The organism is Streptomyces sp. WG7 (assembly GCF_049975785.1).
Lineage (GTDB): Bacteria > Actinomycetota > Actinomycetes > Streptomycetales > Streptomycetaceae > Streptomyces.
On record NZ_JBNGGE010000004.1, the window covers coordinates 165,520 to 221,673 of the forward strand.

Annotated in this window: 52 protein-coding genes (1 of these 52 only partly in view); 20 read left to right on the plus strand and 32 right to left on the minus strand. The window is 73.6% G+C overall.

Going from position 1 to position 56,154, the window contains the following annotated elements; all coding sequences use genetic code 11:
• On the minus strand, positions 1-263 hold the 5' portion of the coding sequence (locus ACP4J0_RS06720) for a hypothetical protein (RefSeq protein ID WP_426597680.1). The gene continues 16 nt to the left of window position 1, outside the view; only the first 263 of its 279 coding nucleotides appear in the window; its start codon is at positions 261-263; the stop codon falls past the left edge of the window.
• Between the two features lie 161 nt (positions 264-424).
• On the opposite strand from ACP4J0_RS06720, the gene ACP4J0_RS06725 reads away from it, so the two are divergent.
• The gene (locus ACP4J0_RS06725; protein WP_426597681.1) at positions 425-790 is read left to right on the plus strand and encodes an STAS domain-containing protein; all 366 of its coding nucleotides are present in this window, start codon (positions 425-427) and stop codon (positions 788-790) included.
• A gap of 6 nt (positions 791-796) precedes the next feature.
• Here ACP4J0_RS06725 and ACP4J0_RS06730 read toward each other — a convergent pair whose 3' ends face one another.
• The gene (locus ACP4J0_RS06730) at positions 797-1,183 is read right to left on the minus strand and encodes an ATP-binding protein (protein ID WP_426522579.1); all 387 of its coding nucleotides are present in this window, start codon (positions 1,181-1,183) and stop codon (positions 797-799) included.
• Positions 1,184-1,558: 375 nt separating this feature from the next.
• Complete coding sequence (locus ACP4J0_RS06735) at positions 1,559-1,828, minus strand: endo-1,4-beta-xylanase (RefSeq protein WP_426597682.1); 270 nt, start codon at positions 1,826-1,828, stop codon at positions 1,559-1,561.
• A gap of 238 nt (positions 1,829-2,066) precedes the next feature.
• Here ACP4J0_RS06735 and ACP4J0_RS06740 point away from each other — a divergent pair, with 238 nt between their 5' ends.
• Both ACP4J0_RS06740 and ACP4J0_RS06745 read left to right on the plus strand, forming a co-directional pair.
• Complete coding sequence (locus tag ACP4J0_RS06740; protein ID WP_426597683.1) at positions 2,067-4,625, plus strand: SpoIIE family protein phosphatase; 2,559 nt, start codon at positions 2,067-2,069, stop codon at positions 4,623-4,625.
• A 265-nt stretch (positions 4,626-4,890) separates the two neighbouring features.
• Positions 4,891-7,464, plus strand: coding sequence for a SpoIIE family protein phosphatase (locus ACP4J0_RS06745; protein ID WP_426597684.1), 2,574 nt, complete (start codon positions 4,891-4,893; stop codon positions 7,462-7,464).
• 166 nt (positions 7,465-7,630) lie between these two features.
• Here ACP4J0_RS06745 and ACP4J0_RS06750 read toward each other — a convergent pair whose 3' ends face one another.
• Positions 7,631-7,804, minus strand: coding sequence for a CsbD family protein (locus tag ACP4J0_RS06750; RefSeq protein ID WP_073728798.1), 174 nt, complete (start codon positions 7,802-7,804; stop codon positions 7,631-7,633).
• A 153-nt stretch (positions 7,805-7,957) separates the two neighbouring features.
• Here ACP4J0_RS06750 and ACP4J0_RS06755 point away from each other — a divergent pair, with 153 nt between their 5' ends.
• Positions 7,958-8,104 (plus strand): hypothetical protein, encoded by a 147-nt coding sequence (locus ACP4J0_RS06755; RefSeq protein WP_426522575.1) that lies wholly within the window; start codon positions 7,958-7,960, stop codon positions 8,102-8,104.
• 37 nt (positions 8,105-8,141) lie between these two features.
• On the opposite strand, the gene ACP4J0_RS06760 is transcribed toward ACP4J0_RS06755, so the two are convergent.
• On the minus strand, positions 8,142-9,614 hold the full coding sequence (locus ACP4J0_RS06760) for an MFS transporter (RefSeq protein ID WP_426597685.1): 1,473 nt from the start codon (positions 9,612-9,614) through the stop codon (positions 8,142-8,144).
• A 230-nt stretch (positions 9,615-9,844) separates the two neighbouring features.
• Between ACP4J0_RS06760 and ACP4J0_RS06765 the strand changes: the two genes are divergently transcribed.
• Positions 9,845-11,209 (plus strand): FAD-dependent oxidoreductase, encoded by a 1,365-nt coding sequence (locus ACP4J0_RS06765; RefSeq protein WP_426597686.1) that lies wholly within the window; start codon positions 9,845-9,847, stop codon positions 11,207-11,209.
• An 85-nt stretch (positions 11,210-11,294) separates the two neighbouring features.
• On the opposite strand, the gene ACP4J0_RS06770 is transcribed toward ACP4J0_RS06765, so the two are convergent.
• The 4 genes from ACP4J0_RS06770 to ACP4J0_RS06785 all read right to left on the minus strand — a co-directional run bounded on the left by ACP4J0_RS06770 (position 11,295) and on the right by ACP4J0_RS06785 (position 13,508).
• Positions 11,295-11,669, minus strand: coding sequence for a hypothetical protein (locus ACP4J0_RS06770; protein WP_426597687.1), 375 nt, complete (start codon positions 11,667-11,669; stop codon positions 11,295-11,297).
• A gap of 86 nt (positions 11,670-11,755) precedes the next feature.
• Positions 11,756-12,280: a roadblock/LC7 domain-containing protein gene (locus tag ACP4J0_RS06775; protein WP_426597688.1), complete on the minus strand. Its 525-nt coding sequence runs from the start codon at positions 12,278-12,280 to the stop codon at positions 11,756-11,758.
• 38 nt (positions 12,281-12,318) lie between these two features.
• Positions 12,319-13,104, minus strand: coding sequence for a hypothetical protein (locus ACP4J0_RS06780; RefSeq protein WP_426597689.1), 786 nt, complete (start codon positions 13,102-13,104; stop codon positions 12,319-12,321).
• Positions 13,101-13,508 (minus strand): hypothetical protein, encoded by a 408-nt coding sequence (locus ACP4J0_RS06785; RefSeq protein WP_426597690.1) that lies wholly within the window; start codon positions 13,506-13,508, stop codon positions 13,101-13,103. The genes ACP4J0_RS06780 and ACP4J0_RS06785 overlap by 4 nt, the downstream gene beginning before the upstream one ends.
• 410 nt (positions 13,509-13,918) lie before the next feature.
• Between ACP4J0_RS06785 and ACP4J0_RS06790 the strand changes: the two genes are divergently transcribed.
• Positions 13,919-14,995, plus strand: coding sequence for a YihY/virulence factor BrkB family protein (locus ACP4J0_RS06790; RefSeq protein WP_426597691.1), 1,077 nt, complete (start codon positions 13,919-13,921; stop codon positions 14,993-14,995).
• Positions 14,996-15,045: 50 nt separating this feature from the next.
• On the opposite strand, the gene ACP4J0_RS06795 is transcribed toward ACP4J0_RS06790, so the two are convergent.
• On the minus strand, positions 15,046-15,840 hold the full coding sequence (locus ACP4J0_RS06795) for an SDR family NAD(P)-dependent oxidoreductase (protein WP_426597692.1): 795 nt from the start codon (positions 15,838-15,840) through the stop codon (positions 15,046-15,048).
• A gap of 192 nt (positions 15,841-16,032) precedes the next feature.
• Here ACP4J0_RS06795 and ACP4J0_RS06800 point away from each other — a divergent pair, with 192 nt between their 5' ends.
• The 4 genes from ACP4J0_RS06800 to ACP4J0_RS06815 all read left to right on the plus strand — a co-directional run bounded on the left by ACP4J0_RS06800 (position 16,033) and on the right by ACP4J0_RS06815 (position 21,718).
• On the plus strand, positions 16,033-17,184 hold the full coding sequence (locus ACP4J0_RS06800; protein WP_426597693.1) for a hypothetical protein: 1,152 nt from the start codon (positions 16,033-16,035) through the stop codon (positions 17,182-17,184).
• Between the two features lie 826 nt (positions 17,185-18,010).
• Positions 18,011-18,574, plus strand: coding sequence for a (2Fe-2S)-binding protein (locus ACP4J0_RS06805; RefSeq protein WP_426597815.1), 564 nt, complete (start codon positions 18,011-18,013; stop codon positions 18,572-18,574).
• Positions 18,571-19,563: an FAD binding domain-containing protein gene (locus ACP4J0_RS06810; protein ID WP_426597694.1), complete on the plus strand. Its 993-nt coding sequence runs from the start codon at positions 18,571-18,573 to the stop codon at positions 19,561-19,563. The genes ACP4J0_RS06805 and ACP4J0_RS06810 overlap by 4 nt, the downstream gene beginning before the upstream one ends.
• A 25-nt stretch (positions 19,564-19,588) precedes the next feature.
• Positions 19,589-21,718, plus strand: coding sequence for a xanthine dehydrogenase family protein molybdopterin-binding subunit (locus ACP4J0_RS06815; RefSeq protein ID WP_426597695.1), 2,130 nt, complete (start codon positions 19,589-19,591; stop codon positions 21,716-21,718).
• A 66-nt stretch (positions 21,719-21,784) separates the two neighbouring features.
• Here ACP4J0_RS06815 and ACP4J0_RS06820 read toward each other — a convergent pair whose 3' ends face one another.
• Positions 21,785-22,960 carry a hypothetical protein gene (locus ACP4J0_RS06820; protein WP_426597696.1) on the minus strand — a complete coding sequence of 392 codons (1,176 nt, stop codon included), beginning with the start codon at positions 22,958-22,960 and terminating at the stop codon, positions 21,785-21,787.
• 533 nt (positions 22,961-23,493) lie between these two features.
• On the opposite strand from ACP4J0_RS06820, the gene ACP4J0_RS06825 reads away from it, so the two are divergent.
• The 3 genes from ACP4J0_RS06825 to tgmB all read left to right on the plus strand — a co-directional run bounded on the left by ACP4J0_RS06825 (position 23,494) and on the right by tgmB (position 25,131).
• On the plus strand, positions 23,494-23,817 hold the full coding sequence (locus ACP4J0_RS06825) for a YkvA family protein (RefSeq protein WP_426597697.1): 324 nt from the start codon (positions 23,494-23,496) through the stop codon (positions 23,815-23,817).
• Positions 23,818-23,936: 119 nt separating this feature from the next.
• The gene (gene tgmA / locus ACP4J0_RS06830) at positions 23,937-24,128 is read left to right on the plus strand and encodes a putative ATP-grasp-modified RiPP (RefSeq protein ID WP_426518949.1); all 192 of its coding nucleotides are present in this window, start codon (positions 23,937-23,939) and stop codon (positions 24,126-24,128) included.
• Positions 24,129-24,144: 16 nt separating this feature from the next.
• Entirely contained in the window at positions 24,145-25,131 is a 987-nt protein-coding gene (gene tgmB, locus ACP4J0_RS06835; protein ID WP_426597698.1) for an ATP-grasp ribosomal peptide maturase, read from the plus strand.
• A gap of 27 nt (positions 25,132-25,158) precedes the next feature.
• Here tgmB and ACP4J0_RS06840 read toward each other — a convergent pair whose 3' ends face one another.
• Positions 25,159-25,374, minus strand: coding sequence for a hypothetical protein (locus ACP4J0_RS06840; protein WP_210958264.1), 216 nt, complete (start codon positions 25,372-25,374; stop codon positions 25,159-25,161).
• A gap of 108 nt (positions 25,375-25,482) precedes the next feature.
• Positions 25,483-25,968 (minus strand): hypothetical protein, encoded by a 486-nt coding sequence (locus ACP4J0_RS06845; RefSeq protein ID WP_426597699.1) that lies wholly within the window; start codon positions 25,966-25,968, stop codon positions 25,483-25,485.
• Between the two features lie 205 nt (positions 25,969-26,173).
• Here ACP4J0_RS06845 and ACP4J0_RS06850 point away from each other — a divergent pair, with 205 nt between their 5' ends.
• Positions 26,174-27,142 (plus strand): GlxA family transcriptional regulator, encoded by a 969-nt coding sequence (locus ACP4J0_RS06850; RefSeq protein WP_426597700.1) that lies wholly within the window; start codon positions 26,174-26,176, stop codon positions 27,140-27,142.
• A gap of 66 nt (positions 27,143-27,208) precedes the next feature.
• Here the strand turns inward: ACP4J0_RS06850 and ACP4J0_RS06855 are convergent, their stop codons facing one another.
• The 4 genes from ACP4J0_RS06855 to ACP4J0_RS06870 form a co-directional block, all read right to left on the minus strand.
• Positions 27,209-27,472: a DUF5133 domain-containing protein gene (locus ACP4J0_RS06855; protein WP_426597701.1), complete on the minus strand. Its 264-nt coding sequence runs from the start codon at positions 27,470-27,472 to the stop codon at positions 27,209-27,211.
• 300 nt (positions 27,473-27,772) lie between these two features.
• On the minus strand, positions 27,773-29,542 hold the full coding sequence (locus tag ACP4J0_RS06860) for an ABC transporter ATP-binding protein (protein ID WP_426597702.1): 1,770 nt from the start codon (positions 29,540-29,542) through the stop codon (positions 27,773-27,775).
• 286 nt (positions 29,543-29,828) lie between these two features.
• A complete protein-coding gene (locus ACP4J0_RS06865; RefSeq protein WP_426597703.1) occupies positions 29,829-30,377 on the minus strand; it encodes a hypothetical protein in 549 nt (182 codons plus the stop codon).
• A gap of 28 nt (positions 30,378-30,405) precedes the next feature.
• Positions 30,406-30,792, minus strand: a complete 387-nt coding sequence (locus ACP4J0_RS06870; protein WP_426597704.1) for an ATP-binding protein — start codon at positions 30,790-30,792, stop codon at positions 30,406-30,408.
• Between the two features lie 358 nt (positions 30,793-31,150).
• Here ACP4J0_RS06870 and ACP4J0_RS06875 point away from each other — a divergent pair, with 358 nt between their 5' ends.
• Both ACP4J0_RS06875 and ACP4J0_RS06880 read left to right on the plus strand, forming a co-directional pair.
• A complete protein-coding gene (locus tag ACP4J0_RS06875) occupies positions 31,151-31,378 on the plus strand; it encodes a DUF397 domain-containing protein (RefSeq protein ID WP_426597705.1) in 228 nt (75 codons plus the stop codon).
• 140 nt (positions 31,379-31,518) lie between these two features.
• A complete protein-coding gene (locus tag ACP4J0_RS06880; protein ID WP_426597706.1) occupies positions 31,519-32,439 on the plus strand; it encodes a helix-turn-helix domain-containing protein in 921 nt (306 codons plus the stop codon).
• Positions 32,440-32,510: 71 nt separating this feature from the next.
• Here the strand turns inward: ACP4J0_RS06880 and ACP4J0_RS06885 are convergent, their stop codons facing one another.
• From ACP4J0_RS06885 to ACP4J0_RS06925, 9 genes are all read right to left on the minus strand, one after another.
• Positions 32,511-33,329: an SAM-dependent methyltransferase gene (locus ACP4J0_RS06885; RefSeq protein WP_426597707.1), complete on the minus strand. Its 819-nt coding sequence runs from the start codon at positions 33,327-33,329 to the stop codon at positions 32,511-32,513.
• Positions 33,330-33,475: 146 nt separating this feature from the next.
• Positions 33,476-34,756, minus strand: coding sequence for an ABC transporter substrate-binding protein (locus ACP4J0_RS06890; RefSeq protein WP_426597708.1), 1,281 nt, complete (start codon positions 34,754-34,756; stop codon positions 33,476-33,478).
• Positions 34,753-35,889 (minus strand): branched-chain amino acid ABC transporter permease, encoded by a 1,137-nt coding sequence (locus ACP4J0_RS06895; RefSeq protein ID WP_426597709.1) that lies wholly within the window; start codon positions 35,887-35,889, stop codon positions 34,753-34,755. The genes ACP4J0_RS06890 and ACP4J0_RS06895 overlap by 4 nt, the downstream gene beginning before the upstream one ends.
• Complete coding sequence (locus ACP4J0_RS06900; protein WP_426597710.1) at positions 35,882-36,778, minus strand: branched-chain amino acid ABC transporter permease; 897 nt, start codon at positions 36,776-36,778, stop codon at positions 35,882-35,884. The genes ACP4J0_RS06895 and ACP4J0_RS06900 overlap by 8 nt, the downstream gene beginning before the upstream one ends.
• A complete protein-coding gene (locus ACP4J0_RS06905; protein WP_426597711.1) occupies positions 36,775-37,575 on the minus strand; it encodes an ABC transporter ATP-binding protein in 801 nt (266 codons plus the stop codon). The genes ACP4J0_RS06900 and ACP4J0_RS06905 overlap by 4 nt, the downstream gene beginning before the upstream one ends.
• Positions 37,572-38,381, minus strand: a complete 810-nt coding sequence (locus tag ACP4J0_RS06910) for an ABC transporter ATP-binding protein (protein WP_426597712.1) — start codon at positions 38,379-38,381, stop codon at positions 37,572-37,574. The genes ACP4J0_RS06905 and ACP4J0_RS06910 overlap by 4 nt, the downstream gene beginning before the upstream one ends.
• Positions 38,382-38,915: 534 nt before the next feature.
• Positions 38,916-40,208 (minus strand): PucR family transcriptional regulator, encoded by a 1,293-nt coding sequence (locus ACP4J0_RS06915; RefSeq protein ID WP_426597713.1) that lies wholly within the window; start codon positions 40,206-40,208, stop codon positions 38,916-38,918.
• Between the two features lie 117 nt (positions 40,209-40,325).
• Positions 40,326-43,268: a LuxR C-terminal-related transcriptional regulator gene (locus tag ACP4J0_RS06920; protein ID WP_426597714.1), complete on the minus strand. Its 2,943-nt coding sequence runs from the start codon at positions 43,266-43,268 to the stop codon at positions 40,326-40,328.
• A gap of 268 nt (positions 43,269-43,536) precedes the next feature.
• Complete coding sequence (locus ACP4J0_RS06925; protein WP_426597715.1) at positions 43,537-44,469, minus strand: alpha/beta hydrolase family protein; 933 nt, start codon at positions 44,467-44,469, stop codon at positions 43,537-43,539.
• A gap of 598 nt (positions 44,470-45,067) precedes the next feature.
• Here ACP4J0_RS06925 and ACP4J0_RS06930 point away from each other — a divergent pair.
• Positions 45,068-45,949, plus strand: a complete 882-nt coding sequence (locus tag ACP4J0_RS06930; protein ID WP_426597716.1) for a Gfo/Idh/MocA family protein — start codon at positions 45,068-45,070, stop codon at positions 45,947-45,949.
• Positions 45,950-46,136: 187 nt separating this feature from the next.
• Here the strand turns inward: ACP4J0_RS06930 and ACP4J0_RS06935 are convergent, their stop codons facing one another.
• Entirely contained in the window at positions 46,137-47,048 is a 912-nt protein-coding gene (locus ACP4J0_RS06935) for a GNAT family N-acetyltransferase (RefSeq protein ID WP_426597717.1), read from the minus strand.
• Positions 47,049-47,474: 426 nt separating this feature from the next.
• On the opposite strand from ACP4J0_RS06935, the gene ACP4J0_RS06940 reads away from it, so the two are divergent.
• Entirely contained in the window at positions 47,475-48,692 is a 1,218-nt protein-coding gene (locus ACP4J0_RS06940; protein WP_426597718.1) for a beta-1,3-glucanase family protein, read from the plus strand.
• A 195-nt stretch (positions 48,693-48,887) separates the two neighbouring features.
• On the plus strand, positions 48,888-49,109 hold the full coding sequence (locus ACP4J0_RS06945; protein ID WP_426597719.1) for a hypothetical protein: 222 nt from the start codon (positions 48,888-48,890) through the stop codon (positions 49,107-49,109).
• 185 nt (positions 49,110-49,294) lie between these two features.
• Here the strand turns inward: ACP4J0_RS06945 and ACP4J0_RS06950 are convergent, their stop codons facing one another.
• The 4 genes from ACP4J0_RS06950 to ACP4J0_RS06965 all read right to left on the minus strand — a co-directional run bounded on the left by ACP4J0_RS06950 (position 49,295) and on the right by ACP4J0_RS06965 (position 54,647).
• Entirely contained in the window at positions 49,295-49,783 is a 489-nt protein-coding gene (locus ACP4J0_RS06950) for a DUF5709 domain-containing protein (RefSeq protein WP_426597720.1), read from the minus strand.
• Between the two features lie 91 nt (positions 49,784-49,874).
• Complete coding sequence (locus ACP4J0_RS06955; RefSeq protein ID WP_426597721.1) at positions 49,875-51,353, minus strand: hypothetical protein; 1,479 nt, start codon at positions 51,351-51,353, stop codon at positions 49,875-49,877.
• 202 nt (positions 51,354-51,555) lie between these two features.
• Positions 51,556-53,910, minus strand: a complete 2,355-nt coding sequence (locus ACP4J0_RS06960) for a glycoside hydrolase family 65 protein (RefSeq protein WP_426597722.1) — start codon at positions 53,908-53,910, stop codon at positions 51,556-51,558.
• Positions 53,907-54,647 carry a beta-phosphoglucomutase family hydrolase gene (locus ACP4J0_RS06965; protein WP_426597723.1) on the minus strand — a complete coding sequence of 247 codons (741 nt, stop codon included), beginning with the start codon at positions 54,645-54,647 and terminating at the stop codon, positions 53,907-53,909. Before ACP4J0_RS06965 ends, ACP4J0_RS06960 begins: the two co-directional genes overlap by 4 nt.
• 80 nt (positions 54,648-54,727) lie before the next feature.
• Here ACP4J0_RS06965 and ACP4J0_RS06970 point away from each other — a divergent pair, with 80 nt between their 5' ends.
• Complete coding sequence (locus ACP4J0_RS06970; RefSeq protein WP_426597724.1) at positions 54,728-55,390, plus strand: nucleoside/nucleotide kinase family protein; 663 nt, start codon at positions 54,728-54,730, stop codon at positions 55,388-55,390.
• A gap of 339 nt (positions 55,391-55,729) precedes the next feature.
• On the opposite strand, the gene ACP4J0_RS06975 is transcribed toward ACP4J0_RS06970, so the two are convergent.
• The gene (locus ACP4J0_RS06975; protein WP_426597725.1) at positions 55,730-55,891 is read right to left on the minus strand and encodes a hypothetical protein; all 162 of its coding nucleotides are present in this window, start codon (positions 55,889-55,891) and stop codon (positions 55,730-55,732) included.
• Between the last annotated feature and the right edge of the window lie 263 nt (positions 55,892-56,154).

The following is a 56,154-nucleotide window of genomic DNA, read 5'->3' on the forward strand; positions in this document are numbered from 1 at the left end:
GCGTCCTGGACGGCCTTGCGGACCTTCGCCTCCAACTTGTGCCGGGACTGACCCCCCTCCTTGACGTACTCCGTCATCGCGGTCTGCGCGTCCCGGTCCAGGTCGCGCCAGGCCCGTACGGCGGTCTCGTACGTGTGCGACTGCCGTGCGGTCCACTGATGCTGCGTGGGAGGCCCGTACGAGTCCCGCAGCTCCTCGACCCGGTGCTGCGCCAGGTCCGCCGCGCGACGCTTGTGCACGAGCTCCTCGAATGTGTGAGCCACCACATATCGACCGTAGTCAGAGGAGCGCCGTCGCGCGCGTCGAGCCCGTCACGACCGGTCCGGGCCGCCCCGGTCCGCGCAAGTGGCCCATGAGGGCCTCGAAGAGCCTTAGCATCAAGCCACCGGTGCGGGCCGGACACATGCGAGAAGTGAGGCTGAGCGTGGCGGACATAGAGGGCGCGGCGGTACCGGAGCGGCTGCTGATCACCCGGACCACCACGGGCGAAGGCGTCGGCATCGTCATCCTCGCCGGGGAGGTCGATCTCGACGGCAGCAGTCAGCTCCACGACGTCCTGCTGTCCTGCGTGCGGACGGCGCCGGGCACGGTGGTCGATCTCGGCGAGGTGGCCTTCCTGGACTCCAGCGGCATCAACGTGCTCATCTCCGCGCACCGGGCCGCCGAGTCCCGCGGCGGCTGGTTCCGGCTCGCCGCGCCTCAGCACGCCGTCGAGCGCGTGCTGAGGCTCGTGGGGGTCGACGCGCTCATCGACTGCTACCCGACCCTCGAGCAGGCCCTGGCCGCCTGAGGGAGGTCAGCGCAGCGGCAGGCGCGCGTACACCGTCTTCCCCGTCGCCCGGGGCTTGGTGATGACCTCGTCGCACAGGCGCGTCACGATCTCCAGGCCGTGCCGGCCGACCCGCAGGGGGTCGCGGGGCAGGAACGTGGGGAAGCCGTCCCCCGTGTCCGACACCGCGATCTCCACGCCGTCCTCCAGCAGGGTCAGTTCCAGGCGGCAGGGGCCGGGCGCGTGGCGGAGCGCGTTCGTCACCAACTCGCTGGCGACCAGGCGGGCGGCGTCCAGGAAGGTGTCGGCCAGGCCCACGCCCCGCTCGCGGAGCCGCGTGACGAAGCCGTGCACGACGTCCCGGGAGGCCGGGATCATCGCCGATCCGCCCCTGAACTCCACCACCGTGGACACGACCGAGGTGTCCGCGGCATCGGATCTGTGCGCCGGAGTCATACAGAGCCTCACCGTCCGGTCCGGGGCCGAGTAGCCGAGTGGGGGTGCGCTGGTCCCCGGCCCTTCACGATACGCACCGGAGCCGTTTTCACGATCCCTTTGCCCCAACTTCCGCCGGACGCGCCGTTTTTCGGACAGGCCCGGGCCGAGTGCGCCGGAAAGGGCACCGTCCCGGTCGGCGACGGGCACGGCCGGGGTTCGCGGCGGGGCGCACCGGTCCGCCCCGAGGACTCCTCGCGGGCTTCGGGGCGGCCGGTGCGCCGGTGCGCCGGTGCGCCGGTGCGCCGGTGCGCCGGTGCGCCGGTGCGCCGGTGCGCCGGTGCGCCGGAGGGATCAGAAGGTGCCGCGGCTGGGCTCGGCGGCGTCCCGCTTCGTCTCGTTCTCGGGGGTCGCCGAGGTGGACTCGCGGTTCAGCGTGGCAACGCAGTCGGCCTCGTCGAGGTGGCTCGCCGCGACGGCGGTGCCGAAGCAGCGGCCCTGGCCGGCCGCCGCGGACCCGAGCGAGTCGGCGGCTTCGGCGGAGTGGGCGGCGGCCGTCAGCGCCGCCGCGGCGACGAGGCCGGCGGTGACCGCTCGCGAGAGGCGTAACAGAGTCATGCGCATGTCATCCCGCTCCTTGAATCGGTGCACGGAGGCCGCTCGGAAGGGCAGGAAACTCCGAAAGTTTCGGATGTGTTTCCGAATGTCGCGGAAGAGGTTACGGACTCCCGACCTCGCGGTCAACGCCCGTCGCGGTCACCCGTGCGGCCCGACCGCGTGCGCGTCCCCGGTGAGCGGCGCATTCTTACTGTGTCGCCCGCGTGACGGCGCACGGACGAGGTGGGGCCGAGAGGTGGGGCCGATGAGCGCAGGCGCCGAGGACCCGGACCGCACGCCCGGGCGGCTGACGGTGCTCCTGATCGACGCCTGTGCCCGGGCCATCGGCGCGGCCGGCGGCCACGCGGGCGGGGTCTACCTGCGCTCGCGCACCCCCGGCCTGCTGCGGCTGGCCGTGCTCGCCGGACTGCCCGGACCGCTGTTCCGGCCCTGGTGGCGGCTGCACGCCGACAGTCCGTTCCCGGCCGCCGACGCCTACCGGCGGGGCGTCCGGGTGGTGCTGCCCAACGCGGCGGAGACGATGCGCCGCTACCCGCAGTTCGCGGCCGGCCTGCCGTTCCCGTTCGGGTCCCTGTACGTGCCCGTCGCCGGTGCGACGCGGACGTACGGCGTCCTGACCGTCCTGCGTCCCGGCGCGTCGGACACCGCCGAGGTGGTGGAGGGCCTGGACCGGATGGAGCGGCCGGCCCGGCAGCTCGGTGCGGCCCTGGAGCGGCTGGACGAGGACCCCGAGGCGCCGGCGGTCGTCTGGGACGGCGAGCCGTTGTGCCTGCGGCCGCCCCCGTCCGTACGCCACGCCCGGCGCGCCGGAAGTTTCGCCTGGGATCCGGCCACCGGTGACGTCACCGTCGACGAGCCGCTGCGCGCCCTGCTCGGCACGGCGGGGACCACCGCCGGATCCGCCACCACCACACTCGACACGCTCACCCGCGCCCTGGCCCCCGACGACGGGCACCGGGTCGCCGCGGCGCTGCGGCAGACCGCTGCCGGCCGGCCTCCGCCGCTCCCCCTGTACGTGCGTGCCTCGGACGGTGCGCTGCTTCTGGTGGAGCTGTGGAGACCACCGGCCGCGCCGCCCGTCGGCGGCCCGGTGCGCGGCGCCGTACGTGATCCGTCGTCCGGCACCGTGGCCGACGCCGCGGCCGACCTGCTGCCGGACGGGGTGTTCTGCGTGGACCGGCTGGGCACGATCCTCTACGTCAATCCGCGCGCCGCCCGGCTGCTGGGCCGGCCACGGGCCCGGCTGGTCGGCCACTCCCTGTGGGAGGCCGTGCCCTGGCTGGACCAGACCGCCTACGAGGACCATCTGCGCGGCGCCCTGCTCTCCCCCGAGCCGGTCCACTTCCATGTCCGGCGCCCGCCCGACGACAGCCGCCGGACCACTCCGCGGCCGTACGAGGGAGACTGGCTCGCCGTCTCCGTGCATCCCGGGCCGGACTTACTGACGGGCACGCTCCGCCCGGCCAACCGGGTGGCCGACGCGTCCGCCGGCCTCGCACCCGAGCACGGGGGACCGGGGGCGCCCGGCACGGACGGACCCGCGCCGGCCGCCATCGCCGCCACGGCGCCCGGGTACCGCCCCATCGTGCTGGCTGTTGCCCTGACCGAGGCGGTCACCGCCCGCCAGGTGTCCGCCGTGGTCGTGCGGGAGGTGCTGCCGGCGTTCGGCGGCCGTCGGCTCGCCATCTACCTCCTCCAGGACCGCCGTCTGCATCTGGCGTGGGAGACGGGCTTCCCACCGGGCTTCCTCACGCGCTTCGAGGGGGTGGCGCTGGACGCCCGGCTGCCCGGGGTCGAGACGCTGACCAGCGGCCGGCCGCTCTTCTTCGACTCGATGCAGGCGCTGGCCGCCGCGTACCCGGGCATTCCCCTGGACGCCACGGAGGGCTCCCGCGCCTTTTTGCCGCTGATCGCCTCCGGGCGCCCGGTCGGCTCCTGCATCCTCGGCTTCGACCGTTCCCGTGGGTTCGGCACCGAGGAGCGCGCGGTGCTCACGGCCCTCGCCGGGGTGATCGCCCACGCCATGGAGAAGGCCCGGCGCTTCGAGACCGAGACCGCCCTCGCCCGCGGACTCCAGCGGGCGCTGCTGCCCCGGCGGCTGCCGGCGCACCCCCTGCTGGAGACCGCGGGGCGCTATGTGCCGGGGACCCAGGGCATGGACGTGGGCGGGGACTGGTACGACGTCGTCGCCTCGGGGGACGGCATGGCCCTGGTCATCGGTGATGTGCAGGGGCACGGCGTGCAGGCGGCGGCCACGATGGGACAACTGCGCAGCGCCGTGCGCGCCTTCGCCCTCGGTGACCGTTCGCCCGACGAGGTGCTGAGCGGCGTCAACCACCTGCTGACCGACCTGGACCCGGGGCTGTTCGCGAGCTGCTGCTACGTCCGCCTCGACCCGGCCACCGGACGGGCCTGCGCGGCCCGCGCGGGGCATCTGCCGCCGTTGCTGCGCCACCCGGACGGACGTACCGAGGCACTGGACCTGCCCGGCGGCGTGGTACTCGGCGTGGACCCGGGCGTCCGGTACCCGCTGACGGAGTTCCCGGTCGAGCCCGGTGCCGTCCTCGCCCTCTACACGGACGGGCTGGTGGAGCGGCCCGGCACCGACATCGAGGACGGGATCACCGCGCTGCGGCTGGCCCTGGCCAGGGCCGGGGCGCGCGCCGAACGGCCGCCCGGGAGCCCCTCGCTGGCGGGCCTCGCCGACCGGATCGTCGTCACCGCCCGCCGCACCACGGACCGCCCCGACGACATCGCCCTGCTGCTCGCCACCCGCCGCCCCCGGCGAGGGAGCCCTCCGTGAGGGGCCGCGGGCCCGGAGCGGGCGGGCCGCTCCGGCACCGGGGTGCCCCTCGCCTCCGCGGGCCCGGCAGTGTAGACATGGGCACATGGTCCGACTGATGGGTCGATCGGGAGAGCGGTCACCCCGTCGTCCCAGCGGCCCGCCGGCCCGGCACCCGCGAGACGCGGACCGGTCGCGGCGGGGGACGGACACGGGAGGGCGGCGGCGTGCCGCGGCGGTGCGCTCGGCGCTGTCCAGGCGCAGTGTCGCCGGCCAGGTCTTCGTCATGAACGTGGTCATCGTGCTGCTGATCGTGGTGGCCGCCGCGATCGCGCTGGTGCTCCAGGTACGGCACGACAGCACGGTGGAGGCCCGCAACCGGTCCGTCGCCGTGGCCGCGACGTTCGCCGAGTCCCCGGGCATCCGGGAGGCCCTGCGCGGCCCCGACCCCACGGCGGTGCTCCAGCCCCGGGCCGAGGCGGTGCGCAGGGCCACGGGTGTGGACTTCGTCACCGTCACGAACACCGACGGCATCCGCTACACCCACCCCAAGCCCGACCGCATCGGCAAGGAGTTCGTGGGGAACATCGCCCCCGCACTGGCCGGGGAGACGGTGACCGAGGAGATCGAGGGGACGCTCGGCCCGCTGGTCCAGGCCGTGGTGCCCGTCGAGGCGCCCGACGGCACGGTCGTGGGCGTGGTCTCCGCGGGCATCACGACGGAGAACGTGGGCGGTGCCGCCGAACGGCAGCTGCCGCTGGTGCTGATCGTGGCGGGCGTCGGGCTGGCCCTGGCGACGGCGGGCACCGCGTTCGTCAGCCGGCGGCTGCTGCGGCAGACGCACGGTCTGGGACCGCACGAGATGACCCGGATGTACGAACACCACGACGCGGTCCTGCACAGCGTCCGGGAGGGCGTGCTCATCATCGGCGGAGAGGGCGGGCTGCTGCTCGCCAACGACGAGGCACAGCGTCTGCTGGACCTGCCCGCCGATGCCGAGGGGCGGCAGGTCACCGACCTCGGGCTTCCGGTCGACACGGCGGAGCTGCTCGTCTCCGGACGGGTCGCCACGGACGAGGTGCATCTGGTCAAGGACCGCTTGCTGGCGGTCAACCAGCGGCCCACCGACGTACGGGGCGGCCCGGCCGGCAGTGTCGCCACCCTCCGCGACTCCACGGAGCTGCGGGCCCTGTCCGGCCGGGCCGAGACCGCCCGGGAACGCCTGGACATCCTGTACGCCGCCGGCGTGGGCATCGGCACCAGCCTGGACGTCACCCGTACCGCCGAGGAGCTGGCGGAGCTGGCCGTGCCCCGGTTCGCGGACTACGTCAGCGTCGACCTGTTCGACACCGTGCTGGCCGGCGGCCAGCCGGGAGGCGTGACCCCGCTGCGCCGCTCCGCGCTCAGCGGCATCCGCAAGGAGGTCCCGCTCTACCCGGTGGGCCGGCAGATCCGTTTCGTGGCCTCCTCCCCGCAGGGCCGGTCCCTGCACACCGGCCGGCCCGTCCTGGAACCCCGCCTCGGCGAGGCCCCGGGCTGGCAGGCCCAGGACCGCGAACGCTCCGCGCGGGTGGTGGAGTACGGCGTCCACTCCCTGATCACCGTGCCGCTGCGGGCGGGCACCCTGGTGCTCGGCGTGGTCAGCTTCTGGCGTTCGGAGAAGCCCGAGCCGTTCGACGAGGACGAGCTGGCCCTCGCCGAGGAACTGGTCGCGCGCGCCGCGGTCTCCATCGACAACGCGCGCCGCTACACACGCGAGCACAGCATGGCGGTGACCCTCCAGCGCAGTCTGCTGCCCCGCAGGATGCCCGACCAGAACGCCCTGGACGTCGCCTACCGGTACCTGCCCGCGCAGGCGGGGGTCGGCGGGGACTGGTTCGACGTGCTGCCGCTGTCGGGGGCGCGGGTGGCGCTCGTGGTCGGCGACGTCGTCGGTCACGGGCTGCACGCCGCCGCCACCATGGGACGGCTGCGGACGGCGGTGCACAACTTCGCCGCCCTCGACCTGCCGCCCGACGAGCTGCTGGGCCTGCTGGACGAACTGGTCGGCCGCATCGACCAGGACGAGGCGGCCGACGACGGCAGTGCCCCGGTCACCGGCGCGACCTGCCTCTACGCGATCTACGACCCGGTCTCCGGCTCCTGCGTGATGGCCCGGGCGGGCCACCCGCCGCCGGCGCTGATCCGGCCCGACGGCAGGGTGGAGTTCCCCGAGGTGCCCGTCGGCCCCCCGCTGGGCCTGGGCGGCCTGCCGTTCGAGACGACCGAGCTGCGCCTGGCGGAGGGCAGCCGGCTGGTGCTGTACACCGACGGGCTCGTCGAGGACCGGGAGCACGACATCGACGTCGGCCTCGAGCACCTGCGCCGGGCGCTGGAGACGGCCGGCGAGTCGCCCGAGGAGACCTGCCGGGCCGTGCTGGACGCCCGGCTCCCGGACCGGCCGGGCGACGACATCGCCCTGCTCGTCGCCCGCACCCACACGCTCGGTCCCGACCGGGTCGCCGAGTGGCAGGTACCGAACGACCCGGCGGCGGTCGGCGAGGTGCGCTCGCGGGTCACCGGGCGGCTGGCCGAGTGGGGACTGGACGAGCTGGCGTTCACGACGGAACTGATCCTGAGCGAGCTGGTCACCAACGCGATCCGGTACGGCGGCGAGAGCGTCCATGTCCGGGTGCTGCGCGACCGCAGCCTGATCTGCGAGGTGTTCGACAGCAGCAGCACCTCACCCCACCTGCGCTACGCGGCCATGACGGACGAGGGCGGGCGCGGGCTGTTCCTCGTCGCACAGCTCGCCGAGCGCTGGGGCACCCGTTACACACCGGCCGGCAAGGTCATCTGGGCGGAGCAGCCGGTGCCCTGACGGACACGGGCGTCGCCCACCCTCGGGGATTCCGCCCCCGGCACCCCTCCCCCGCCCCGGCGCGCCCCGCAGGCACCTCTCGCCGTACCGGCCGCGTCGGCCGACCCCACGCCCATCAGGGCGGGCCCACCACGGGCGCGGAACGGGCCGCACGTCGGTTCCGGTGTCAGTGCCGGAACGTGTCCTTGCCCTTCTCCTTGGCCTGCCGGGCGTCGCCCTTGGACTGCTCGGCGCGGCCCTCGGCCGTCATCCTCTCGTTGCCGACGGCCCGGCCGGCCGCTTCCTTGGCCTTCCCCTTGGCCTGCTCCATCTTGGCCTTGGACTTCTGATTGCCGGCCACAGCTGCTCACCTCACGGCGTTCGCTTCCGATGTCTCGCGTCACGGGTCGCCCGACACGAGGCGGTCAAACCCGGGTGCGGCCGCCGGGGTGAGCGGAGGGCCGCGGGGTAGGAGGACGGACAAGCGGATCCATCGTCGACTCGGAGGCACGTCATGGCCGGAATGCTGGACCGGATCAAGCGCTTCGCGCGCAGCCCGCAGGGCCGCCGGGCGGCGGAGCAGGTGCGCCGGGCCGCCTCGGACCCCCGCCGCCGCGCGCAGGCCCAGGAGATGCTGCGGAGGTTCGGCAAGCGCCGGTGAGCGCGCCGGGACGGTTCGCCGCCGCGGCGGGACCGTCTCAGCACTGCCCGGCGTGGGTGTGGCTGTGGGACGTCTCCGGCGGGCAGCGCGCGGCGCGGTCGGCGCGGCGGTCCCGCCGCCAGTCGAGGACCGCGACGGCCAGCGCGCACAGCATGGCGGCGACCCCGGAGCCGACCGACAGGGCGACGGCCTCGCGGTAGTCGTCGTGGGTGGCGTTCAGGGTCAGGTAGAACAGCCCCGGCAGCGCGGCGGTGCCCACGGCGCCGCCGAGGCGCTGCCCCGTCTGCAGGGCGCCCCCGGCCGCGCCCGCCATCCGCACCGGGACGTCCCGCAGCGTCATCGTGATGTTCGGGGAGATCACACAGCCACTGCCGAGGCCGCCGACCAGCAGTGCCGGGGCCGCGAGCCAGGCGGCCCGGTCGGAGGGGGCCAGCCAGAGCACCAGCGCGGTCGCGCCGAGTCCCAGCATGACGGCGACGAGTCCCCAGACGGTCAGGGCCCGTCCCAGCCGGTCGACCAGGCGGCCCGCCACGGCCGCCGCGGTGGCGGAGCCCACGGCGAACGGGGTCACCGCCAGGCCGGACATGAGGGGTGAGAAGCCCAGCCCGTTCTGGAAGAAGAGGGCGAACACCAGCCACACACCGCTGAACCCGACGAAGTACAGGGCGGCGAGGCCCGCGCCGGTGGCGTAGCCCCGGGTCTCGGTGAGCAGCCCGGGGTCCAGCAGCGGTTGTCCGTCGCGGCGGGCGACGCGGCGCTCCCACCGTACGAAGGCGAACAGGACGAGCAGCCCCGCCGGGAACAGCCACCACACCCGGCCCACTCCGCCTCCCTCGGCGAGGACCAGCGGCAGCATCAGGGCGAGGATCCCGGTGCCGAGGAGCACCACTCCCACCGGGTCCAGGTGTCCCCGGCCACCGGGGGCGACCCGGGGGAGCAGGCGGAGGCCGAGCAGGAGGGCGAGAGCGCCGATCGGGACGTTGACGTAGAAGATCCACCGCCAGCCCTCGGGGCCGGCCAGCGCCAGGATCAGCCCGCCGACGACCGGCCCCACGGCGCTGGACACCCCTACGGTGGCGCCGAACAGTCCGAACGCGCGCCCGCGTTCCGCGCCGCGGAACATCTGCTGGATGAGTGCCGAGTTCTGCGGCGCGAGGCTGCCCGCGGCGACTCCCTGGGCCAGTCGGGCGACCACCAGCAGTTCGATGCCCGGCGCCGCCCCCGCCGCGGCGCTGAAGACCACGAAGGCCGCCAGCGCGGCGAGGAAGACGCGGCGCCTGCCGAACGTGTCACCGATCCGGCCGGCCGTCACCAGCGTCAGGGCGAAGGCGAGGGCGTATCCGGACACGACCCATTGCACGGAGGCCGCCGAAGCGTGCAGTCCCCGCTGCATGGAGGGCAGGGCGACGGCGACGATCGTCACGTCCAGCAGGGTCATGAACCCGGCGACCAGAGTCACCCAGAGGGCCCGCCACCGGTTCGGATCCGGGCGGTCGTCCGGACGGTGCACGGAGACTCCCCTCGTGAGGCGGACGCGGGGCGCGATCGTCGCGCCTCACGCCTGCGTCACCCGTACGGAGTGGTTCAAACCCGGACACAAAGCCGGCCACAAAGGCGAACCATGGGAACCCATAAGTTGCCCTTATGGCCTCATAGACCGGACCCGCGTACCGACTTAGGCTTGCCTTAGCTTAGGCTTCCCCACGAGTCGATCTATCACCGCTCGAAGGGAACCTGAACATGCCCCGCCCTCTGCGGGTAGCCATCGTCGGATCGGGCCCGGCCGGGATCTACGCCGCCGACGCCCTGCTCAAGTCCGAGGTGGCCACCGAACCCGGTGTGTCCATAGACATCTTCGAGCGCATGCCCGCCCCGTTCGGACTGATCCGTTACGGCGTCGCCCCCGACCACCCGCGGATCAAGGGCATCATCACGGCCCTGCACCAGGTGCTCGACAAGCCGCAGATCCGCCTCTTCGGCAATGTGGACTACGGAACCGACGTCAGCCTGGACGATCTGCGCACCTTCTACGACGGTGTGATCTTCGCCACGGGCGCCACGGCGGACCGTGCGCTGTCCGTTCCCGGTATCGACCTCGACGGCTCGTACGGCGCGGCCGACTTCGTGTCGTGGTACGACGGCCACCCGGACGTGCCGCGCACCTGGCCGCTGGAGGCGGAGAAGGTCGCCGTCCTCGGCGTCGGCAACGTCGCCCTCGACGTGGCCCGCATCCTGGCCAAGACGGCGGACGAGCTGCTGCCCACCGAGATCCCGCCGAACGTGTACGAAGGCCTCAAGGCCAACAAGGCGCTGGAGGTCCACGTCTTCGGCCGCCGCGGCCCGGCGCAGGCGAAGTTCAGCCCGATGGAGCTGCGGGAGCTGGACCACTCCCCCAACATCGAGGTGATCGTCGACCCCGAGGACATCGACTACGACGACGGCTCGATCGCGACCCGGCGCGGCAACAAGCAGGCCGACATGGTCGCCAAGACCCTGGAGAACTGGGCGATCCGCGACGTCGGCGACCGGCCGCACAAGCTGTTCCTGCACTTCTTCGAGTCGCCCTCCGAGATCCTCGGCGAGGACGGGAAGGTCGTCGGCCTGCGCACCGAGCGCACCGAGCTGGACGGCACCGGCAACGTCAAGGGCACCGGCGAGTTCAAGGACTGGGACGTCCAGGCGGTCTACCGGGCCGTCGGCTACCTGTCCGACCAGCTGCCCAAGCTGCCCTGGGACATCGACTCGGGCACGGTCCCGGACGAGGGCGGCCGGGTCGTCCAGGAGTCCGGCGAGCACCTGCAGTCGACGTACGTCACCGGCTGGATCCGGCGCGGTCCGGTCGGCCTGATCGGCCACACCAAGGGCGACGCCAACGAGACGGTGTCCAACCTGCTGGACGACTTCGCGAACGACAGGCTGCAGACGCCCGCGTCGCCCGCTCCGGAGGCCGTGGACGCCTTCCTCGCCGAGCGGAACGTCCGCTTCACCACCTGGGACGGCTGGTACAAGCTCGACGCCGCGGAGAAGGCGCTGGGTGAGCCGCAGGGGCGTGAGCGCGTGAAGCTCGTCGAGCGCGAGGACATGCTCCGCGAGAGCGGCGCCTGATCCGCGCCCGGTTCTGCGCTTCGGCGAGGATCAGGTCTTCAGGCGGTTCGCCGGGGGGTCAGACCTCCAGGCGGTTCACCGGGGATCAGACCTCCAGTTCGCTCTCGATCCGGCGCAGTTGGTGGCGGGCCATCGCCAGGTTGGCGCGGCTCGCGTCGAGCACCAGGTAGAGGAACAGGCCGTTGCCGCCACGGCCCTTGAGCAGGCGGATCATGTGGTACTGCGTGTTCAGGGTGATCAGGATGTCCTCGATCTCGTCCTTCAGACCGAGGTGCTCCATCGTGCGCAGCTTGGACCGCACGACGTCGGTGTTGCCGGCGGCGGCGACCTCCAGGTTGAAGTCCTTGCCGCCGCCCAGCGTGCCGAGGGCCATCCCGCTGGTGTAGTCGACCAGCGCGGCGGCGGTGGCTCCGTCGATGGAGCCGAGGCATTCCTTGAGCGAGGTCTCCAGGTTGGCCATGCGTAACTTCCTTTCCGGACGTGATCGGTGCGTGATTGGTGCGTGATCGGTGACGATCAGTGGTGATCTCGGTGGTGATGGGTTGTTCAGGTCGACCGGTGATGGCCACCGGTCTGCGGAGTCGGCTGGTGCGCGGGCCGTTGCGGGGTGCGCACCGGCAGGGTGCCGATGGGGCGGGCCGGGTCGGCGGGGAGTGTCGCGGCGTGTTCGTCGGCCGGGGCACGACCGCGGTCGTGGCCGATGTGCGCGACGACCAGCTCCCCTATCCGGGCGCCGCTGCGCCGGCCCTCCAGGTGCAGCCGGCCCACGTTGACCCGGCCCTCGGCGAGCAGGGTGAGCACGGCGGACGGCCCGGCCGCGTAGGTGGCGACGTAGCCGTCGGCCCCGCGCAGCAGCAGCTCTCGGAAGCCGCCCCGCGCGGTGGCGTCGGCCATGCGCTGCGCGACGCCGAGGGCGGCGGCGGTGAGCGCGGCGAGGCCCTCGGGTTCGGTGCCCGGGGCGTCGTGGGCCAGGACGAGCCCGTCGACGCTGGCCGCGAGCGATCCGGTCAACTGGGGTACGCGGTTGCGCAGTCGGTGCAGTTCGTCCAGGACGTCGCTCTCGACGGCCATGAGCAGTCTCCTTTCGGCACGCTGGCGACGCGCGCGGATCACAGGGCCTCCAAGGCGTCTCGAAGCCGTCGCAGCAGAGCCGTGTCCGGGTCGTCCCACACGACACCGTGCGGCTGCGGGGCCCGCGCGAGGGGCGCGGGAGCGGGCGGCGCGGCGGTGACGAGGCCGTCGGCGGCCAGGCGGCGCAGTTCGACGAGGGTGTGGTACGTGCGGCAGGCGAGCGCCGAGGCGATCTGGGCGGCGGTGCGGACGCCGTCGACCTGTGTCAGGGTCCGGCTGCGCCGCACCGGCAGGTCGGCGGCGCCGGCGTCGGTCACCCGGGTGAGGGGGACGGTGTCGATGTCGGGGTCCGGCCATATGCGGTCCAGCAGGGCGCGTCGGCGTCCGGACTCGCGGACGACGACGTCCACCGGTACGGACCGCACCGTGCCGAGCCAGTGGACCGCACCGGGCCGGAAGCGGTGCGCACGCGTGTCGTGGGCGAGGACGAAGTACGCGGCGTCGAAGAGCGCGCCCAGGTGGCAGACCTCCAGTGCCCCCGCGGCGAGCCGGCCACTGTCCACGAGCCGGTGTCCGACCCGGGCCTGTGTTCCGCCTCGGTCGACGGCTTCCCACCAGCCGTCGGGCGCTACGGCGCCGCTGCGGGTGAGCAGTGCCCCGAGGTCCGGGGTGAAGGCGGACTCCACGTGCACGACACGGCCCGCCGACAGGTAGACGATGCCCCGCTCGCCCGACAGGGCACCCGTGGCGCCCTCGGCCGCGAGTACGCCGAGCGCCGCCGACGTCGTTCCGTGCGCGGTCCAGGTGGTGGTCACGCCGGTCATCCGAGCACCAGACGGTCGGCCATCTCGGCCAGCCGGATGCGGGCCAGGGCGAGGTTTCCGTCGTTGCGGTCCAGCCACAGGTGGAGGAAGACGGTGCTGTCGAACGGGGTGCTGACGAACCTGAGCAGGTGGTAGGCGTCGGCGGTCGTGGCGATCATGTCCTCGACCGGCGGTTCCTTCTCCGGCGCGACGACGGTGGCGGGATCACCGGTCGCCGTCAGGGAGCCGCTCTCCGCGACGTGCCGGGCCAGTTCCGCGGTCTCCGCCGCCGTGGCCTCCCAGTCACCGCCCGGCGCCTCGCCCACGGCGCCCAGGGCCAGACCGCTGATCCAGTCGACCAGCGACGCACCCTGCGCGCCGGGCAGTCGCATGGCTTCCAGCAGACTCTCGTCGATCCCGGGCACGCCGGATCCCCTCCCCTGCACGGCTGTGTACCGCGAACGTGACGCCGAGACTACGGAAAGTGCACGCATCCAGTGAGTCCTTTGGCATTTTCCAGAGGAACGTGCCCGCGCTGCGGCATACTGCGGTGTTTCGGCCGTGCGAGGCGTCCTGGGAGTCCGACGGGCGAGGAGCGGCGCGCGGACGCCGCCCCGATGCGGACGACGGGCGGGCGGGACCTGTCCGCGCGGACCGTGCCGGGCAGGGCCCGCCGCCCCGGGCCAGGAGTGAGCGGCCGCCGCCCCGGGCCAGGAGTGAGCGGCCGCCGCCCCGGGCCATGAGTGAGCGGCCGCCGCCCCGGGGGGAGCGCCGCACACCCGGCACGCGTCGCGCACGGGTGCGTGGGCGTGCCGAGACGGGCAACCCGGGGTCCATGGCCCGACTGCATCTCCCCCATCGCGGGAAGCACACGAAGGACGACGCACCGGACGGGACGGCGCCGGACAGGGCGACGCCCGAGGACTACGGTCCGGCCCCCTCCACCGAGCGTGCGGCTCCCGGCTCCCCCACCGAGCTGCCGAAGCGCTCGTGGTCCGCGCTGCTGCGGCGCGTGCTCGCCGAGTTCAAGGACGACGAGCTGACCGACCGCGCCGCCGCCCTGACCTACTACGGGATCCTGTCGCTGTTCCCGGCGCTGCTGGTGCTGGTCTCGCTGCTCGGGATCGCCGGGCAGTCCGCCACCCAGGAGATCCTGGACAACATCCAGAGGCTCGCACCCGGATCCGCGCGGGACGTCATCTCCGACGCGGTGAAACAGTTGCAGGCCAAGGCCGGTCTGGGCTCCGTACTGGCACTGGTCGGTCTGGTCGGCGCCGTCTGGTCGGCGTCCGGCTACGTGGCGGCGTTCATCCGCGCGGCGAACGCGGTCTACGACGTACCCGAGGGACGCCCGGTCTGGAAGGTGCTGCCGCTGCGGGTGGCGCTGACCGTGGTGCTGCTCGTGCTCGCCGTGGTCAGCGCGCTCATCGTCGTGTTCACCGGCAGCCTGGCGCAGCAGGTGGGCACCGCGCTGGGCGTCGGTGACACCGCGATGACGGTGTGGTCGATCGCCAAGTGGCCGGTGCTGGTCGTCCTCGTCACGTTCATGATCGCGATCCTGTACTGGGCCACCCCGAACGCCCGGGTCAGGGGCTTCAAATGGATTTCGCCGGGCAGCGTGCTCGCCCTGCTGATCTGGCTGGCCGCGTCCGCCGGGTTCGCCTTCTACGTCGCCAACTTCGGCTCGTACAACAAGACGTACGGCACCCTGGCCGGTGTCATCATCTTCCTGGTGTGGCTGTGGGTGACGAACCTGGCCATTCTGCTCGGCCTGGAGTTCGACGCCGAGCTGGCCCGGCAGCGGGTGATCGACGGCGGGCATCCGCCCGAGGACGAGCCGTACGTGGAGCCGCGCGACACCCGGGCCTGGGACGAGGCGGACCGGCGGCGCGCGGTATCACCGGACGAGTGACCCCCCGGCGCCGCCGCCGGGCGACGCGTCCGGTCCGGGCCGTCGGCCCGCTACGGGAGGATCGAGTCGACGTATCCCCCGTCGACGCGGACGGCCGCGCCGGTCGTGGCGGACGCCTGGGGCGAGCTCAGGTAGACCACCAGGTTGGCGATCTCCTCCGGCTCGATCAGCCGCTGGAGCAGCGACTGCGGACGGTGCTCGCGCATGAAGGCGCGCTGCGCCTCGTCCCACGGGAGGTCGCGGTCGACCAACTGGTACACGAAGTCCTCGACCCCCTCGGTGTGCGTGGGTCCGGCGATGACGCAGTTCACCGTGACGCCGCTGCCCGCCGCCTCCTTGGCGAAGCCGCGGCCGACCGCGAGCAGCGCCGTCTTGGACACCCCGTAGTGGATCATCTCGGCCGGGACGGCCACGGCCGAGTCACTCGCGATGTACAGCACCCGGCCCCAGCCCCGTTCCCTCATCCGGGGGAGATGGGCGCGCGTCAGCCTGACGCCCGCGAGGACGTTGATCTCGAAGTAGCGGCGCCACTCGTCGTCGCTGATCTCCAGCGCGGGCACCGCACCGAAGACGCCGAGGTTGTTCACCAGGATGTCGACGTCGGGCAGCGCCTCCAGGGCCCGCTCGGCGCCCTCCTCGGTGCCCAGGTCGGCCGCGACCGGCACGAACACGCCGTCCGGCACCTCGGCCCGCAGTTTCCCGACGCTCTCCTCCAGGCGGGCGGCGTCGCGTCCGTTGACGCCCACCGTGGCGCCGGCCCGGGCCAGCCCGGCGGCGATCGCCGCTCCGATGCCCTGCGAGGAGCCCGTCACCAACGCGGTTCGTCCGCCGAGGTCGAGGTTCATGGAGTCGCTCCTTCTCGTGCCGTACCGTCGGTTCGCCGTGCTTGTGCCCACCCTCGCCCAGGGCGCATCCGGGATCCCGCCGACCGCACCGCGACCGCACCGCGACCCGCCCGGTCGGCGGACCCCGGGTGCTCTCCGCTGACCTGCGGCGACGATACTTGCTTGTGTCCGTCTCCTGCTTCCCGAGGACCCATGCCGACCTCCGCCACCGCCCACCCCACGACTCCGCCCACGGTGTGGCCCGCTCGCGGCCGCCACGTCGGATCCGCGGCGGAGGACACCGTCCGGCACACCCTGCAGCGGCTGAAGGACAGCCGCTGCATCGACGACTTCCTGGAACTGCCCGAGGAGCGGCCGGACGACAAGGGCGCCGGCGTCCGGATCTTCGAGGCGCGCTGGAAGGCCGGGGGCGCCGTCACCGTACGGGCCCGGCTGCTCCTGGAGCCGGCCTCGGCCGGTGGTCAGGAGTGGACCCTCCTCGCGGAGGCCGAGGAGGCCTGGGACACGGCCTGGCCCTCCCCCGCCACGATGTTCTGGCCCGACGACCCGGACGTCACCTGGGACCGCGACACCGCCACCGGGCTGCGGCTGCGGGGCATCAACACCCTGCCGGACGACGACAAGGCCGTACGCCGGCTGCTCAAGGCGGCCGGGCGCAGCCCGTGGAACATCCACGTCGTCGTGCACGAGGCGATGACCCCCGACCACCGCGGCCGGGTACCGCTCGCCGATCGGCTGCCGCCCGGCCTGCGGCACCTCGTGATCGAGCACCGCGCCGCGCCGCAGCAGTTGCGGGTGGTCAACTGGGCACTGGAGGACTTCGGCGTCCAGGTGCCGCGCGGCGGCGCCGTGGTCCTGCCCGGCACCCCGGCCCCGTCCGGCTACGACGCCCAGGACTTCTCCGTCCGCACCGTCTTCCTGGACGGCTCCGAGCCCACCGGCCTGATCGCGGCGGTGACGTCGTTCGCGGCGCTGAGCCGGCCGCTGCCGGACGGCGCGGAGGACACCCTCACCGCGCTGCGGGAGGACTGGCGGCTGCTGACCCTGGCGGAGGAACTGGAGCGCGAGCGCAAGCTGGTGGCCATGTACGCCGAGGCGCTGGAGGCCATGACGCAGTCCCGGGACCTGTACCGAGAGGCCGCGGAACGCGCGGCCGAGGCCCTGGCCGCGTACCGGGAGTCCGCCGGGTCCGCCCCGGCCGGGCCGCCGCCGTCCGCGGCGCCTGCGACGTCCCCGCTGCGGCAGCTGACCCGCACGCTGGAACGGTTCAAGGTCTCCGGCAGGGCACCCCGCACCGCGTCGGGCAAGGACACCTCCCGACCGGCGGCCGAGCCCGGCGACTGACACCCGCCGGATCGCTGTCCGGGAGGCCGGCCGGCTGGGGCACGGTCCAGGGGTCGGCCGACCGACCCGAGCATGGTCCAGGGCCGGCCAACTGACCTGCGAGCGGTCCGGATCCGACCGACTCTGCCTGAGCACGGTCCGGATCCGACCGACTGCCTGAGCACGGTCCGGGGCCGACCGACCGGCCTGGGCCCCGCGGTCCGTGAAGCAGCCGACCCGGTACCCGCGGCCCACCGTCCAGCCGACCCGATACCCACAGCCCGCCGACCAGCCGACCCGATACCCACAGCCCACGAGCCGACCGGCCTGCATCCTCGCGGCCAACGCACCAACCGCCTTGGGCGCCGGTCAGATCCAGCCGGGGCGCGGTCCCGCCGGGGCCGGCTGCCGGTAAGGAGGCGCCGCGCGCACGTGCCGCGGCTTCCGGCAGCCGAGGAAGCCGTGCCTGGACTCGGCGGCCGTCCCTGGAACGGCCGTCCCTGTCGCGGCAAGCGCGCCGCCGCGCCGAGGGCGTACGCAGCCGCGACCCGACCACCGGCGGCCCGATGACGACGTCGGCGTCGAGGCGCCTGTCCGCCGTCCCGGCCGGAGGGGGCGCGCGCTGCCCGCACGTCGTGCGCGGCGCGTACGAGACCCCGTCGCCGCGGTCCGGCGGGTGACGAGCCGGCCCGGTGTACGTCCCCGGATCACGTGGTCCCGGTCCCGCCCACCGGCCGGTCCGGCGGTGGCCCGCAGCCGACTGAGGGCACCCTCACGTGTCAGCGGGCGCGACGTGGATACGCGGACGGAACAGCAGCACGGACCGTCCCGGAAGGTCACCGACGCCATGGTCAGCCAGCACGAGGACGCCGCCCCCTCTTCACCACCGGAGTCGTCCCGTTCACAGACCACACTCCACGTCAACGGAAAACCGCACACCCTCACCGTCGACCACCGCCGGGTCCTGCTGGACCTCCTGAGAGAGGATCTCGGGCTCGCGGGCGCCAAGAAGGGCTGCGACCACGGGCAGTGCGGCGCCTGTACGGTCCTGGTGGACGGGCGGCGCGTCAACAGCTGCCTGCTGTTCGCCGTCGCCCTGGACGGCTGCGAGATCACCACCGTCGAGGGCCTCGCCGGGGACGGCGAGGAACTGCATCCGGTGCAGCGGGCGTTCCTGGAGCGCGACGCCTTCCAGTGCGGGTACTGCACCCCGGGTCAGATCTGCTCCGCGGTCGGCGTGCTCGCCGAGGCCGCGGCCGGGCACCCGTCCCACGTCACCGACCCCCGGACGCCCTCCGGCGAGTCCGTCGCGCTGGACCGGGAGGAGATCCGGGAGCGGCTGAGCGGCAACCTGTGCCGGTGCGGTGCGTATCCGCGCATCGCCGACGCGGTCGAGGACGTGATCCCGTGAAGCCCTTCGCCTACGTACGGGCCGGCAGCGTCGAGGAGGCCACCGACGCGTTCGCCGCCCACCCCGGCGCCCGCTACCTCGGCGGCGGCACCAACCTCGTCGACCTGATGAAGCTCGGCGTGGAGACGCCCGCCGCCCTCGTCGACGTCACCCGGTTGCCGCTGGACGCGGTGGAGGAGCTGCCCGACGGCGCGCTGCGCGTCGGCGCCACGGTCCGCAACAGCGACCTCGCGGCCCACCCCGCCGTCCGCGACCGCTACCCCGCTCTCTCCCAGGCCCTGCTGGCGGGCGCCTCGGGACAGTTGCGCAACTCCGCCACCACGGGCGGCAACCTGCTGCAACGCACCCGCTGCCCCTACTTCCAGGATCTCTCCAAGCCCTGCAACAAGCGGGAGCCCGGCACCGGCTGCGGGGCGCTGAAGGGCGTCCACCGCGACCACGCCGTGCTCGGTCACTCCGAGCAGTGCATCGCCACCCACCCCTCGGACATGGCGGTGGCGCTCGCCGCCCTGGACGCGCGCGTGGAGCTGCACGGCCCCGAGGGCACCCGGAGCGTGCCCGCCGCCGACTTCCACCGGCTGCCCGGGCAGCATCCGGAGCGGGACACGGAGATCCACCCCGGCGAGCTGATCACCGGCGTGCTCCTGCCGTCCGCCACGGCCGGACTGCCGTCGGCGTACCGGAAGGCCCGCGACCGGGCGTCGTACGCGTTCGCCCTGGCGTCCGTCGCCGCCGTCCTGCACCTGAAGGACGGAGTGGTGGACCGCGCCGGGATCGCGTTCGGCGCGCTGGCGCACCGGCCCTGGCGGGCGCGGCGGGCCGAGGACGCGCTGGTGGGCGCGGCGCCCACGACGGCGGCGTTCGAGCACGCCGTCGACCTGGAACTGGCCGCCGCCGAGCCGCTGCGGGACAACGCCTACAAGGTGCCGCTGGCCCGCCGGCTGGCCCTGGACGTACTGGGCCGGCTCGCCCCGCCGGCCACGACCTGACCCCGGCGTCCACGAGGAGGACTCCATGACCGGCACCGAGACCGTCCTGGGCGCTCCAGTCGAGCGCCGGGAAGGACGGGAGAAGGTCACCGGCACCGCCCGGTACGCCGCCGAGTTCGACGCCCCCGGGCGCGCCCAGGCCTGGCCCGTCCCGGCGGCGGTCGCGCGGGGCCGGGTGACCGGCGTCGACACCGCTCCCGCGCTGGCCCTTCCGGGCGTACTGGCGGTGCTCACACACGAGAACGCGCCCCGGCTCGGGGACCCGGACGACCCCACCCTGGCCCTGCTGCAGAGCCCGCACGTCCCGCACCGGGGCTGGTTCGTGGGCCTGGTGGTGGCCGAGACACTGGAGGCGGCGCGGGCCGGTGCCGCCGCCGTCCGTGTCACGTACGAGGCGGAGAGCCACGACGTGACGCTCACCGCCCCGCATCCGGAGGCGTACGTCCCGGAGACGGCCAACGGGGGGTTCCCGGCCGTCAGCGGACACGGCGACCCCGACGGTGCCTTCGCCTCCTCGCCGACGCGCGTCGACGTCGAGTACCGGATACCGCCCCTGCACAATCACCCGATGGAGCCGCACGCCAGCACGGCGTGGTGGGAAGGGGACCGGCTGACGGTGCACTCCTCCAGCCAGGGCACCAGCGCCGTACGCACGGAACTCGCCAGGCTGTTCGGGCTTCCCGAGGACCGGATCACGGTCCTGTCGGAACACGTGGGCGGCGGTTTCGGCTCGAAGGGCACACCCCGACCCGACGTGGTACTGGCCGTGATGGCGGCGCAGGAGACCGGCCGTCCGGTCACCGTCGCGCTGCCGCGCCGCTACCTGCCCGCCGTCATCGGCCACCGCGCGCCGACCCTGCACCGGCTGCGCCTGGGCGCCGACGCCGGCGGACGGCTCACCTCCGTCGTCCACGAGGTGACGACGCACACCTCCCGCGTGAAGGAGTTCGTGGAACAGGCGGCGGTCCCGGCGCGCGTCATGTACGCCACCCCCGCCCTGCGCACGCTCCACCGCGTCACGCCGCTGGACGTGCCCACACCGTCCTGGATGCGCGCCCCCGGCGAGTGCCCCGGCATGTACGCGCTCGAGTCCGCGGTGGACGAACTGGCCGTCGAACTCGGCATGGACCCGGTGGAACTGCGGATCCGCAACGAGCCGGACACCGAGCCCGACAGCGGCAAGCCCTTCAGCAGCAGGCATCTGGTGGAGTGTCTGCGCGAGGGTGCCCGCCGCTTCGGGTGGGAGGACCGCGATCCGCGCCCCGGGGCCGGCGGCGCCGGTCCCCTGCTGGTCGGCACCGGCGTGGCCGCGGCCACGTATCCGGTCATGGTCTCGCCCTGCGCCGCCTCGGCGCGGGCCCTGCCCGACGGCGGCTTCCTGGTGCGCGTCAACGCCACCGACATCGGTACGGGCGCCCGGACGGTCTGCTCCCAGATCGCGGCCGACGCCCTCGGCGTCCCGCTGGACCGGGTCCGTATCGACGTCGCCGACAGCGCCATCGGTTTCGCGCCCATGGCCGGCGGCTCCTCCGGCACCGCCTCCTGGGGGTGGGCCGTCCACGAGGCGTGCGTCCGGCTGACCGGCCGGCTGGCCGAGCACTCGGGGCCGCTGCCCGACGGGGGGATCGCGGCCGACGTGGACACCTCCGGTGCCGCCGACGCCGAGAGCCCCTTCGCACGCCACGCGTTCGGCGCGCACTTCGCCGAGGTCACCGTGGACACGGTCACCGGTGAGGTACGGGTGACGCGGCTGCTGGGCGTCTTCGCGGCGGGGCGCATCCTCAACGCCCGTACGGCGCGCTCGCAGTTCATCGGGGGCATGACGATGGGCCTGGGCATGGCGCTGACCGAGGACAGCACGGTGGACCCGGCGTTCGGCGACTTCGCCGAGTCCGACCTGGCCTCGTACCACGTGCCCGCACACGCCGACGTGGCGTCCGTGGAGGCGCACTGGGTCGACGAGGACGACGCCCACCTCAACCCCATGGGCAGCAAGGGGATCGGCGAGATCGGCATCGTCGGCTCGGCGGCGGCCGTCGGCAACGCCGTCCACCACGCCACCGGCATCCGCTTCCGGGAACTGCCGCTCACTCCGGACCGGGTGCTCACCGGTCTGCTCGAACACGGGCATCCCGCGGGCATGCTGGGGACGTGAGCGCGGCACGTGGCCGGCGCCGGATGTCCGGTGCCGGCCACGTGGCGTGCGAAGGACGCCCGGCGGTCAGTCCACGGCGCCGCTCGCTCCGGCCGCCGGGTGGGCCGGCCAGCGCCTGGCGGGCGCCTGCGAGGCCACTCGTACGCGCAGGGCCACGAGCGCGATCAGCGACGTCAGCACGGCGACCGCGACGGCGATCCAGGTGGGCGCCAGCGTGAGGTCCATGGCCCGGGACACGCGCGCCGAGGGTGTCGCGCTGCCGTAGAGCTTGGCCACGGCCAGCGCCGCCGGTCCCACCACCGCCGCGGCGAGCAGCGGTACGGCGGGCCGCACGGTCAGCAGCAGGGCCAGCGTCAGGCAGAGCGCCGACAGGCAGAGGGCGGCCCCGTAGACGCGGACGGAGGCGCCGCCTTGGTGCAGCGGGAAGTAGGCCACGCCGCACCCGGCCAGGACCGCGACGGTGAGCCAGGCCGGCCAGGCCGCGCCCCGGGCGGACCGGCGCGCCGTACGGTCGTGGTCACGCGGGGGGTGATCCTCGTCCAGGACCTGTCCCCGGCCCGGTGTCCTGCGGGCCGGGCGCGGTGTCCTTCGACGTCCGCGGCCGCGGTTGGCCACGGCGAACGCGCCGGCCAGTCCCGCCGGGCGGGTGTCGGGCTCGGGTCCGTCGTCCTCGCCGATCCCGTCCAGGGCGGCCCGCAACTGCCGGGCGCCGGGACTGTCCGGGCGTACCCGTCCGTCCTCGGCCAGCCTGCCGATCAGCTCGACCAGTTCCTCGACGGGCCGTCCGGTGGCGGCGGCCCGTACGGCCTCGTGCCCGCAGTGCGGTTCCAGGGGTGTGCGGTGCAGCAGTTCCATCAGCCGGGTCACCTCCTCCACCGAGCGGCACTCCGCCGCGGCCCGGATCGCCTCGTCCGCGCTGTTCGAGTGGCGCGGCGGCCGGGTCAGCAGGCCGACCAGCCGGGTGACGTCCTCCACGGACCGGTTCACGCCGACCGCGCGGAGCGTGTCGATCGTGGCCTGCGCGTGCTGCGGGGACTGCTCCAGCATCGTGATCAGGTCGACGATCTCTTCCAGGGGCCGGTCGGCCACGGCGGCACGGACCAGGTCGCCGACGGGATCGCCGTACTCCCGCACGGCTTCGTCGAGGGCCGCGGGTTCCTGGCCGGAGGGGTCCTGGGCGGAGGGGTCCTGGGCGAAGGGCTCCTGGGCGAAGGGCTCCTGGCCGGAGGGCTCCTGAACCAAAGGTTCCTGCCCGAAAGGTTCCTGTGGGACGGGCGCGGGTTCCTGCGGTGCGGGGGGCTGTGCTGCGGGGGCCTGTGCTGCGGGGGCCGCCGTGGGGGTCTGGGGGACGGGTTCCTGAGGGGCGGGTTCTCGGTGGGCGGGTTGCTGAGGGGCGGGCGCACGGGCGGCCGAGGAGTGAACGGCCGGAGCCTCGGCGTCGGCCGACGCGCCCGGCGGGTGCACCGGGTGCGTGCCGGTGGCCGTGGTCGTCTCCCCGTTGGGCAGGTCCACGGCGGATATGGCGTACTCGGGCGAACGGGGTGATGAAGAGCCGGTAGTCATGATCTCTCCGTGTGGGTGGGGGTGCGGCCGCCCTGCGTCCCCGACATGCGACTCGCGCTCTGTGCTGACCATTACTAAGCACGTCCACCGCACCGTGCCACTGGAGTGGGCCACAGGGATGAGAGACCCGCCCTCCTGGTCTTGTCGCCGCGCCGAACGGGCATCCGAGAGAAGAGAACAGGCGCGTACCGCGCGTCCTAAGGAGGGGCGGGGTGGATACGACGACAGTGGTGATCACCGCGGCGGTGTTGCTCGCGGCGGTCGTCCTCGCGACGGCGGTCGGCGTTCTGGTGCGGCTGGTCCGCACCCGGCGGGACCTCCAACGAGCCGGTCTGCCCACGGGTCCCCGGTGGGTCTTCTGGGGCGCCGTCCTCTATCTGGTGCTGCCGGCGGACCTGGTGCCCGATCCGGTCTACCTGGACGACGTCGGTGTACTGCTCCTCGCTCTGCGCTCGGCGCGCGGCTCTCTCGGCCGGCGCCGGGGCGCCGCGGACGGGCGGAAGGGCACCGGCCCGCCCCATGACTACGCTGCGTAAGGAAACCATTCACCCGTTCGATTCGTATAAGTCTCTGGAAGCCGAAGGAAGTCGGCGGACCAGGCGACGGCGCACAAGGACCTTCGCCTGATCGGCGCAGCACCGACCAGGGAGAGACGATGCAACCGTTCGCGCTCAACTACGCACGGCCGGCAGTGGAGTTGGAAGCCACGGCTCCCTACGTCTACGACTCCGGGCTGCAGTTGAACGTGCTCCTGGACGGGCGGGTGGCCGCCTGTGACCACGCGCTACTGAGAGAACTGGGGACAACGACCTCCACCGCGGGATCGAAGACTCACTTCGACGACTGAACACGGGCCGTCGACGATGACTGTGTTGATCCTCACCTGTGAAGAAGACGTCACCGCGGACATGGTGGTCGTGCACCTGAACGCGTCGGGCGTGCCGGTGGTCCGCCTGGACCCCGCCGACCTGACCGACACCGTCGCGCTCTCCGGCGAGTTCGTGCACGGCGCCTTCCGGGGCCATCTGTCCTCGGGGGGCCGCCTGGTGAGCATCGGCGGGCTGCGGTCCGTCTGGGTGCGCAGGCCGGGCGGCGCGGCCACGCGGGCCGCCGAGCCCTCCGCCTGGCTGACCGAGGAGTCCGGGCAGGCGCTCTACGGCATGCTCCGCGGCTGCGGCGCGCGCTGGATGAACCAGCCCGACGCGGCGCACCGGGCCCGGTACAAGCCCTGGCAGCTGCGTCTCGCGCAGCAGTGCGGGCTGCCCGTGCCGGCCACGCTGATCACGACGTTTCCGCGGGCGGCACGGGAGTTCGCGGAGCGTTACCCGGATCTGGTGGTCAAGCCCGTCTCGGGCGCGCACCCGCAGGACCCGCCCCGGGCGGTACCGACCAGCAGGGTCTCCCCGGAGGCCGACTTCTCCGCCGTCGCCCACGGCCCGACGCTGCTGCAGCGCCGGGTCGCCAAGCGCGCCGACATCCGTCTCACCGTCGTCGGCGACGAGTTGCTGGCCGCGCGCAAGACGACCCTCGCGGGTCCGGACGCCGACGACGTGGACGTCCGCTTCGCGTCGTCCCCCGAACCGTGGCGGCCCGCCGAGGTGCCGTACCGCGTCGCAGAGGCCGTCCGCGCCTACCTCCGAGCGGCGGGACTGGCCTACGGCGCCCTCGACTTCGCCGAGGACGGCGACGGCACCTGGTGGTTCCTGGAGTGCAACCAGTCGGGGCAGTTCGGCTTCGTCGAGGTGGACACGGGTCAGCCGATCGCCCGCACCATCGCCGAGTGGCTGGCCCGGCCCGGCGCCGAGGACCCGGTGGTCGGGGGCGACCCGGGCACCACGGCCGCCGGGTGAGGCCGGGACCGCGCCCGGCCGTCGCCCTCAGTGCGGACGCGGGCCGGGCAGCAGGGCGGTGCGCTGCCAGCCGGCGCCCGGGGAGGGCTGCCGTTCGGCGCCGGGCAGGTGGCCGGGTGAGCGCAACGGGCGCATGACAACCTCCAGCTCCCTGCTCACGCGCTCGGCGTCCCGGCGCACCTGCTCGGGAACGTCACCGCGTTCGGCGACGAGTCGGTCGTAGATGGGGGAATCCTGGAACACCCGTCAACGTGCCTTTCGTGTCGTCCGCCCCCGTACGGAGGCGCGACTGAGCAGTCTAGGCGTCCGCCCACCCGGTCGTGTCCATTCGGTCCAGGAGGTGACGGCCGCTCACGCGCCGGTCGTGGAGCCGGGCCGGACGATCATGAGGACCGTGACCGTGGCCCACAGCAGGTTGAACAGGCCGGTGAACATGGCGAGCCGGGCCGTACGGGCGCGCTCGACGGGCTGCCGGTCGGTCAGCTGCTCCAGGAGCTCCTCCTGGCGGGGCAGCACGAGAGCGACCAGGATGCCGGCGGCGGCCGCGGTCAGGACGATGGACGTGATGAGCCACGCGTCCCCCAGGACGCCCATCGCCGCCGCGGTGGCGAAGCCGAGCACCGGCACCGCGATGCCGAGGCCGGCGTAGACCCGGCAGATGCGGTGCAGCAGCCGGACGGTGCCCACGTCCCCCGCGTCGGTGCCGCCCCCGGTCCCCTCGGGCAGCGCCACCACCGCCCGTCGGGCGGCCGGCGGGAACATGCTGGCCGCGACGGTGACGGGCCCGACGGCGATGATGGCGGCCAGGACGTGGAGGGACAGCAGGATCTTGGTCATCGGTCGGGGCTCCGGAAGGCAAGTGACGGGCGATGCGGTGGGAGCCACGTTAGGAAGCGGCCGGGTGATCGCACAGAGGCTGAAACGACAGCTTCCAACGGATTCTCGCCAAGGCCCTCACCAGGAGGTGCCCGGCGCAACGAGGCGGAACAGGGGCTGTGCCGGGGGTTCTGCGCCCGGCGGGAACCCGCCTATCGTGGCGGCCATGCACTCGGTGGTGATCCTGGTCCTCGACGACGTGGTGCCGTTCGACATGGCGGCGCCCATGCAGACGTTCGACTGGACGCGGCTGCCCGACGGGCGCAGCCCGTACCGGGTCCGCCTGTGCGCGGAGTCGCCCGAGGTGCGCACGGACGGGCTCGCCCTCCGTATCGACCGGGGTCTGGAGGCACTGGAGTCCGCCGACACGATCATCGTGCCGGGCCGCTCCGAGGAGCACGGCCCGCCCTCGGACCGTGTTCTCGCGGCGCTGCGGCGGGCGGCCGGTGCCGGCACGCGGATCGCCTCGGTGTGCGTGGGCGCCTTCGTCCTCGCGGAGGCCGGGCTGCTGGACGGGCTGCGGGCCACCACCCACTGGATCGCCGCGGCGGAACTGGCCCGCCGCTACCCGCGCGTCGAGGTGCAGCCGGACGTGCTCTACGTCGACAACGGGCAGATCCTCACCTCGGCGGGGGCCGCCGCCGGCCTGGACATGTGCCTGCACATGATCCGCCGGGACCTGGGGTCGGCCGTCGCCGCGCATGCCGCCCGGATGTGCGTCGTACCGCTGGAACGGGAGGGCGGGCAGGCCCAGTTCATCGTGCACGAGCGTCCGCCCGTGCCGCGGGGCTCGGACCTGGAGCCGCTGCTGGAGTGGATCGAGGACAACCTGGCCGAGGAGGTCACCCTCGGGGCGATGGCGGCGCGCTCGGGCATGAGCGAGCGCACCCTCAGCCGCCGGTTCCGCGAACAGACGGGCACCACGCCGCTGCAGTGGCTGCTGCGGGCACGGGTGCGGCGCGCGCAGTACCTGCTGGAGAACGGCGACCACCCGGTCGAACGGATCGCGCGGCAGGCGGGGTTCGGCTCCCCCACCGCCTTCCGGGAGCGGTTCCGCCGGGTGGTCGGCACCACTCCGAACGCCTACCGCGCGGCGTTCCACGGGAAGCCGGCCACCCCGGCGGGCCGCGCGTAGGGCCCGCCTTGCGGATCGGCCCGGAGCCGTCGGTCCGATCCTCGAGGCGGGCCCGGGTACGCGGTGTCACACGGCCAGCGACAGGCCGCTCTCCCCGTCCGGTTCCGCCGCGCGGACGGCGCCCGGCGTCCGCCCTTTGGCGAGCAGCAGCGCGTCCGCCTTGGCCACCGCGTCGTGGATGCCGGTCGTCGCCATCATCACGCACAGCGTGTAGCTGACGTCCGCCAGCTCGCGCGCCGCCGCCGGCCTCTCCCCCTCCGCCTGAGCGATCCGCAGTGACGCGTACCGCGTCAGCAACTTCCTGACGACCTTCGGGTCCGGTTCGAGCACGAAGCGCCCCTCTCTCGAGTTTCGCTGCGTATGCCCGAACCCGCCCGAAGCATTCACACCGTGCGCACCCTTGCTCGCAATTGACGAAATTTCGTCGCTTCCTGTCCGGTCGGGAGACCTCCCCTGCACGAGGAGGAGGCCGGCCCGACCGGCGGACCTCACCGCCGGGCTGTCGGCACGGCACCGGCCGGGGCCGGATGTCCGAGGCGCGGACCGCCGGACCGCGGGTCCGCCGGGACACCGGGCCACCGGGCCGCGAGGCCGCCGGGACGCGGGTCCGCCGGGACGCCGAAGCGCCCGTCAGGCGACCTGGCCGCTGTGCAGTGCCGTGTACGCCCCTCCCCGGCCCAGGAGTTCCTCGTGGGTGCCGGTCTCCTCGATCCGGCCGTCACCCATCACCACGATCCGGTCCGCGCCCCGCACGGTGGACAGCCGGTGCGCCACGACGAACGTGGTGCGTCCGCGCAGCAGCCGGGCCAGCGCCTGCTGGACGAGCGCCTCCGAGCGGGTGTCCAGCGCCGAGGTGGCCTCGTCCAGGATGAGCACCTTGGGGTCCCGTATCAGGGCCCGGGCGATGGCCAGGCGCTGCCTCTGGCCCCCGGAGAGCCGTGCGCCGTGCTCTCCGACCAGGGTGTCGAGGCCCTGCGGCAGCCGGTCCACGAACTCCAGCGCGTTGGCGTCGCGCAGTGCGGCCCGTACCGTCTCCTCGTCCGCGTCGTCCATGCCGTAGGCGACGTTCTCCCGGATCGTGCCGTCGAACAGGATCGACTCCTGCGGCACCACCGAGACGAAGCGCCGGTACGTGCGCAGGTCGAGGGTGTTCATGTCGGTGCCGTCGAGCAGCAGCCGGCCCGAGGTCGGCCGCAGGAAGCCGATGACCAGGTTGAGCACGGTGGACTTGCCCGCCCCGGACGCGCCCACCAGCGCGATGGTCTCGCCGGGCCGGACCGCGAGCGTGAAGTCGCTGACCGCGGGCCGCCCGTCGCTCTCGTAGACGTGCCCGACGCCCTCGAAGGTGACGGCTCCGCGCAGCGAGGTGAGCTCTGCCTTGCCCTCGTTGTCCTCCAGCTCGGGAGCCTGCAGCACCTCGCCGACCGAACGGACGGACTCCAGCCCCTTAGTGATGACCGGGGCCAGCCCTGCCAACGTTGTCGTGGAGTTGGTGAGGGTGGTCAGGAAGGCGCTGAGCATGACGACGTCACCCGCCGTGACTCCCCACACGTCGTAGTACGAGATCAGCGCGGCGCCCGCGAGGACCAGCACGCCGACCACGTTGAGCACGACCCAGGACAGCGAGCCGAAGCGGCCGTTGACCAGGTCCAGGCGGTTGCCGGAGGTCAGCAGGCGGTCCAGGGTGCCGTCCATGCGGCGCAGCGCCTTGCCTTCCAGGCCGTGGGCGCGGGTGACGGGGATGAGCCGGGTCATCTCCGTGACCCGGGAGGAGAGCGCCTCGACCTCGTGGCGGAAGTGTTCGTTGTGGGTGCGCAGCCGGGCGCGGAGCCGGGCCACGAGGAGGGAGGCGGCGGGGACGACGACGAGGAAGACGGGCAGGAACTCCGGTGTGCGCACGGCGATGATGACGAGGCCGCCGGTGAGCACGGTGAACGCGCCGAGCCCCGTCTCGGCGGTCTGCTGGACCATCTGCTCCACCGTCTCCACGTCCCGCACGACCTTGGCCTGCAGGACGCCGGCGCTGACGCGCGAGTGGTAGCCGATGGAGAGCTGCTGCATGCGGGTGCACAGCGCGGAGCGCAGAGCGGTGCCCATGCGGCGCACGCTGCCGTACAGGAGGCGGACGTACAGCAGGTGCAGCGGGTAGTTGACCACCAGGATGAACATGATGATCCCGGTGCTGGTCCACAGGTTGCCGATCGGGCCGTGCTGGACGACGGTGTCGATGATGGACGCGGTGATGAGGGGCAGCAGCCAGACGGGGCTGTGCTTGACGGTGAAGACGGCGACCGCGCCGGCCAGGCGGCGGCGGTCGGCGCGGAACAGGTAGACGAGCGTGCGTATGGGGTGTTCGCCCCGGTAGCGGTGGTCGAGCGGTTTTTCGGGCGGCGACGCCATCGACGTGGTCCTCCTGGTGACCGAGTGGGGCAAGCGCTTTCTTCCCGCGCTTTCCTACCTCTTCGGCAAGGAGTACGCCACACCGTCCCGCAGGCCGGTACGTCGCGGTACGTCAATGCGTCGGTACGTGGCAGAACGTCGATGCGTCGAGCCGGTACGTCGCACGGCGTCGATGCGGCGCTACGTCGGCACGTCGCGGTACGCCGGAAGGAGACCCGCGCCTTCTCCCCCGTGGAGGGCGCGGGTCTCGGTCTCCGAGTGCGGATCTCGGTCCGCCGTGCCGGATTCAGTCTCCGAGTGTGCGAGCCAGTTCGGTCGTGGCCCGCGTGATCTCGTTGTCGTCCTCGGCCAGCAGCCGATCCAGCTCACCGCGCCGGGCACGGACGGCCTGCCGTGCCGCGCGCTCCCATGCCACGGGGTTCTCCCGGTGGTTGAGCAGTTTGGGGTAGACGGTGGCGGTGGTCTCCCACTGCCGGGCGTCCGCGATGTTCTTGAGCAGCTGGATGATCTGTGCCCGGCAGCTCACCTGGGGCCGCTGCGCCAGTTCCCACAGGAAGGGAACGGTGGCGGCGGTCGCCTGTTCCACGACGAAGCCGTACTGGCAGATGCGTTTCCGCAGATCGCCGAGGGCTGCGCCGGCGGTTTCCGCGTCACCCAGGGCGACCTTGCGCAGCAGCCGGGGAATGGCCGCGGCCGAGCCGCTGGAGTCCTGGATCTCGCTCCAGGGCACGCCGTCCAGCCCCGCCAGGGGCGCGGCGGGCCGGGACGAGCCGGGCGGCTGTGTATGACGGTCGGTGCGCTGGGTGCTCGGCTCGGGTGTCGGAGCGCTGCGCATGGTGTGGGGCCCTTCCGCGGCAGTCGGGTCAGGTGAGGGGACGGGTCGGCGACTTGCCCCGGAGGATCCTGGGCGCCGGAGCCCCCGGGGTCGGGCCCCGTGTCTCCGCGAGGGCGTCGACGCGGTGCGGGCCGCGTCCGTGCTCCTGGGGCGCGGAGCCGCCGGACGGGGTGAACACGGGCGCGTTGCCGCCGTGATCGGAGACGGCCGGTGCCTGACGGCCGGAGTCCGGAGCGGGTCCGGACCCGGCTTCGAGCGTGCCGGGCGTCGCTTCCGGGCCGGCGTTCGCCCCGGCGTCGGGAGCGAGCCGGGTGAACACGAGGTCGGCGTACCGGCCGAAGGACCGGCCGCCCCGAGTGCCCCGCGGGCGGACCCGGGTGGACACCTCGCCCCCGCACACGATACGAGGGACCACCGAAGCGAGACCGTCGCCCGGCGCGCAGCGCTCCCCACGCGAGGCGGGGAACCGCCCCCCGTCCCGGCCGGCGGCCGATCGCGCCGCGCACGGAAGCCTCGCGAACCGGCTCGCCGCGCCTGCCTCCGACGCGGGTTCGCCGGGCGGCCGGAGTGTTGGATGCGCAGGTAACGGCACGGCATCTCCCTGATGCGACGTCAGAAGGGGCCGTCAACCAGGGGGTTGACGCCACGGCTATTATCCACGCTGACAGCGCTCGCGTGCAATTGCACGAGAAATTGCGCGAAAGAAATCGGACGGGAGCGCGCGGGGACCGACAGAACCCGACCCGACTCCCCCGCACAACAAGGAGACCGCGGTGCCACCAGTGCGCAACGGAGTGCAGGCCAGCTCGCTGAACGCCTGTTGGACGAAGAGCCGGCACAGCAACGCCGAGGGCAACTGCGTAGAGGTCGCCCTCGTGGACGGAGGCATAGCGATGCGCAACTCCCGTGATCCCGACGGTCCTGCGCTCGTCTACACCTCCGCCGAGGTGGCCGCCTTCCTCGCCGGGGCGAAGGAGGGCGAGTTCGACCACCTGCTGTGAGGCGGAGTGGTCACCGAGGAGCGTCGGCCGTCGCGGCCCGAGCCAAGGCCAACCACCCGTCTTTCAGCGGCATATGCAGCGGCCGCCGAGGCGATGAGATAGTGTGGTTTCTCAAGTCTGCCGCTCTGCTGGGAGCCAGGATGTCCGCCGAATCGCATCGCCTCTCCCGTCTCGAGCCCTATCTGGACCGGGCCGAGCCGGCTCCGACTCTGCTGAAGATGCTCATCGGTGTTCAGCTGGCGGGCTTCCGTGAGGATGCCGGGCTCTCCCAGGAGCAGGCGGCACGCGAGCTCGGGTTCAGCGCGGCGAAGCTCTCCCGCATCGAGTCGGGAAAGGGCCGCAGGCCCCCGACGGAGACCGACGTCCGCGCGCTGCTGGAGCGGTACGGCACCGACGCCTACGAGGCCTCGGTACTGGTCAAACTGCTGCGGCGCGCCGGTGAACCGGGCTGGTGGCAGCGGTACGACAAACGTCTGATGCCCGAGTGGTTCGACCGTCTGGTCGGCCTGCAGGAGGCCGCGGCGACCATCCGGACCTTCGAGATCCAGTACGTCCCCGGCCTGCTCCAGACGGCGGCCTACACCCGGGCCGTGGTCCAGCGGGGCCTGCCGAACGCGTCGGCGGGTGAGGTCCAGCGTCGGGTCGAACTGCGCATGCGCCGCGCCGAGTTGCTGCGCCGCGGCGATGCCCCGCAGGTTTGGGCGATCATCGACGAGTCCGTACTGCTGCGTGTGCTGAGCAGCCGCGAGGTCATGCGGGAACAGCTCACGCACCTCGTCGAGATGGCCGGACAACCCCATGTGACGCTGCAGATCGTGCCGCTGGACGTGACGAACGCGTCGGCACCCGCGATACCCGTCACCTATCTGCGCTTCGGGGGCATCGATCTGCCGGACGTGGTCTATCTGGAGCACATCAAGAGCGCCAACTTCCTCGAGGACCGCGACGAGACCGAGGAGTACCGGGTCGCGCTGGACCGCCTGGCCGACGAGGCGCTGACGCCGCGCGAGTCACTGGAGCTGCTGCGCGAGACGATGGAGCAGCGCTACCCCGCGAAGTAGCCAAGCGACGTCGGCGGAGCGGGGCCGCGCGCCTCGTGCATGCCCCGGTGCACGCGTCGGCGTGTACTCCACTAGCGGAGGCGGCCCAGACCGCCGAACTCGATCCACTCGTCGGTGAGCTGGCGTGGCACCACCTCACTGTCCGGACGCCAGGTGGAGACCTCCACCAGGCCGGGATCCATGATGTCCATGCCTTCGAAGAGGGCCTCGACGTCCTTCGGCTCGCGCACCCGGCCCCAGCTTCCCCGCGTCACCTGGTTCATGAAGTCCGTGACGTACTTCCGCACCTCGGCGTCCTCGCTGACCAGCTGGCACATCACCGCGTAGCTCCCGGGCACCAGCCGCTCGGTCACACGGCGGACGACCGCCTCCGGACCGTCGGTGTCGCTGTCCGGGATGCAGTGGAAGACCGAGTTGAACAGCACGGCCACCGGCTGCGAGAAGTCGATCAGGCGCCGGGTGTCCGGGTGGGAGAGGATCTCCTCCGTCGCACGCATGTCGGCGTGGATGACGGCGGTCCGGTCGTTCTGGTCGAGCAGCGCCCGACCGTGGACCAGCACCATCGGGTCGTTGTCTATGTAGACGACGCGGGAGTCGGGGGCGACGCGCTGCGCGACCTGGTGCACGTTGTCCTGTGTGGGCAGGCCGGAGCCGTGGTCCAGGAACTGGCGGATGCCGTACTCCTCCGCCAGAGTCCTCACCACCCGGTGCAGGAAGCGCCGGTTGTTCAGCGCGAGCCGGCGGGTACTGGGGACGACCTTGTCGAGTTCCCCGACCGCCGCCCGGTCGGCCGCGTAGTTGTCCTTGCCACCCAGGTAGTAGTCGTACATGCGCGCGGCCGTGGGCACGTTGGCGTCGATCTCCGTGGACAACTGCTTGTCGGCTTGCATCGTTCCCCCAGCTCCGTACCGCGCCAACTGCACCGGCATGACAGAGAGTACATCCTAGGGACCTGGTCTTCAGGGAAACCAGTGGTCGGACCGAGCGGCCGTCAAGAGGGCGGTGCGGCAGGCCACTTGACGGCCGCTCAGGTCGGTCAGCCGCGGGCGGCCAGGTACGCGTCGGCGCCGGGGGCCTGGTGGGCCTCCTCCACTCCGACCAGGCCGCCTACGGCCTTGGCGTCGGGCTTCAGCACGTAGGTGGACCGGCTGGCAGGCTCGGTCACGTAGGTGAAGTTCTGCGGCGTGCCGAGGCCGGTGTCGGCGTTCTTCTGCGAACGGTGCGCCTTCACCACTGCTTCGCGGGTGAGACTGCCGCCCTCGCAGGCCTTCTCGAGGTCGGCTCCCATGAGCTGGGCGGCGTTGTACCCGGAGAGCACGCCGGAGTCGACCGGCTGACCCGGGTACTTCTTGCCGTAGGAGGCGACCATCTTCTTGACGCCCGGCAGGTCGGAGCTGACCGCCGGTGCGGCGCTGACCACGTGGACCATGGCTTCCAGCGCCGGTGCCGCGGGAGTCTTCATCAGCTGCGGGGAGTAGCCGGGAGCGCTGCTGACGATCGGCACCGTCAGGCCCCGGGCGGCGGCCACGCCGGCGAGGGAGGCGGTCTGGGCGGGGCCCGCGCTGATCAGGACCGCCTTCACGCCGGCCTTGCTCAGCGCCGACACCTGCGCGGTCAGATCGGTGTCCGTGGCCTTGATCTTCTGGCCGGCCACCTTGATCCCCGCCTGCTCGGCGGCCCACTCGGAGCCTTCCAGCGCGTTGGCGCCGTAGTCGCCCTCGAAGTACACGTGGCCGATCGTGTCGCCCTTGGCGATCTTCTTGGTGCGGGTGAGGAAGTCGACGGCGGCGATCATGTCGAGGTCGTAGGTGGTGCCGAGGACCTGGACGGCGTCCATGCCGAGCAGGGAGGCGGCCCAGGCCTGCGGGAAGGTCAGCATGCTGTCCCGCTGGATGTCGTCGAGCAGGGCGGCGACCACCGGCGAGCCGATGACCTGGGGCAGGGCGACGACGTCCGGGGAGATGTCGGCGTAGGCGGTGACCGCCTTCTGCACGTCGTACCCGTGGTCCTTGACGACGATCTCGACCTTGCGCCCGCAGATGCCGCCCGCGGCGTTGGTCTCGTCGGCCCACATCTGCTGGGCCTGCACGATGGACTTGCCGAGGGTGGCGTAGGGGCCGGTGAGGTCGGTCAGCGCGCCCAGCTTGATCGCCTTCTCGCTGACTCCGGGACCGGCCTTGACGCCGTCGGCGGCGTCGTCGGTGCTCCCGCCGTCCCCCTTGGTGCTGCAGGCGGTGCCCGCGAGCAGCACGGCGGCCAGTGCCGCGGCCAGGGCGGCGGTCCGGGTGGTGCGGGGCCTGGTGTGCGTGACGTTCACGGGGTGGGCTCCTTGGCTCGTGCGGTGGTGTCGGGGGTCCGGGGTGTTGCTGAGGCGTCGGACTGGTCGGTGACGGGTGGTTTGCGCCGCAGGCGGGCGCGGGTGCGGCGGGCCAGCCCGTGCAGGCCGTCGGGGGCGTAGAGCAGGATCACGACGATCGCCGCGCCGTAGAGGTAGCGGGAGGCCTCGGTCGGGCCGATGGAGCCGTCGCCGGATCCGGGGGCCGCCACCAGCGGCAACTGGTCGGCGTAGCGCGTCATCAGCAGGGGCAGCGCGGTGACGAACACGGCGCCGGCGGTGGCTCCGGCCACGGAGCCGAGGCCACCGATGACGATCATGGCGAGGTAGTCGACGGAGAGGAGGAGGGAGAAGTAGTCGGGTACCACGCGGCGGAAGGAGAGCGCGAGCAGGACGCCGGCGAGGCCCGCGTACATCGAGGAGACGACGAACGCGGCCGAGCGGTACTTCGCCACGTGCACGCCCATCACGGACGCCGCGGTCTCGCTGTCGCGCAGCGCCACCAGGGCCCGCCCGGGGCGTCCGCGCAGCAGTCCGCGCGCGGTGAACCAGGTGAGCGCGAACAGGGCCAGGCCCAGGTACCAGAGCCGTTCCTCGGCGCCGAACGGTACACCCAGGACGGTGAGTTCCGGGTCGGACTCGGCGAAGGTGAACCCGCCCAGCTCCAGAGGCGGCACCGAGCTGCCGTTGAAACCGCCGGTGACGGAGTCCGCGGTGAGCAGGACGTGGTGACCGAGGAAGACCAGGGCGAGGGTGGCCACGCCCAGGTAGATGCCCTTCACCCGGCCGGCGACGGGGCTGAACAGTCCGCCCGCCGCCCCGGCGAGCAGCACGGCGAGGACGAGCGCGACGGCGGGCGGCAGCCCCGGTCCGTTCTCGCCCGCCAGCCATACGTAGCCGTAGGCGCCGACGGCGAGGAAGAAGGCGTGGCCGAGGGAGAGCTGCCCCGCGGTGCCGCTGAGCAGGCCGAGCCCGACGGCACCGATCGCCGCGGCCATGGAGAACAGGCCGATGCGCAGCCAGAACGCGTCCAGGTAGAAGGGCAGGGCGCACAGGAGGAGGGCGGGCAGCAGGAGCCCGCCGCGCTTCACGAGGACCGAGCGGAGGTCAGACACGGGCCGCTCCCTTCGCCGCGAACAGTCCGGTGGGGCGCACCAGGAGGACCAGCACCATCACGGCGTACGGGGCGACGTCGCCGAAGCCCTCGCCGAGGACGTGCAGGTCGGACTGGTAGCCGGCGACGAAGGCCTCGGTGAGGCCGATCAGCATGCTGCCGACCAGGGCGCCGACCGGGGAGGCCATGCCGCCGAGGATGGCGGCCGGGAAGGCCTTCAGGGCTATCTGCCCGGTGGTGCGCTCCAGTCCCGGGGCCGGGAAGGCGACCAGGAAGACCGCGGCGAGCGCGGCGAGTCCGCCGGCCAGGCACCAGGCGACGGTGCGTACGCGGGTCAGCCGTACGCCCATGAGGGCGGCGGCCTCGCCGTCCTCGGCCGCCGCGCGCAGCGACAGGCCCCAGGGCGTGAACCGGAAGAGGGCGAAGGCGCCGCCGATGGCCACGGCGGACACCAGGATCGCGGCGATGCGGCTGTCGGCGACGGTCACCGGGCCCAGGTCGGTCACCGAGTTGCCCCAGGGGTCGCCGAGCGGCAGCAGATCGCCGCCGATGCGCCGGGCCAGGTCGGTCACCAGGACGATGTCGATGCCGATGGTGACAATGGTCTGGACGTGGGCGGCCTGCGGGTCGGTTCCGACGCGCTGCAGCACCAGCCGGTCCAGCACCCCGGCCACGGCCGCCGTCACGAGGACCGCGACGGCCAGCGCCCCGGCGAAGCCGATGTCGTCGTGGAGGACGGCGACGAGGTAGCCGCCGAGCAGCAGGAGCGAGCCGTGGGCGAAGCTCAGGACGCCGGACGCCTTGAAGATGGTGACGAAGCCGAGCGCGATCAGGGCGTAGACCGAGCCGAGCGCGAGGCCGTTGAGGAGGTTGTCGAGGAAGCCGGTCATGCCGCGTCCTCCCCGGTGGTGCCGGTGCCGAGGTAGGCGCGCAGCACCTCGGGGTCGCGGCGGACCTCGTCGGGGGTGCCGTGGGCGATGGCCTTGCCGAAGTCGAGGACGGTGACCTCGTCGGCGAGCCGCATGACCAGGCCCATGTCGTGCTCGACCAGCACGACGGACAGGCCGAGTTCGGCTCGGATCTCCCGGACGACCTCGGTCATGCGGGTGCGTTCGGCGGCGTTCATGCCGGCCACCGGTTCGTCGAGCAGCAGTACACGGGGCTCCAGACAGAGGGCGCGGGCGAGTTCGACCCGCTTGCGGTCGCCGTAGGACAGCAGGGCGACGGGTGCGTCGAAGTGGGCTCCCAGGCCGGTGAGTTCGGCGATCTCACGGGCCTTGGCGAGGTGGTCGCGCTGCTCGCGCACGGCGCGCGGCAGACGCAGGGCGCTGGCCGCGAAGCCGGCGCGGGACAGGGCGTGGCGGCCGAGCATCAGGTTGTCGGCGACGGTGCCCTGGGTGGTGACGATGTTCTGGAAGGTACGGGCCACCCCGAGGGCGGCGATCCTGTGCGGGGCGAGCCGGGTGAGTTCGGCGTCGCCGAGCCGTACCGTGCCGGCGGTGGGCCGGTACAGCCCCGACAGGACGTTGAAGCAGGTGGACTTGCCCGCGCCGTTGGGGCCGATGACGGCGTGCACGGTGCCCGGGGCGACGGTGAAGGAGACGTCGTCGAGGGCGACCAGGCCGGCGAAGCGTACGGTCACGTCGCTGACCTCGAGCGCGGGCGGCGCCGCGGTACGGGTGGTCACGCGGCCCCCTTGCCATCGGAGGTCTCGGTGGTCTCGGTGGTCTCGGTGGTCTCGCCCAGGTAGAGGCGGCGTACGGCGTCCGTGCGCGCGAGTTCACCGGCGGGCCCCGACAGCCGGATCTCGCCGACCTCCAGGACGTGGGCGTGTTCCGCGAGGGACAACGCCATGCCGGCGTTCTGTTCGACGAGCAGTACGGCGGTGCCCTGGGTGTTGATCTCTCGGACGACCTCGGCGATGCGGTCCACCATCAGCGGGGCGAGGCCGAGGGAGGGTTCGTCGAGGAGGAGCAGGCGGGGTGCGGCCATCAGGGCCCGGCCGATGGCCAGCATCTGCTGCTCGCCGCCGGACAGCAGGCCGGCGGCCTGGCGCGTGCGCTCGGCGAGCCGCGGGAAGAGGGTGAAGACCCGCTCCCGGGCCTCGCGGACCTGCGCCGGGGCGCGCCGGTTGAGACCGAGCCCGCCGGCCCGCAGGTTCTCGTCGACGGTGAGACCGGCGAACACCCGCCTGCCCTCGGGTACCTGCACGACTCCGGCGCGTACGGCGGCGACCGGGTCCCGGCCGTCGAGGGCCGTGTCGCCGTAGCGGACGCGGCCGGCCGTGATCGCGCCGCGGTGCAGGCGCAGTGTGCCCGACACGGCCCGCAGCAGCGTCGTCTTGCCGGCGCCGTTGGCACCGAGCAGCGCGACGACGCCGCCGTGCGGGACGGTCAGGGACACGGAACGGAGAGCGGACAGTGCGCGCCCGTACGTCACGTCGAGGCTCTCGACGTGCAGCGCGGGTTCGCCGTCCGGTGGTGCTGCGGGCATCACGGCTCCTTCGGACCGTGCCGGGTCCGGCACGGTGACGGGAAAGGGGGAGCTCACGACAGCACGCGCGCCGGTGGCGGTACAGAGCTGCGGCCCGGGTCGCTGCGGCGTCCCAGTCCCGGACCGGAGACTCTGTGCGGACGCCCAGACCGGGCGCCCCGGTCCGCCGAGGACTGTGCGATCCAGGGCGGGCCCGCACCGGCCCGGGGCGCGGGCCGGCGCAAGGTGCACACAGTCCCCCGGCAGACGGCACGCGGCAGACGGCAGACGGCACGCGGCAGACGGCAGGCACGCGGCACTCGGCACTCGGCACTCGGCACTCGGCACGCCATCACACACACGCGAGCGCGAGAGGGCCAGGGCATGCCACAGCACCGCCTCCCGCCCGCGCGCCAGGGGAACCGGGCGGGTCACCCCGGCATTCCGCCGGACGCCCGTTGCCCCACGCAGGGCCTCCCGGCACGCGGGCTGCGTCGGCCCGGGGTGCGTACGTTGCCGGGCCGGAGCCCGGACGGAGCCGGGACCGCGCGTCCCTCAGTCGCGCAGGACGCGCCGGGCGGTCAGGGCCAGGCTCATCTCGACCACGTCGGCCGGGCGGGCCAGGGACCGGCCGGTCAGCTGCTCGCAGCGGCGGAGACGGTTGAGGACCGTGTTGCGGTGGCAGTAAAGGCGTTCACCGGCCCGCTGCGCCGAGCCGTCGCAGTCGAGCCAGGTGGTGAGGGTGTCCAGCAGGACCTCCCGGTCGGCGGGCTCCAGGCGCAGGAGGGGGCCGAGGACCCTCTCGGCGAGGGCCCGGCCGAGTTCGGGGCTGGAGACGACCAGGGCGGCGGGGAGGTGGTCGTCGAGCCGGACCGTGCCGCCGGCCTCGGGGCAGATGTCCAGCGCGGTGTCCGCCAGCCTGCGGGCGTCGCCGACGCAGGCGAGTCCGTCGACCGCGCTGCCGACGCCGATCCGGAGGCCGGGGACGGGGGCGCGTCGCCCGGCTTCCCGCTCGGACTCCGCCGGCTCCGGGAGCCCGTCGTCGCCGGCGCCGAGCAGGACGATGCCGTGGTCGACCTCCGCCCCTGCGTGCCAGTGGACGCGGGTGCCGGACGGTACGGCGGCGGCGCGGGCGGCGTCGGACCGCGCGGGGTGCACGCCGGCGACGGCGACGACGAGGTACCGGCCCTGCTCCGGCAGGGCCAACACCTGGGCGGCCTCGGGCAGGTCGGCGATGCGGCTGGTGCCGTCGAGCAGGCCGGCCGCCAGCTGCCGGGCCCGGTTCTCGCGGCGCCGGCCGATCTGCCGCTCGGTCTGCCGGTAGGCGTCGGCGACGACGGTGCAGTGCTCGTCGACGAAGTTCCACACGTCGGCGGCCACGTGCACGAGGAGCCGTACGTCCTCGGGCGCGGCCTTGGAGGTCTCCTCGACCAGCCTCTGCCACACCAGGGCGCCTCCGAGGCGGAAGGCGTGCAGCAGGGCGTCCAGCGGGAGTCCCTGCTCGGCGCGGGTGGCGCCGATCCGCCAGGAGCAGCGGCGGGCCGCGTCCCGCGCGCCGCGCGGGTCGAGCAGCGAGGCCACGCTGTGCCGCAGCGAGCGGTGGGCCTCCTGCCAGGTGGCGGTGGGGTCCCTCGTGATGGCCGCGCGGTACGCCGGCTCCTGTTCCCGCAGCAGGGCCACCAGCCGGTCGGTCAGGTCGGGCAGGTCGTCGAGCAGGGCGCGGGCGGCCCGGTGCAGGACGCGCAGGGCGTCGGCGTCCATCAACGACGCGACGCTCGGTGTCCGCGGACGCGGAACGGGCGTCAGCCCGGTGCGGATCGCTGCTCGTGACCTTACGGCGTGCTGCATCGCGGTCCTCCCCGGGCCAGGGCTTGCGGGGGTGCCCCGCGACGGGCCGTTCGCCCGTGCCGGGCATGCCCCCTGACTCGTCCTGCCCCGAAGGATGACATACCGTCTGGTCGGTCCCTAGGGTTGTGCACCGGTCTTTTCGGCCGGTCCGGCGTGCTCGGCCTGCTCGACCATGCGGGCCAGCTCCAGGCGGGACCGTACACCGAGCGCGGCGAAGACCTTGCGGAGGTGGTAGTCGACGGTGCGGGTGCTCACCGCGAGGGTCAGCGCGACCTCCCGGTTGGTGGCGCCGTCGGCGACGTGCCGCGCGATGCGCAGCTGCTGCGGTGTGAGGCGGGTCAGCGCCCCGGCGTCCCCGCCGTGCGACGCGGCCCCGAGCGCCCGCAGCTCGCCGCGCGCCTGCGCCGCCCAGACGCCGGCGCCGCAGCGGTCGAACCCGGCCAGCGCGGCGCCGAGGCGGCCGCGGGCCTCGCGCGGCCTGCGCCGCCGGCGCAGCCACTTGCCGTACAGCAGCGCGGTGCGGGCCCGTTCGAAGTCGCCGCCCGCCTCGTCGTGCCGGGCGAGCGCGTGCCGGTAGAGGTCGTCGGCGCGGTCCGGCGGGGCGAGCAGGGCGTGGCAGCGGGCCAGCTGGGCGGCGGCCTGCCCATCGGCGCCGAACGCGGCCCAGTCGGCGAAGTCGGCGAGGACCGCACCGGTGTCCTCGTGGCGGCCGGCGAGGACCGAGGCCTCCACGAAGCACGGCACGGCGAGCCGCCACACCGCGAAGTGTCCGCGCCCGGGTCCGGGCAGGACCAGGAGTCCGAGCCGGTCGGCGGCGTCGAAGGGGCGTCCCCGCCCCAGGTCGGCCCGGGCCGCCGCCCACTCCGCCAAGGTGGCCGTCTGGGCCAGTCCGTGGCGCCTGGCGGTGGCCAGCGCGGCCGTCACATGCCGGGCGACGACGTCCGGCTCCTCCTCGATCGACGCCGCGAGGGCCAGCACCGCCCGGTGGTGGGCCGCCGTGTTGCGCTGCCCCGCGCGCAGCGCTGTGCGCAGTCCCTCCTCCGCGTGGGTGCGGGCCTGCGGGTGCCGGCCGGCGCGGAGTTCGGCGTAGGCGAGGTACTCCAGTGCCCGCGGCACCAGTGCGTCCGACCCGAGCTGCCGGGCGGCGGCCAGGGCCCGCGCCCCGGCCCGGCGGGCGGCGTCCACGTCCCCGAGCAGCAACGCGGCCGACGCCGACCGCAGCAGTTCCTCGGGGCGGTGGTCGGTCCTGGTCCGTTCCACGACCCGCCCGAGCGGTACGGCGGCCCGGTCGAGCCGCCCTTCGAGCAGCGCCCGCATACCGACACGGACCTCGCGCACCGTGTCCGGGGACGGTCCGGCGGACTCGCCCGGGCTTCCGCGCCGAGTCCCGGCAGCCGGGTCGGGCGCCCCCGCGGGCCGTGCGGCGGCGCTCTCCCCCCGTCGCGGCGGTCTTCCCGCACCACGCGGCACGGCAGCTCCGTCCGGGGACCTTGTCTCCCGGGGACGCGGGGGCGGTGCCGCGTGGTGCGGGGGCTTTGCCTCGTAGGGCGGGGCCGGTGCCTCGTGGTGCGGGGTATCGGTGAACCGGGGATCCGGGTGCTCGTGCGAGTGGGGCGGTTCGGGCGCGAGGGTGGCGAGGCAGGCCGGCAGGTCGCCCGCCGCCCAGGCCGCGTCGGCGGCCGCCAGGACGGCGGTCGCGGCGTCGGCGGGGGCGTCCTCGGCCAGCATGGACGCGGCCAGCAGCAGGGACTGGTGGGCGTCACCGACGGGGCCGTCCCGGAGTTCCGTCAGGCCGCGCACCAGCTCGGCCCGCCCCCGTACTCCGGCCGGTGCGGCGCAGCCACGGGCCGCGGCCAGCAGCGGACGTGCCCGGTCGGGGCGTCCGGCGAGAAGGGCCTGCTCGGCCGCGGCCGTGTACCGCTCCGCCCGTCCCGGGCCGTCGGCCGTCAGCTCGGCGGCACGGGCGTACGCCGTCGCGCGCAGCCGGTGCGAGGCCGGCACCGTGCGGTCGGCGGCCACCGCCGCCAGCCGGTCCGCGAGCGCGGGCGCCGGGCCGGTCAGGGACCAGGAACGGTGCAGCAGTCCCGGGAGCGGGTGTCCGCCGCTCTCCAGCACGTCGGCCAGCGCGCCGTGCGCGGCGCGGCGCCGGTCGGGGGCTGCGGTGGCGTGGACCGTACGGCGGACCAGCGGGCCGTGGAAACGGAGCCGGTCGCCGGCCAGGGCGAGCGGCGCGGGAAGCGGTTGCAGGGAGGGGGCGGGTGCGGACGCCGGCCGCAGGTGCCGTACGGCGTCGAGGACCGGGGCGGCGTCGACGTCCGGTCCGTCCGACGCCCGTACGGCCGCCGCCACCGTCAGCATCAGGTCCCGCGCCTCCGCGGACAGGCCGGTCAGCGCCCCGCCCGCCACCTCCGCCAGCACCCCGGCGTCGGCCAGGGGCCTGGGCAGGGGCCGGTGCCCGCGCAGTTCGGCGGGTGACAGCCGGCGGACGAGGGCGAGGAGCAGTGCCGGGTTCCCCTCCGCCTCGACCAGCAGCTCCTCGCGGACACCCGGGTCGGCGGCGCCGTCGGTCACGTCGTCGAGCAGGGCGTCGGCCTCCGGTGGCGTGAGCGGGTGCAGGCGGACGACGGGCAGGTGGGCGTACTCCGGGTCGACGGCGCGGTGTCCGGCGACGGAGAGGAGCAGGCCGACGCGGCCGGCGGTGCGCAGGTGCTCGACCGCTCGGCCCAGGGTGTTGCGGGCCGGGGCGTCCCAGAGATGCGCGTCGTCGACGCACACGAGCAGAGGTGCCTCGCCGGCCGCCACCCGCAGGGTGTCGAGCAGTCCCGCGGCGACGGCGCGTGCGCCTCGCTCCGGGCCGGGTCCGAGGCGGAGTACGGGACCGGCCCGGAAGGAGCGGGCGGCCCAGTCGAGGAGGGTGGTCCTGCCGAGCCCGGGCTCGCCGGCCACGACCAGGTGGCCACTGTGCGTGCGCAGCCCTTCCAACAGGGTGCGCACCGCCTGCCGCTGCGTGCTGCGGCCGTGGATCCGCACGGCCGTGCGTACGGTCGTCTCTCCGGTCATTCCCGGGAGGTTACGCGCGCGTAACCTGACGCGGAAGCCGTGGGTCCGCCGCGGCCCGCCTGAGCGTCGACCCTGTCACCTGCGGCTGCGCACCGCGTGACCCGAATCACGCACTGTGCCGCGGCCCAGCGGTCCGGGCCCGGGGCCGTGCGGCGGCACAACGCGCCGGCGGCGGCCGCTACGTGCCGCGACCGCCGCCGGTGGTGCCGGGTGATGCCAGTTGGTGCCAGTTGGTGCCGGTTGGTGCCGGTTGGCGCCGTCGAGAGTGTCAGGAGCCGTGCGGGCAGTTGCCCCGGTACTCCTCGATGGTCAGGCTCGGCCGGGGCAGCGGGCACAGGAACTGCTCGTAGCGGGTGTCGTTGTCGATGAACCGCTTGAGCCACGAAATGCTGTACTTCGCGATCGTCGTGTTCGACGTGTTCGGCGAGAAGTGGGACGCGCTGTTCAGCTCCAGGTAGGCGCGGTCCGTCCGGGACGGCAGGCTGGAGTAGAACGGCTCGGAGTGCGAGGAGACCGGGGCGATGGTGTCGCCGTCGGCCCCCACGATCAGTGTCGGGGTGCTGACCTCGGGCCAGGTCTTGTCCGTGTTCCAGGGTGTCAGGGGGATCGCGGCCTGGAGGGACGGACGTGACTTCGCGGCCTCCAGGGTGCCGCCGCCGCCCATCGAGTGGCCCATGACGCCGAGCCGGCTGCTGTCGATCCGCCCGCGGACGGAACTGCGCTCGGTGAGGTAGTCCAGGGCGGCCAGCATCTGGCGACCGCGGGAGGAGGGCTGGTCCAGCGTGGTGTTGGTGTCGATGGTGAACACGACGAAGCCCTGCGAGGCCAGCCGCGGACCGAGCCAGGCCATGGAGGACTGGTACGCGGTGAAGCCGGGCGCGATCACGACGGCGCCGAACGTGCCGTCGCTGGTGCTGGTCGGGTAGTAGATCGTGCCCCCGCCGAAGCCGGTGACCACGAGCGAGGAGACGCTGGTGTCCGCCACGGAGTACGGGCCGCGCAGTGCCTCGATGCTGGACTCGGTGGGCGCCGGGCCGCGCTCGTAGGGGTTGTCGGCGGCCTGGGCTCCGGGGCTGGTGAGGGTGCTGAGCGCGACGACGGCGGCCGCGGCCGCCGTGACGCCCGCGAGCCGCCGCCGCGTTCCGCGGAACGCCGGGCGCGTGGCCCGGGAGGCGGCGTGGGTGTGGGGGTTCTGCTGCACGAGGAGTCGTCCTCTCTGTCGTGGCGAGGGAGCCGGCCGGTGATCGCACACGGGCCCGGAACACGTGGGGGCGCATCCCGGGACATCCGCCGGACGGACCTCGCCGATGAACTGGCCATGCCACTGTCGGCCGGCGGGGCAGTCGGTGGGATCGGCAATATCACCGGTCTCGTACGACGGACACGGACACGGACACGGACGGCCGGACAGGCGAGCGAGCGGGCGGGCGGACAGGCGAGCAGTCGAGCGAGCGGGCGAGCTGCTGGGCAATCGGCCGAACGACCGCCAGGCCCCGGACAGCTGCCGAGCCCGGACGGCTGCGCGGTCGGACGGACGGGCGGACGGGCGGACGGACGGGCGGGCGGACGGACGGGCGGACGGACGGGCGGACGGACGACTGGCCGAGCGGCCGAGCGGCCGAGCGCCCATGCGCACGGTGGGAGCTCGTGGTGCGCCGCGTCCCGCACCCTCCGCGGTCTTGCCCGGGCACCCGGTCGGTGTGACACGCTCGGCACCGGCCGGGCTGTCGTACGCCGGCCGTCCGGGAGGAACGTCGGCGGGCCCGGCACCGGGTTCGGCACCGTGAAGGGGCAACGGCATGCGTATCGGACTGCTCGGCACCGGTCCCTGGGCGGACATGGCACACGCCCCCGCCCTGCGCCGGCACGAAGGGCTGGACTTCGCGGGGGTGTGGGGGCGCCGCCCGGACGCCGCCAAGGAGCTGGCGGACCGGCACGGCACACGCGCTTACGACGACGTCGACGCCCTGCTGGCGGACGTGGAGGCCGTGGCGGTCGCGCTGCCGCCGGCCGTACAGGCGGACCTGGCGGTACGCGCGGCGCGGGCCGGGTGCCATCTGCTGCTCGACAAACCGCTGGCGGCGACGGTGCCCCAGGGGCGGGCGGTGGTCGAGGCGGTGCGTGTGGCGGGCGTCGCCTCCGTCGTCTTCTTCACCACCCGGTTCCAGCCCGAGACCGAGGCGTGGATCACCGAACAGGCGGCGGTGGACGGCTGGTTCACGGCGCGGGCGCAGTGGCTCGGCGCGGTGTTCAGCGGTGACAGCCCGTTCGCCGACTCGCCGTGGCGACGGGAGAAGGGCGCCCTGTGGGACGTGGGTCCGCACGCCCTGTCCGTACTGCTTCCGGTCCTCGGTGACGCCCGGCGCGTCGCGGCGGCGGCACCGGGCCCCGGGGACACCGTCCATCTGGTCCTCGACCACACCGGCGGGGCGTCGAGCACGCTCACACTCAGCCTGACCGCGCCGGCGGCCGCGGCGGGTGCGACCGTGGAACTGCGCGGCCAGGCCGGTGTGACGCTCCTTCCGGAGGCGTCCGGAGGGCCGGTGCCCGCTCTGCTGCGGGCCGCGGACGCGCTCCTCGCCTCCGCCGACGGCGGACACCCGCACGCCTGCGACGCAGCGTTCGGCCTGCGGGTCACCGAGCTCCTCTCCGAGGCCGAGTCCCTGCTGAACGACCGGTAGCGCCCCCGGTCAGCCGCCGGTCCGCTTGTCCTCCAACGGTTGCTCGCTCCACCGGACCAGGACTTCTCACCCTGGATGTGCGGCGGGAACCCGGCGGCCGGGCCGTCGGGAGGGGCCGGCCGCACGCGCCACCGGATCTCGGCGTGGAACGCTCCCGCCGAGCCCGGTGCGCGTGTGCGGCCCTCGGCTACCGGGCCGCCGGGCCGCCGGCCGCTACGGGGCGGAAGTTGATCCGTTCCCGCACGACCGGGTAGCCGGCCTTGGCGAAGTTGGCGGCCATGGGGTGGTTCCCCCGGTCCGTCGCGGCGGAGATGAACTCCGCGCCCCGCTCGGCCAGGAAATGGGTGCACTCGGCCAGGAGGTCGTAGGCGTATCCGTGTCCGCGGTGTTCCGGCACGACGCCGATGAAGCCGACGCAGGGACCGGACGGGTTGTGCGCCGGGATGTGGATGCCCGCGAGCTCGCCCCGCGGGGTGTACGCCACCTGCCACCACTCCCGCGGCGACGGGCACCAGTGGAAGAAGTCCAGCTCCGCCTGTGCGGCCCGGTCCAGGCCGCCCTCCTCGATGTCCAGCAGGGCGTGGGCATCCAGGGTGACGGAGTGGATGCGGCGCAGCGCGTCGAAGAACACCGCGTCGTCCGGTTCGGGGCGGAAGTCCAGCCGGCCGGGCCGCTCGGGGAGACCGCACTCCGGCGTCCACCGGTACAGGAAGCGTTCGACCAGGAGGTCGTACCCGGCGGCCCGTGCGGCGCTGAAGCGGGCCTCGGCGGCGGCGCGCAGGGCGGGTTCCTCGCGCCAGGTGCCGGGAGGGTTGAGTTCGAGTTCGACCTGCCAGGGGGCGGTGCGCAGGAGTTCGGCCCCGGCTTCCTCCTCGCCCTCGGCCACGTCGAACCAGTTGACGGTGACGGGTTCGGTGTCGTCGGGGCCGCCCCACCAGGCGCCGCGGGCGACGACGGTGCCGTCGCGCAGGGCGACCCGCTGCCAGTCGGGGCGGTGGCGGGTCAACCGGTGGCCCTCACGGGCGTTCAACGGGTCGGGCAGGGTGTCGAAGAGATGGGCGTCGCTCGCGTCGAGCGCGCGGATGACCAGATCGGTCACGGATTCCTCCGGGATGCGTCGTGCGTGGAGCGCTCCCGGTCAGACGAGGTACGCCGGGACAACAGGGAGGGAGCGCGGGAGTGAGGTGAACTGCACGGCTCTGCCCTCCTTCCGTCGGTCTCAAGGCGTGGGCCACACGGTACGAGGTGCCGCGCGAGTGCGTCCACCGGTTTTCCGGCGCGGGTTACCGGCGTGGATCACCGATGTGGATCACCGATGTGGATTAAACGGCCCTTAAACAGCGGTTAAGTGTTCCCTGCGCAGCGTCCGGCGCCCCAAGTGCCGCCTGGGACAACGGCATTGAGGACCGGTGGAGGCGGTTGGCCGGGCCACACGTGCTGCGTAGCATCGGCCCGCATCGCGAGAGCGCTCCCAGAAGAGCGTTGCTCGCACTGTCATGCCCCGAACACTCTGGAGACCCCCCACATGACTCCCCGTCACCAGCGCCCGCTCGGCCGGCGCAAGCTGCTCGTCGCCCTCGGTGGAGCGGTCGTGGCCGCGCCCGTCGCCGCCGCCGTCGCCCCGCACGCCCTCGCGGAAGTCGGCTCGGACTCCGGTCCGGCCGCCCCCGAGGCCAGGACCGCGGGCGCCCTGCCGCTGACGATCGTCAACAGCACCGGCGTCTTCGGCGACGCGGACGTCCACGTCTACATCGTCGGCAACCAGGGCGGCCGGCAGGTGCGCGTCACCCCCGACGGCACCGTCGCACCCGTGGCCCTGTCGGACAACGGCGCCGACGGCTACACCGACTACGCGATCAGCCTCTCCGGCGGCAGCGGCGGGACCAGGCTGAGCCTGCCCTACCTCTCCGGCCGGATCTACGTGTCGCTCGGCGAGAAACTGAAGTTCAAGGTGGTGGCGGACGGCGCGGGCAACCCGGCGCTGCAGTACCCGGCGGGCTGGGTCGAGTCCGACCCCAACCACGGGGTGCTGCACGACTGCGCCGAGTTCACGTACAACTCGGCCGGGATGTTCTGCAACACCACCATGGTCGACATGTTCAGCGTGCCGCTCGCGATCCGGCTGACCGGCGCCAAGGACCAGACCACGGGCACCGTGCGCGCCGGCGGACGGGCGGCCGCCTTCGACGCGGTGCGGCAGGTCGAGGAGTTCGCGCCGCTGGTCGTGGACGACACCCGGATCATCGCCCCCGGGCACGGCCTGGACGCCGGCCTCTTCCCCGAGGACTATCTCGCCCCGTACATCGACGAGGTCTGGAGCACCTACACCGGCAAGGATCTCAGGATCACCACCCACGCCGGGACCTTCACCGGCCGGGTGCGCGGTGACCGGCTGACCTTCGACGGGCCCGCCCGGGTGTCCTTCGCCAGGCCGTCCACCCGGGACGTGCTGTTCTGCGACGGCGCCCTCGCCGCCCCCAACGACGGCACGACCGGGCCCGTCGCCGCGGTCCTCGGCGCCGGCTTCAACCGCTCCACTCTGCTCTCCTCGGCCGCCCAGCCGACGGCCGACGCCGCCGCGTTCTACGGGACCGCCCTGACCAACCACTACTCCAAGGCGGTGCACGCGGCCACCGAGGACGGCAGGGCGTACGGCTTCGCCTTCGACGACGTGGCGGACTTCGCCTCCTACATCCAGGACACGGCGCCCACCGGGTTCCGGCTGACGCTCACCGCGTTCTGAGCCGGCCCCGCCCCTGTTCGGCGTGCGGGAGACCCGGGGGCGTAGGAGCGTGGTGGTGTGCGTCAGGCGGCGGCCTGAATCACGTCGGGCTCCGGATGCGCGGGCGGCTTCCGCATTGAATGGTGTTATCGGGATATCCGGGACCGACAACAGCACGGCACCGAAGCAGCGATCCGGATCCGAGGAGCACTGATCATGTCGACGTCACAGCCCGAAGCCTCCCGGCCGTCCGAAGCCCGCGCGGGCGACGACCGCGCCACTCCGGACGAACTGCTCCACACCCGCAACGGCACCGACGTGTCCCCGGAGGACCTGGTCCTCGCCGCCGGCCGGGACGTCACCCCCAAGAACCTCGAATGGGCCAGGCGCAAGCTGGCCGAGGAGGGCGCCGCGGCCCTCGACAAGCTGCTGCCCTGACCGGGCGGCCCTGACCGGGCGGCCACCGGATGGCCGAAGGCCCGGACCGGTGCTCCGCGCACCGGTCCGGGCCATGTGACGTGTGAGGCGCAATGTGATGTGACTTGTGAGGCGCATGACACGCGAGGTGCCATGTGACGCTGAGCCTCCCGTGTGACACATGAGGCCGGTGCGGCGCGGGGCCCCTACCGGCCGTCCTCCCGGTCCGGCAGCGCCGTCTCGTCCTCCACGACGTGTACGGCGGCCTCCTCGGCTCCCGCCGCTCCGCCGTCGATGCCGACGTCCTCGGCGACGGTCTCCTTGGTCGTGTCGGTGCGCACGCCCTCGTCGGGGGCGACCAGGCGGCCGGCTCGGCCGGTGCCCGCCTCGGGGTCCACCGGTTCGCCCTCGCCGCCGGGCTCGTCGCCCACGCCGTCCCCGTCCGGGGCGGACACGTCGGGCGTCTCCTGGGACAGCCGTTCGTCGAGGGTCTCGCCGTCGTGCTGCTCGGCGGCCGTGGTGCCGTGCTTGGTCACGCCCAAGGGCTTCTCCGGCGGGGAGTAGCCCTCGTCGAGAGTGTCGTCGTAGGTCCGCTCGCCGACGGCGTCCTGGAGGTCGAGGGGCGCGGCGTCCTCCTGCTCCTCGTTGGTTCCGGTGGGCTGGTAGACGTCGTCGGCCATCGGGTCGGTGCCCATCGCTGCCTCCCTCTCGCGCGGCTCGGTGGTGCGGGTGCCCGGTTCGCGTTTCCCGATACGCGATCGCTAACCCGTTCCCGGTCCGGGATCTTCACCCCCGGGGTGCGACGCGGACGGTCAGGTCGGTGATGCGGTGCGCCGTCCAGTCGCGGGCGTAGCCGGGCGGGGTGCCGCCCGGGCCGGTGACGGTGGCGACCGGGATCCGCCGGGCCGTGTCCACGATCTCGGCGGCGGTGATGTTCTCGTTGTTGCCGCTCGTGGAGCCGGAGGAGCAGCCGGTGTAGTAGCCGATCGGGATGGACTCGTGCCCGGTGACCAGGCAGGGCGGGCGGACACCGAGCCGGTGCAGCTCGTCGGCGACGCGGGTCCAGTCCGCGCGGCTTTCGACGTTGCGGTCCACGGTGCCCACGAGGACGGCGAGCTGCACCGACAGATGCACGGCCAGCGCGAGCGCGACGAGGGACTCGGCCACCGGCCGCCACCGGCCGCGCTCCGTCCTGGCCAGGTGCCACAGCGCGTCGGCGACCGGGACCGCGAGCAGGGCGTAGGCAGGCTGCAGGAAGCGGGGCGCCGCGTAGCCGATCAGGAACAGGTACGGGAGCGCGGCCGTCACGGCGCAGGCGAGGGGGACCAGCGTGCGGGCGGCACGCCGGGCCCGGACCGCGACGACGGCCCCGAGGCCGGCGACGGCCGGGAGGGCGATCCACCACAGGGTGACCACCGGGTGCGGCATCGAGCCGGTGCACGGGCGGCACAGCCCCCGCCCGCCCAGGCTGCGCATCTGGTCGTCCACGGCGATGTTCCAGCCGAGGCCGCCCTGGATCTCGGAGGCCCTGGACAGCCGCTCCCCGAGGCCGCCGTACCAGCCGTACGCCTCGATCACCCACTCCACTCCCCCGGCCGCCAGGCCGCCCACCAGGGCGAGCAGCAGCGGCCAGTGGCGGCGGACAAGGGTGATGACCAGCAGGGGTACGGTCACCCAGACCGCGTCGGTGGGCCGCATCCACGCCATCAGCGCGGCCCCGGCCACCACACCCCACAGCGCGGCCCGGCCGGACAGCCCCTGCCGGGACCGCAGGAAGCAGCCGACGCAGATCAGGGCGCCGATCGCGACCCAGTAGTTGGGCATGGCCTGCGGACCGTAGAAGAGGGTCACCCACAGGGTGGCGAAGAACGCGCCGGCCGTGGCCAGGACGCGGGCCGGGAACAGGCCCTTCCAGGCGCGCAGGGCGAGGTACAGGCCGAGGCCGGACAGTACGGCGAGGTAGACGCGCAGCAGTTCGGTGGAGGACGACCAGGACGCGAGGGGCGCCACCAGCAGGGAGACGCCCCGGGAACGCGGTGCGCTGAAGAAGGCGGCGGGGTGGTGGGAGGTGACCTGGCTGACATACACCGTCTCGTCCCAGCCGAGCCCCATCCAGGGGTGGACGAAGATCAGCTGGGCCAGGGTGAAGACGGCGGCCACCGCCACGAGCGGGGCGTCACCGCCGAGGCGCCGCGGCCTGCCCGGCGTGGCCGCCGCCTCGTCCCGCCGTCCGCCTGCGAGCATGGCGTTCGCCCGGTCGGCCATCGCGCACCCCTTCACCCCCGCTCGTCGCGGGGCCGCTCGGTCCTCACCTCCAGCCGCCGGTGGCGGGAGCCCGGAAGCCCGGAAAACCCGGATAACCCGGAAAGCAAGGTCAAACTAACCCGCGTGCCACGGATGCGCAGGGCGGAACTCGGCCAGTCGGGCCGTCGCGTGCCCCTCTCCCGCACTCCTCGCGTCCGGCCGGTCAGCGGGCGTTGGGGCGGCGGTGCGGGGGCTGTTCGGGGGTGGGGCGCCGTTCGGGTGCCGGGACGGGGCGGGTGACGGGGCCGTCCCCGTTCACGGTCAGCGCGTTCCCGTGGTGGTGGATCGTCAGGGGGGAGCCGCTCAGCAGCGTGTACGTCGCCGTGTCGGCGCCGATCTCCACGCGCAGGCACCGGCCGCGGAACTGGAGTCGGAAGGCGAGGCGGCTGAACTTCTCGGGCAGGCGCGGCGTGAACCGGAGGCTGTCGCCGTCCCGCCGGGTGCCGCCGAACCCGGCGACCAGCGCCATCCACGTACCGGCCAGTGAGGCGATGTGCAGCCCGTCGCGGGTGTTGTGCTCCAGGTCGGCCAGGTCCATCAGGGCGGCCTCGGCGGCGTAGTCGTAGGCCAGGCGCAGGTGTCCGGTCTGGGCGGCGACGACGGCCTGGCAGCACGCGGACAGGGAGGAGTCCCGCACGGTCAGCGGTTCGTAGTAGGCGAAGTTGCGGGCGATCTGGTCCTCGTCGCAGTGGGCGTCGAACCAGCTGCCGCAGGTGTACATCGCCAGGACGAGGTCGGACTGCTTGATCACCTGCTTGCGGTAGAGGTCGAAGTAGGGGAAGTGCAGCATCAGCGGGTACTGGTCGGCGGCGGTGTGGGCGAAGTCCCAGCGCTGGTGGCGGGTGAAGCCCGAGTGCTGTTCGTGGACGCCGAGCTCGTCGTTGTAGGGGATGTGCACGGACTCGGCGGCGTCCCGCCAGGCGGCGCTCTCCTCGTCGTCGACGCCGAACCGGGCCGCCTCGTCCGGGTGGCGTTCGCACACGTCGGCGGCGGCGAGCAGGTTCGACCGCGCCATGAGGTTGGTGTACGTGTTGTCGTAGGCGATGGCGCTGTACTCGTCCGGACCGGTGACGCCGTCGATGTGGAAGACGCCGTGGTGGTCGTGGTGGCCCAGGGAGCGCCACAACCGGGCCGTCTCCACCAGGAGTTCCAGGGCGGTGTCGCGTTCGAAGCCGGTGTCGCCGGTCGCCGCCGTGTAGCGCACCGCGGCGTGCGCGATGTCGGCGGCCACGTGGAAGGCGGCGGTGCCGGCCGGCCAGTACGCGGAGCCCTCCGAGCCGTCGATGGTCCGCCACGGGAACGCGGCGCCGCGCAGCCCGAGCTGGGCGGCGCGGTCCCGGGCGGCGGGCAGCGTGTCCCGGCGCCAGCGCAGCGCCTCGGCGACGGCCCTGGGCTCGGTGTAGGTCAGCACGGGCAGCACGAACATCTCGGTGTCCCAGAACGCGTGCCCGTCGTAACCGGAGCCGGTCAGTCCCTTGGCCGGGATCGCCCGTTGTTCGGCGCGCGCCCCGGCCTGCAGGACGTGGAACAGGGCGAAGCGCACTGCCTGTTGGATCTCCTCGTCGCCGTGCACCTCGACGTCCGCCCGCGCCCAGAAGTCGTCGAGGTAGGCGCGCTGTTCCGCCACCAGGCCGTCCCAGCCGCTGTGCGCGGCGGCGGCGAGCGCCGCCTCGACCTGGTCGCTCATCGCGGGCCGGGAGCGGGCGCCCGACCAGCCGTGGGCGACCGTCTTCTGCACCCGCAGCCGCTGTCCGGGCTCCAGCACGGAGGTGACGGTCAGGCGCGCCACGTCCGTGTTGCTCTCACTGCTGGTGGTGATCTCCCCGGAGGTGTCGACGACGTGGTCGGCTGCCACAGCGACCCTGAGACCACTGCGCCGCGTCCGGTGCACCAGGCGCAGCCGGGACCCGGTGGCCAGGTCCTCCTCGGGCTCCAGCGGGGACCGCAGCGCCTTGGCCGTCCGGGGGTCGCCGTCGGGGTCGGGCAGGCTCTCGTTGGTGACGAGCTCGGACTGGATGACCACCCGGGTCCGGCTGTCGAGGGGCTCCACCTCGTACTCCACGGCGGCGATGGCCCGTTGGGTGAGGGAGACCAGCCGGGTGGAGCGCACCCTGATGGTCGTACCGGCCGGGGAGGTCCACTCGCAGATCCGCTCCAGCACGCCGCGCCGCAGGTCCAGGGTGCGTTCGTGCTTGCCGAGCCGGCCGTAGCGCAGGTCGAAGGGTTCGTCGTCGACGAGCAGCCGCAGCAGTTTGCCGTTGGTGACGTTGATGACGGTCTGCCCGGACTCGGGGTAGCCGTAGCCCGCTTCGGCGTACGGCAGCGGGTGCAGTTCGTAGACGCCGTTGAGGTAGCTGCCGGGCAGGCCGTGCGGTTCGCCCTCGTCGAGGTTGCCGCGCCAGCCGATGTGCCCGTTGGACAGGGCGAAGACCGACTCGCTCTGGGCGAGCAGGTCGAGGTTGAGGGCGGTCTCGCGCACGGACCAGGGCTCGACGGCGTACGTCCGGTTGGTGATCACGCCTGGCCTCCGAGTTCGGCGAGGTCCTTGACGACACGGTCGGCGCCGTGGGCGTAGAGGGCGTCGGCCTGGCCGACGCGGTCGACGCCGACGACGTAGCCGAAGTCTCCGGAGCGTCCCGCGTCCATGCCGGCGAGCGCGTCCTCGAAGACGGCGGCACGGGACGGTTCGACGCCGAGGTCGCGGGCGGCGGCCAGGAAGGTGTCGGGGCGTGGTTTGCCCGGCAGTCGCCGTTCGCGGGCCACCACGCCGTCGATGCGTACGTCGAACAGGCGCTCGGCATCGATGGAACGCAGGACGTCCAGGGTGTTGGCGCTGGAGGAGACGATCGCGGTGGCGAGACCGGCGGCGCGGACCGCGTCGAGGTAGCGCAGCGTGCCCTCGTAGGGTTCCACGCCGTCGGTGCGGATCTTGTCGAGGAGCAGTGCGTTCTTGCGGTTGCCCACGCCGCCCACGGTCTGCGCGTCGGGCGGGTCGTCGGGCCCGCCCTCGGGCAGTTCGATGCCGCGGGAGGCGAGGAAGGAGCGCACGCCGTCGGCGCGGGGGCGGCCGTCGACGTACTCGTCGTAGTCGGAGTCGGTGAAGGGGCGGAAGTCCGCGCCGTCCCGCTCGCGCAGGAAGGCGTCGAACGTCTCCTTCCAGGCGGCGGCGTGCACCACCGCCGTTCTGGTGACGACCCCGTCGAGGTCGAAGAGGCAGGCCCGGATGGAATCGGGAAGTCCCAGCTGCGTCGTCATACCCGACACAGTTCCCCGCAGGGGCGGGTCCGATCGGTTCCCCTCGGGGGCGGGTCCGATCAGGTGACACACTCTGCGGTGTGCCGCTGACTTTCGACGACCTCCTCGCCCGCGCCCGCTCCCTGCCGGCGGGCGGGCGGCGCGCGATCCTGGGCATCGCCGGCAGCCCCGGCGCCGGTAAGTCGACGCTCGCCGAGCACCTCGTGCGGGAGCTGAACGGGACCGGCGAGCCATGGGTCGCGCACGTCCCCATGGACGGCTTCCACCTCGCCGACGCCGAACTGGACCGGCTCGGCCGCCGGGACCGCAAGGGCGCGCCCGACACCTTCGACGCGGCCGGGTACGCGGCGCTGCTGCTCCGCCTGCGCGAGGAGGAGGACGGCGACATCGTGTACGCGCCCGGTTTCGAGCGGGTGCTGGAGCAGCCGCTCGCCGGAGCGGTGCCGGTACCTCCGTCGGCGCGGCTGGTCGTGACGGAGGGCAACTACCTGCTGCTGGAGACCGGGGCGTGGACGAGGGTGCGCGCCCGTCTCGACGAGGTGTGGTTCTGCGAGCCGGCGGAGACGGAGCGGGTCCGCCGGCTGGTGGCGCGGCACGAACGGTTCGGCAAGTCCCATGAGGACGCGGTCGCCTGGGCGCTGGGCACCGACCAGCGCAACGCCGGCCTGGTAACCGCGACCCGGGACCGCGCCGACCTCGTGGTGCCGGCGGGGGCGATGCCGGTCCCGGGGTCACCCGGTTGAGCCACCACCGGTGAGGCCCGGCGGGGGCTCCGCGTGCGGGGGGCCGTCGGCGCCGGCGTGCGGGAGCACGCTGCCCGCCACCCGGCAGCGGTCGTTCGGCGCGTCGCCCGACCTGGCGACGTGCGCGGCCGGTGGGGGCCGCCCACTGGTGTCCGTGCCGTTCGGCGTGCCGGACCAGGCAGTCGTTCTCCAGCGCCTGATGGCGTCCCTACGGTGTCACCCGACGGGGTTTTCAGGGTCGGTCGACCCGGTGCGGTGGCCCCGGTGCGGTCGGCCCGGTGCGGCGCGGTCGAACCAGTGCGGCGCGGTCGAACCAGTGCGGCGCGGTCGACGGTGCGGTCATTCCTCGTCGTAATCGTCGGGGCGGACGTGTGCCTCCTCCAGAGCCTCGCGCATGGTCCGGCTGGTGCCCCCGGGCGGGCGGGGCGCGTCCTCGTCGCGCTGTTCGAGTACGTCGTCGGTGGTGTCGGTCTTCGGCCGGTTCTCTTCCGGGACGGTCATGGCTGCGGCTCCTCGTCCGTGGTGCGGGTGCGTTTGCTTCCGTGACGGCGGGTTCCCGGACAGCTCGGCGCTATCCCCGCGGGGTGCGATCCCGGACCCGTGTGGGGCGGACGCCGTGTTCACGTGGGGCGGACGCCGTATTCCAGTGGGGTGGGCGCCGTATTCACGTGGGGTGGGCGCCGTATTCACGTGGGGTGGGCTCCGGTTCATGCGGGGTGGGCACCGCACTCACCTGGAACCGATGCCGGATTCGCACGACTCCC

Coding starts and splice junctions, on each gene's coding strand:
- ACP4J0_RS06765 (WP_426597686.1), top strand. CDS start 9,845: ATGCCCCGCCCTCTGCGGGTAGCCATCGTCGGATCGGGCCCGGCCGGG.
- tgmA (WP_426518949.1), top strand. CDS start 23,937: ATGCAACCGTTCGCGCTCAACTACGCACGGCCGGCAGTGGAGTTGGAA.
- ACP4J0_RS06900 (WP_426597710.1), bottom strand. CDS start 36,778: ATGACCGGCTTCCTCGACAACCTCCTCAACGGCCTCGCGCTCGGCTCG.
- ACP4J0_RS06940 (WP_426597718.1), top strand. CDS start 47,475: ATGACTCCCCGTCACCAGCGCCCGCTCGGCCGGCGCAAGCTGCTCGTC.
- ACP4J0_RS06795 (WP_426597692.1), bottom strand. CDS start 15,840: ATGAACCTCGACCTCGGCGGACGAACCGCGTTGGTGACGGGCTCCTCG.
- ACP4J0_RS06755 (WP_426522575.1), top strand. CDS start 7,958: ATGGCCGGAATGCTGGACCGGATCAAGCGCTTCGCGCGCAGCCCGCAG.
- ACP4J0_RS06930 (WP_426597716.1), top strand. CDS start 45,068: ATGCGTATCGGACTGCTCGGCACCGGTCCCTGGGCGGACATGGCACAC.
- ACP4J0_RS06780 (WP_426597689.1), bottom strand. CDS start 13,104: ATGACCGGCGTGACCACCACCTGGACCGCGCACGGAACGACGTCGGCG.
- ACP4J0_RS06845 (WP_426597699.1), bottom strand. CDS start 25,968: ATGACCAAGATCCTGCTGTCCCTCCACGTCCTGGCCGCCATCATCGCC.
- ACP4J0_RS06735 (WP_426597682.1), bottom strand. CDS start 1,828: ATGCGCATGACTCTGTTACGCCTCTCGCGAGCGGTCACCGCCGGCCTC.
- ACP4J0_RS06800 (WP_426597693.1), top strand. CDS start 16,033: ATGCCGACCTCCGCCACCGCCCACCCCACGACTCCGCCCACGGTGTGG.
- ACP4J0_RS06885 (WP_426597707.1), bottom strand. CDS start 33,329: ATGCAAGCCGACAAGCAGTTGTCCACGGAGATCGACGCCAACGTGCCC.
- ACP4J0_RS06880 (WP_426597706.1), top strand. CDS start 31,519: ATGTCCGCCGAATCGCATCGCCTCTCCCGTCTCGAGCCCTATCTGGAC.
- ACP4J0_RS06850 (WP_426597700.1), top strand. CDS start 26,174: ATGCACTCGGTGGTGATCCTGGTCCTCGACGACGTGGTGCCGTTCGAC.
- ACP4J0_RS06950 (WP_426597720.1), bottom strand. CDS start 49,783: ATGGGCACCGACCCGATGGCCGACGACGTCTACCAGCCCACCGGAACC.
- ACP4J0_RS06945 (WP_426597719.1), top strand. CDS start 48,888: ATGTCGACGTCACAGCCCGAAGCCTCCCGGCCGTCCGAAGCCCGCGCG.
- ACP4J0_RS06920 (WP_426597714.1), bottom strand. CDS start 43,268: ATGACCGGAGAGACGACCGTACGCACGGCCGTGCGGATCCACGGCCGC.
- ACP4J0_RS06915 (WP_426597713.1), bottom strand. CDS start 40,208: ATGCAGCACGCCGTAAGGTCACGAGCAGCGATCCGCACCGGGCTGACG.
- ACP4J0_RS06815 (WP_426597695.1), top strand. CDS start 19,589: ATGACCGGCACCGAGACCGTCCTGGGCGCTCCAGTCGAGCGCCGGGAA.
- ACP4J0_RS06865 (WP_426597703.1), bottom strand. CDS start 30,377: ATGCGCAGCGCTCCGACACCCGAGCCGAGCACCCAGCGCACCGACCGT.
- ACP4J0_RS06965 (WP_426597723.1), bottom strand. CDS start 54,647: ATGACGACGCAGCTGGGACTTCCCGATTCCATCCGGGCCTGCCTCTTC.
- ACP4J0_RS06740 (WP_426597683.1), top strand. CDS start 2,067: ATGAGCGCAGGCGCCGAGGACCCGGACCGCACGCCCGGGCGGCTGACG.
- ACP4J0_RS06770 (WP_426597687.1), bottom strand. CDS start 11,669: ATGGCCAACCTGGAGACCTCGCTCAAGGAATGCCTCGGCTCCATCGAC.
- ACP4J0_RS06860 (WP_426597702.1), bottom strand. CDS start 29,542: ATGGCGTCGCCGCCCGAAAAACCGCTCGACCACCGCTACCGGGGCGAA.
- ACP4J0_RS06790 (WP_426597691.1), top strand. CDS start 13,919: ATGGCCCGACTGCATCTCCCCCATCGCGGGAAGCACACGAAGGACGAC.
- ACP4J0_RS06745 (WP_426597684.1), top strand. CDS start 4,891: ATGAACGTGGTCATCGTGCTGCTGATCGTGGTGGCCGCCGCGATCGCG.
- ACP4J0_RS06910 (WP_426597712.1), bottom strand. CDS start 38,381: ATGCCCGCAGCACCACCGGACGGCGAACCCGCGCTGCACGTCGAGAGC.
- ACP4J0_RS06775 (WP_426597688.1), bottom strand. CDS start 12,280: ATGGCCGTCGAGAGCGACGTCCTGGACGAACTGCACCGACTGCGCAAC.
- ACP4J0_RS06805 (WP_426597815.1), top strand. CDS start 18,011: ATGGTCAGCCAGCACGAGGACGCCGCCCCCTCTTCACCACCGGAGTCG.
- ACP4J0_RS06975 (WP_426597725.1), bottom strand. CDS start 55,891: ATGACCGTCCCGGAAGAGAACCGGCCGAAGACCGACACCACCGACGAC.
- tgmB (WP_426597698.1), top strand. CDS start 24,145: ATGACTGTGTTGATCCTCACCTGTGAAGAAGACGTCACCGCGGACATG.
- ACP4J0_RS06955 (WP_426597721.1), bottom strand. CDS start 51,353: ATGGCCGACCGGGCGAACGCCATGCTCGCAGGCGGACGGCGGGACGAG.